57 protein-coding genes, 1 tRNA gene and 1 pseudogene (1 of these 59 only partly in view) are annotated in these 55,446 nt (G+C 72.0%); 25 read left to right on the top strand and 34 right to left on the bottom strand.

Going from position 1 to position 55,446, the window contains the following annotated elements:
- The 6 genes from EF918_RS02610 to EF918_RS02585 all read left to right on the top strand — a co-directional run.
- Positions 1–666, top strand: partial view of an acyltransferase gene (locus tag EF918_RS02610; protein ID WP_260609720.1) — the 3' portion only. Its footprint begins 609 nt before the window's first position; the window shows 666 of its 1,275 coding nt (coding positions 610–1,275); the start codon falls outside the window, past its left edge; the stop codon is at positions 664–666.
- 10 nt (positions 667–676) lie between these two features.
- Positions 677–1,996 (top strand): sensor histidine kinase, encoded by a 1,320-nt coding sequence (locus EF918_RS02605; RefSeq protein ID WP_260609719.1) that lies wholly within the window; start codon positions 677–679, stop codon positions 1,994–1,996.
- Positions 1,993–2,664: a response regulator transcription factor gene (locus EF918_RS02600; RefSeq protein WP_125639884.1), complete on the top strand. Its 672-nt coding sequence runs from the start codon at positions 1,993–1,995 to the stop codon at positions 2,662–2,664. Before EF918_RS02605 ends, EF918_RS02600 begins: the two co-directional genes overlap by 4 nt.
- Before the next feature lie 88 nt (positions 2,665–2,752).
- Positions 2,753–4,072, top strand: a complete 1,320-nt coding sequence (locus EF918_RS02595; RefSeq protein ID WP_260609718.1) for a histidine kinase — start codon at positions 2,753–2,755, stop codon at positions 4,070–4,072.
- A complete protein-coding gene (locus tag EF918_RS02590) occupies positions 4,069–4,728 on the top strand; it encodes a response regulator transcription factor (RefSeq protein WP_125639877.1) in 660 nt (219 codons plus the stop codon). The genes EF918_RS02595 and EF918_RS02590 overlap by 4 nt, the downstream gene beginning before the upstream one ends.
- Before the next feature lie 65 nt (positions 4,729–4,793).
- Complete coding sequence (locus EF918_RS02585; RefSeq protein ID WP_125639874.1) at positions 4,794–6,002, top strand: cytochrome P450; 1,209 nt, start codon at positions 4,794–4,796, stop codon at positions 6,000–6,002.
- Between the two features lie 74 nt (positions 6,003–6,076).
- On the opposite strand, the gene EF918_RS37635 is transcribed toward EF918_RS02585, so the two are convergent.
- Both EF918_RS37635 and EF918_RS02575 read right to left on the bottom strand, forming a co-directional pair.
- On the bottom strand, positions 6,077–7,660 hold the full coding sequence (locus EF918_RS37635) for an ABC transporter permease (protein WP_221889682.1): 1,584 nt from the start codon (positions 7,658–7,660) through the stop codon (positions 6,077–6,079).
- Positions 7,657–8,568 (bottom strand): ABC transporter ATP-binding protein, encoded by a 912-nt coding sequence (locus EF918_RS02575; protein WP_125639870.1) that lies wholly within the window; start codon positions 8,566–8,568, stop codon positions 7,657–7,659. Before EF918_RS02575 ends, EF918_RS37635 begins: the two co-directional genes overlap by 4 nt.
- Before the next feature lie 84 nt (positions 8,569–8,652).
- Between EF918_RS02575 and EF918_RS02570 the strand changes: the two genes are divergently transcribed.
- The gene (locus EF918_RS02570) at positions 8,653–9,132 is read left to right on the top strand and encodes a GbsR/MarR family transcriptional regulator (protein WP_125639866.1); all 480 of its coding nucleotides are present in this window, start codon (positions 8,653–8,655) and stop codon (positions 9,130–9,132) included.
- A 135-nt stretch (positions 9,133–9,267) separates the two neighbouring features.
- Here EF918_RS02570 and EF918_RS02565 read toward each other — a convergent pair whose 3' ends face one another.
- On the bottom strand, positions 9,268–10,095 hold the full coding sequence (locus EF918_RS02565; RefSeq protein ID WP_125639899.1) for a diacylglycerol kinase: 828 nt from the start codon (positions 10,093–10,095) through the stop codon (positions 9,268–9,270).
- A gap of 184 nt (positions 10,096–10,279) precedes the next feature.
- Here EF918_RS02565 and EF918_RS02560 point away from each other — a divergent pair, with 184 nt between their 5' ends.
- From EF918_RS02560 to EF918_RS02545, 4 genes are all read left to right on the top strand, one after another.
- Positions 10,280–11,563, top strand: a complete 1,284-nt coding sequence (locus EF918_RS02560) for an adenylosuccinate synthase (RefSeq protein WP_125639862.1) — start codon at positions 10,280–10,282, stop codon at positions 11,561–11,563.
- A gap of 171 nt (positions 11,564–11,734) precedes the next feature.
- The gene (locus tag EF918_RS02555) at positions 11,735–12,637 is read left to right on the top strand and encodes a hypothetical protein (protein WP_125639859.1); all 903 of its coding nucleotides are present in this window, start codon (positions 11,735–11,737) and stop codon (positions 12,635–12,637) included.
- A 26-nt stretch (positions 12,638–12,663) separates the two neighbouring features.
- A complete protein-coding gene (locus EF918_RS02550) occupies positions 12,664–13,542 on the top strand; it encodes a hypothetical protein (RefSeq protein ID WP_125639856.1) in 879 nt (292 codons plus the stop codon).
- 99 nt (positions 13,543–13,641) lie between these two features.
- Positions 13,642–14,559: a hypothetical protein gene (locus EF918_RS02545; RefSeq protein ID WP_125639853.1), complete on the top strand. Its 918-nt coding sequence runs from the start codon at positions 13,642–13,644 to the stop codon at positions 14,557–14,559.
- A gap of 34 nt (positions 14,560–14,593) precedes the next feature.
- Here EF918_RS02545 and EF918_RS02540 read toward each other — a convergent pair whose 3' ends face one another.
- The 8 genes from EF918_RS02540 to EF918_RS02505 form a co-directional block, all read right to left on the bottom strand.
- Complete coding sequence (locus tag EF918_RS02540; RefSeq protein ID WP_125639850.1) at positions 14,594–15,478, bottom strand: S9 family peptidase; 885 nt, start codon at positions 15,476–15,478, stop codon at positions 14,594–14,596.
- 276 nt (positions 15,479–15,754) lie between these two features.
- Positions 15,755–17,023, bottom strand: coding sequence for a kynureninase (gene kynU / locus EF918_RS02535; RefSeq protein WP_125639847.1), 1,269 nt, complete (start codon positions 17,021–17,023; stop codon positions 15,755–15,757).
- Positions 17,016–17,867, bottom strand: coding sequence for a tryptophan 2,3-dioxygenase (locus EF918_RS02530; RefSeq protein ID WP_125639844.1), 852 nt, complete (start codon positions 17,865–17,867; stop codon positions 17,016–17,018). Before EF918_RS02530 ends, kynU begins: the two co-directional genes overlap by 8 nt.
- Before the next feature lie 163 nt (positions 17,868–18,030).
- Positions 18,031–18,444, bottom strand: a complete 414-nt coding sequence (locus EF918_RS02525) for a DUF3151 domain-containing protein (protein WP_125639840.1) — start codon at positions 18,442–18,444, stop codon at positions 18,031–18,033.
- 40 nt (positions 18,445–18,484) lie between these two features.
- Entirely contained in the window at positions 18,485–19,039 is a 555-nt protein-coding gene (locus EF918_RS36695; RefSeq protein ID WP_185921560.1) for a hypothetical protein, read from the bottom strand.
- Positions 19,040–19,475: 436 nt separating this feature from the next.
- Complete coding sequence (locus EF918_RS02515; RefSeq protein WP_260609717.1) at positions 19,476–20,183, bottom strand: ScbR family autoregulator-binding transcription factor; 708 nt, start codon at positions 20,181–20,183, stop codon at positions 19,476–19,478.
- A gap of 77 nt (positions 20,184–20,260) precedes the next feature.
- Positions 20,261–21,028 carry an SDR family NAD(P)-dependent oxidoreductase gene (locus EF918_RS02510; RefSeq protein ID WP_125639837.1) on the bottom strand — a complete coding sequence of 256 codons (768 nt, stop codon included), beginning with the start codon at positions 21,026–21,028 and terminating at the stop codon, positions 20,261–20,263.
- Positions 21,029–21,075: 47 nt separating this feature from the next.
- Positions 21,076–21,789: an HAD family hydrolase gene (locus tag EF918_RS02505; protein ID WP_185921559.1), complete on the bottom strand. Its 714-nt coding sequence runs from the start codon at positions 21,787–21,789 to the stop codon at positions 21,076–21,078.
- 369 nt (positions 21,790–22,158) lie between these two features.
- On the opposite strand from EF918_RS02505, the gene EF918_RS02500 reads away from it, so the two are divergent.
- Complete coding sequence (locus EF918_RS02500; protein ID WP_125639834.1) at positions 22,159–23,154, top strand: ScbA/BarX family gamma-butyrolactone biosynthesis protein; 996 nt, start codon at positions 22,159–22,161, stop codon at positions 23,152–23,154.
- Between the two features lie 189 nt (positions 23,155–23,343).
- Here EF918_RS02500 and fbaA read toward each other — a convergent pair whose 3' ends face one another.
- The 7 genes from fbaA to EF918_RS02465 all read right to left on the bottom strand — a co-directional run bounded on the left by fbaA (position 23,344) and on the right by EF918_RS02465 (position 29,754).
- Complete coding sequence (gene fbaA, locus EF918_RS02495; protein ID WP_125639831.1) at positions 23,344–24,366, bottom strand: class II fructose-bisphosphate aldolase; 1,023 nt, start codon at positions 24,364–24,366, stop codon at positions 23,344–23,346.
- 224 nt (positions 24,367–24,590) lie between these two features.
- Entirely contained in the window at positions 24,591–25,130 is a 540-nt protein-coding gene (gene pyrE, locus EF918_RS02490) for an orotate phosphoribosyltransferase (protein ID WP_125639828.1), read from the bottom strand.
- Positions 25,131–25,150: 20 nt separating this feature from the next.
- A complete protein-coding gene (locus tag EF918_RS02485) occupies positions 25,151–25,942 on the bottom strand; it encodes an aldose 1-epimerase (protein ID WP_125639825.1) in 792 nt (263 codons plus the stop codon).
- Between the two features lie 75 nt (positions 25,943–26,017).
- On the bottom strand, positions 26,018–26,962 hold the full coding sequence (locus EF918_RS02480) for an SRPBCC family protein (protein ID WP_125639823.1): 945 nt from the start codon (positions 26,960–26,962) through the stop codon (positions 26,018–26,020).
- A 128-nt stretch (positions 26,963–27,090) separates the two neighbouring features.
- Positions 27,091–28,680, bottom strand: a complete 1,590-nt coding sequence (locus EF918_RS02475; protein WP_260609721.1) for a polyamine aminopropyltransferase — start codon at positions 28,678–28,680, stop codon at positions 27,091–27,093.
- Positions 28,681–28,878: 198 nt separating this feature from the next.
- A complete protein-coding gene (locus tag EF918_RS02470) occupies positions 28,879–29,397 on the bottom strand; it encodes a DUF2617 family protein (protein WP_125639817.1) in 519 nt (172 codons plus the stop codon).
- Between the two features lie 117 nt (positions 29,398–29,514).
- Positions 29,515–29,754 carry a hypothetical protein gene (locus EF918_RS02465; RefSeq protein ID WP_185921558.1) on the bottom strand — a complete coding sequence of 80 codons (240 nt, stop codon included), beginning with the start codon at positions 29,752–29,754 and terminating at the stop codon, positions 29,515–29,517.
- Positions 29,755–29,891: 137 nt separating this feature from the next.
- Between EF918_RS02465 and EF918_RS02460 the strand changes: the two genes are divergently transcribed.
- Positions 29,892–31,079, top strand: a complete 1,188-nt coding sequence (locus tag EF918_RS02460) for a pyridoxal phosphate-dependent aminotransferase (RefSeq protein ID WP_125639815.1) — start codon at positions 29,892–29,894, stop codon at positions 31,077–31,079.
- A gap of 73 nt (positions 31,080–31,152) precedes the next feature.
- On the opposite strand, the gene EF918_RS02455 is transcribed toward EF918_RS02460, so the two are convergent.
- The 4 genes from EF918_RS02455 to clpB form a co-directional block, all read right to left on the bottom strand.
- A complete protein-coding gene (locus EF918_RS02455) occupies positions 31,153–31,503 on the bottom strand; it encodes a hypothetical protein (protein WP_125639812.1) in 351 nt (116 codons plus the stop codon).
- Positions 31,500–31,985 carry a prevent-host-death family protein gene (locus EF918_RS02450; RefSeq protein WP_125639810.1) on the bottom strand — a complete coding sequence of 162 codons (486 nt, stop codon included), beginning with the start codon at positions 31,983–31,985 and terminating at the stop codon, positions 31,500–31,502. Before EF918_RS02450 ends, EF918_RS02455 begins: the two co-directional genes overlap by 4 nt.
- A gap of 211 nt (positions 31,986–32,196) precedes the next feature.
- On the bottom strand, positions 32,197–32,730 hold the full coding sequence (locus EF918_RS02445; protein WP_125639809.1) for a YbjN domain-containing protein: 534 nt from the start codon (positions 32,728–32,730) through the stop codon (positions 32,197–32,199).
- A 99-nt stretch (positions 32,731–32,829) separates the two neighbouring features.
- Positions 32,830–35,418 (bottom strand): ATP-dependent chaperone ClpB, encoded by a 2,589-nt coding sequence (gene clpB / locus EF918_RS02440; protein ID WP_125639808.1) that lies wholly within the window; start codon positions 35,416–35,418, stop codon positions 32,830–32,832.
- A 101-nt stretch (positions 35,419–35,519) separates the two neighbouring features.
- Between clpB and EF918_RS02435 the strand changes: the two genes are divergently transcribed.
- Positions 35,520–35,924, top strand: coding sequence for a pyridoxamine 5'-phosphate oxidase family protein (locus EF918_RS02435; protein ID WP_125639805.1), 405 nt, complete (start codon positions 35,520–35,522; stop codon positions 35,922–35,924).
- Between the two features lie 196 nt (positions 35,925–36,120).
- Here EF918_RS02435 and EF918_RS02430 read toward each other — a convergent pair whose 3' ends face one another.
- Entirely contained in the window at positions 36,121–36,435 is a 315-nt protein-coding gene (locus tag EF918_RS02430) for a (2Fe-2S)-binding protein (RefSeq protein WP_125639802.1), read from the bottom strand.
- A complete protein-coding gene (locus EF918_RS02425; RefSeq protein WP_125639799.1) occupies positions 36,435–36,638 on the bottom strand; it encodes a hypothetical protein in 204 nt (67 codons plus the stop codon). The genes EF918_RS02430 and EF918_RS02425 overlap by 1 nt, the downstream gene beginning before the upstream one ends.
- Before the next feature lie 84 nt (positions 36,639–36,722).
- Between EF918_RS02425 and EF918_RS02420 the strand changes: the two genes are divergently transcribed.
- Positions 36,723–37,736 (top strand): helix-turn-helix transcriptional regulator, encoded by a 1,014-nt coding sequence (locus EF918_RS02420; protein WP_125639796.1) that lies wholly within the window; start codon positions 36,723–36,725, stop codon positions 37,734–37,736.
- A 116-nt stretch (positions 37,737–37,852) separates the two neighbouring features.
- Here the strand turns inward: EF918_RS02420 and EF918_RS02415 are convergent, their stop codons facing one another.
- Genes EF918_RS02415 through dnaK form a run of 4 tightly spaced genes read right to left on the bottom strand, consistent with a single transcriptional unit; the run spans position 37,853 to position 42,034 of the window.
- Positions 37,853–38,296, bottom strand: coding sequence for a heat shock protein transcriptional repressor HspR (locus tag EF918_RS02415; protein ID WP_125639792.1), 444 nt, complete (start codon positions 38,294–38,296; stop codon positions 37,853–37,855).
- 1 nt (position 38,297) lies between these two features.
- Positions 38,298–39,482, bottom strand: coding sequence for a molecular chaperone DnaJ (dnaJ, locus tag EF918_RS02410; RefSeq protein WP_125639789.1), 1,185 nt, complete (start codon positions 39,480–39,482; stop codon positions 38,298–38,300).
- A 45-nt stretch (positions 39,483–39,527) separates the two neighbouring features.
- Positions 39,528–40,178, bottom strand: a complete 651-nt coding sequence (grpE, locus tag EF918_RS02405; RefSeq protein WP_125639786.1) for a nucleotide exchange factor GrpE — start codon at positions 40,176–40,178, stop codon at positions 39,528–39,530.
- Positions 40,178–42,034: a molecular chaperone DnaK gene (gene dnaK, locus EF918_RS02400; protein ID WP_125639783.1), complete on the bottom strand. Its 1,857-nt coding sequence runs from the start codon at positions 42,032–42,034 to the stop codon at positions 40,178–40,180. The genes grpE and dnaK overlap by 1 nt, the downstream gene beginning before the upstream one ends.
- A 275-nt stretch (positions 42,035–42,309) precedes the next feature.
- Here dnaK and EF918_RS02395 point away from each other — a divergent pair.
- Positions 42,310–42,507: pseudogene (locus EF918_RS02395) on the top strand (sugar transferase); the annotation flags it as partial.
- 108 nt (positions 42,508–42,615) lie between these two features.
- Complete coding sequence (locus tag EF918_RS02390; protein WP_125639780.1) at positions 42,616–44,886, top strand: (Fe-S)-binding protein; 2,271 nt, start codon at positions 42,616–42,618, stop codon at positions 44,884–44,886.
- A gap of 107 nt (positions 44,887–44,993) precedes the next feature.
- Here EF918_RS02390 and EF918_RS02385 read toward each other — a convergent pair whose 3' ends face one another.
- Positions 44,994–45,743 (bottom strand): hypothetical protein, encoded by a 750-nt coding sequence (locus tag EF918_RS02385; protein WP_125639777.1) that lies wholly within the window; start codon positions 45,741–45,743, stop codon positions 44,994–44,996.
- A gap of 264 nt (positions 45,744–46,007) precedes the next feature.
- Between EF918_RS02385 and EF918_RS02380 the strand changes: the two genes are divergently transcribed.
- The gene (locus EF918_RS02380) at positions 46,008–46,967 is read left to right on the top strand and encodes a Yip1 family protein (protein ID WP_125639775.1); all 960 of its coding nucleotides are present in this window, start codon (positions 46,008–46,010) and stop codon (positions 46,965–46,967) included.
- 78 nt (positions 46,968–47,045) lie between these two features.
- Here EF918_RS02380 and EF918_RS02375 read toward each other — a convergent pair whose 3' ends face one another.
- The 3 genes from EF918_RS02375 to EF918_RS37925 all read right to left on the bottom strand — a co-directional run bounded on the left by EF918_RS02375 (position 47,046) and on the right by EF918_RS37925 (position 48,441).
- Entirely contained in the window at positions 47,046–47,552 is a 507-nt protein-coding gene (locus tag EF918_RS02375; RefSeq protein WP_125639772.1) for a phosphoribosyltransferase, read from the bottom strand.
- A complete protein-coding gene (gene dcd / locus EF918_RS02370; protein WP_125639769.1) occupies positions 47,549–48,136 on the bottom strand; it encodes a dCTP deaminase in 588 nt (195 codons plus the stop codon). The genes EF918_RS02375 and dcd overlap by 4 nt, the downstream gene beginning before the upstream one ends.
- A gap of 89 nt (positions 48,137–48,225) precedes the next feature.
- The gene (locus tag EF918_RS37925) at positions 48,226–48,441 is read right to left on the bottom strand and encodes a hypothetical protein (protein WP_125639766.1); all 216 of its coding nucleotides are present in this window, start codon (positions 48,439–48,441) and stop codon (positions 48,226–48,228) included.
- 180 nt (positions 48,442–48,621) lie between these two features.
- On the opposite strand from EF918_RS37925, the gene EF918_RS02360 reads away from it, so the two are divergent.
- Positions 48,622–48,692, top strand: a tRNA-Gly gene (locus EF918_RS02360).
- Between the two features lie 181 nt (positions 48,693–48,873).
- Here the strand turns inward: EF918_RS02360 and EF918_RS02355 are convergent.
- Both EF918_RS02355 and EF918_RS02350 read right to left on the bottom strand, forming a co-directional pair.
- On the bottom strand, positions 48,874–49,350 hold the full coding sequence (locus EF918_RS02355; protein ID WP_125639763.1) for a cupin domain-containing protein: 477 nt from the start codon (positions 49,348–49,350) through the stop codon (positions 48,874–48,876).
- 49 nt (positions 49,351–49,399) lie between these two features.
- Positions 49,400–49,927, bottom strand: coding sequence for a DUF5994 family protein (locus EF918_RS02350; RefSeq protein WP_125639760.1), 528 nt, complete (start codon positions 49,925–49,927; stop codon positions 49,400–49,402).
- Positions 49,928–50,154: 227 nt separating this feature from the next.
- Here EF918_RS02350 and EF918_RS02345 point away from each other — a divergent pair, with 227 nt between their 5' ends.
- From EF918_RS02345 to EF918_RS02320, 6 genes are all read left to right on the top strand, one after another.
- Entirely contained in the window at positions 50,155–50,424 is a 270-nt protein-coding gene (locus EF918_RS02345; protein ID WP_260609716.1) for a hypothetical protein, read from the top strand.
- A gap of 426 nt (positions 50,425–50,850) precedes the next feature.
- A complete protein-coding gene (locus tag EF918_RS02340; RefSeq protein ID WP_125639754.1) occupies positions 50,851–50,961 on the top strand; it encodes a keywimysin-related RiPP in 111 nt (36 codons plus the stop codon).
- A 25-nt stretch (positions 50,962–50,986) separates the two neighbouring features.
- A complete protein-coding gene (locus EF918_RS02335) occupies positions 50,987–52,879 on the top strand; it encodes a lasso peptide isopeptide bond-forming cyclase (protein WP_125639751.1) in 1,893 nt (630 codons plus the stop codon).
- Between the two features lie 41 nt (positions 52,880–52,920).
- On the top strand, positions 52,921–53,175 hold the full coding sequence (locus EF918_RS02330) for a lasso peptide biosynthesis PqqD family chaperone (protein WP_125639748.1): 255 nt from the start codon (positions 52,921–52,923) through the stop codon (positions 53,173–53,175).
- The gene (locus EF918_RS02325) at positions 53,172–53,606 is read left to right on the top strand and encodes a lasso peptide biosynthesis B2 protein (protein WP_125639745.1); all 435 of its coding nucleotides are present in this window, start codon (positions 53,172–53,174) and stop codon (positions 53,604–53,606) included. Before EF918_RS02330 ends, EF918_RS02325 begins: the two co-directional genes overlap by 4 nt.
- Positions 53,603–55,446, top strand: a 1,844-nt coding sequence (locus EF918_RS02320) for an ABC transporter ATP-binding protein (RefSeq protein WP_148141213.1), incomplete at its 3' end; no start/stop codon positions are given. The genes EF918_RS02325 and EF918_RS02320, both read left to right, overlap by 4 nt.

Here is a 55,446-nt window from a genome sequence, read left to right as displayed (position 1 = left end):
GGCTGGCTGGTGCCGTACACGCTGGGCGCCGCATGGTCCCGCCGGGTGCTGCCCCGCCGCGCGCCGGTGGTCCTGCTGGCCGGCGGCTCCGCCGCCGCGGCGGCGCTGATCCTGTGGGGCGGCTATCCGGCGTCGATGGTCGGGGTGCCGGGTGCGTCGATATCGAACCTCAACCCGCCCACGCTCGCCGCCGTCACGTTCGGCCTGGCCCAGTGCGGGCTGGCGCTGCTGGTGCGCGAGCCGCTCGCCCGCCGGATGCGCCGGCCACGGGCCTGGGCGAAGGTCGCACTGGTGAACGGGTCGGCGATGACCGTCTTCCTGTGGCACCAGACCGCGATGATGGCCGTCACCGCGTGCGGCCTGCTGGCCGGCACCGCCCTGCCCAGCCTGCACACCGTCCCGGACTCCTGGACCTGGATACCGGCCCGCCTGCTGTGGCTACCGGTGTTCGCCGCAGCGCTGCTGATCTGCTGGACCGCCTTCCGCACCTACGAACACCCCCGCCGCACCCCCGCGAAACAGGCAGCACCCGTGCCCGGCAAGGCAGCGGCGCCCGAACCCCGCGAGACGGCAGTCGGCAAACCCGGCAAGCCGGCCGCGGCGACGGAGCACCCAGCACAGCACCCGTCGCACCGCCCCCCAGTCACGGAGATCACCCGTGCCTAGGCTGGACGGCGTGAGCACCCAGAGCGAAGCCCCGGTCCGACGGCCGTCCCGACTGCGCCGGGTCGTGCGGACGGTGGCGCACGACCTGCTCATCGTGGAGCCCGACCCGCTCCCCCGCATGCGCAGGCCCCGCTGGCTGGCGTACCTGCCGCACTGCCTCGTCGGCTACGGCGCGATCTTCTTCACGTTCCTCGTCACCCAGCAGCTGAGCGAACACTACGACCTGCGCGGCGGGGTCCCGCTGGCGCTGGGGCTGCTCACCGGGCTGTCCGTCGTGGTCACGATGTTCCGCCCGATGGGCGGCTTCTGGCTGGCGACGGGCACCACCGTCTGGATCGCCGTGGTGACCCGCCCCCACGTCACGGGCGGTCAGACCTGGCCGTGGCTGCCCGGCGGGCTCCCGGCGTTCGCGCTGGTCGTGCTGCTGGTGTCGCTGCGCGTGCCGCCCCGCGTGACGGTGGAAGTGGTCGCCGTCGTGGTGGCGCTCACCGGGATCGCCTCCACCGTCTTCCGGCCGCCGGCGGGCACCGCCGCCACCTTCACCGAGGTGCTGCTCCTCTTCGGCGTCGCCGGCCTCCTCGGCTACGCGCTGCGCGCGGTCCGGCTGGCCCGCGGCCAGTTGCAGGAGCAGGAGACGCTGACGGAGGCCGAGCGGGCGCGGCGCACGCTGCTGGAGGAACGCAGCCGGATCGCCCGCGAGCTCCACGACGTGGTCGCGCACCACATGTCGGTGATCTCCATCCAGGCGCAGGTCGCCCCCCACCTGGTGGAGAACCCGTCCGAGGAGCTCAAGGAGAACCTGGCGGGCATCCGGCAGAACGCCCTGGAGGCGCTGACGGAGCTGCGCCGGGTGCTGGGCGTGCTGCGTTCCGAGCAGGCCGACGACCCGGCGAACCCGCACCACCCCCAGCCCACCCTCGCCGACCTCGACGCCCTCGTGGACAACGTGCGCGGCGCCGGCCTGGAGGTCACCACCGAGCGGGCCGGGACCAGCCGGCCCCTGACCCCCGGGGTCGAGCTCACCGCCTACCGCATCGTCCAGGAGGCGCTGAGCAACTGCCTGCGCCACGCACCCGGTTCCCGGGTGGAGGTCGGCGTGGTCTACGGGCCGCGCGACCTGCACCTGTGCATCGCCAACAGCCGGCCGACCCGGCCCGTGCAGGCTTCTGCGGGCGCCGGGCACGGGCTGCTCGGGATGCGCGAGCGGGCGGGCATGCTGGGGGGCGAGCTGGTCGCCGGCCCCCGCCCCGGCGGCGGGTACGAGGTGACCGCGGTCCTCCCGATGGACCCTGCCGACCGCCCCGCCGACACGACCGGAGGAACCGCATGACCACGCCGATCAGGGTGATGATCGCCGACGACCAGATGATGGTCCGGCAGGGGTTCACCGTGCTGCTCAACGCCCAGCCCGACATCGAGGTGGTGGGCCAGGCCGTGGACGGCGCCGACGCCGTCGCCAAGGTCGCCGCGCTCTCCCCGGACGTCGTCCTGATGGACATCCGGATGCCCGGCATGGGCGGGATCGAGGCCACCGCCCGGATCACGGGCGCGCCGGAGGCGACCGTCAAGGTGCTGGTGCTGACCACCTTCGACCTCGACGAGTACGTGTACGAGGCGCTGCGCGCGGGGGCTTCCGGCTTCCTGCTCAAGGACGCCTCCGCCGACCAGCTCGCCGAGGCGGTACGGGTGATCGCGGCCGGCGAGGCGCTCCTCGCACCGAACATCACCAAGCGGCTGATCACCGAGTTCTCCCGGCTGGGCGCTCCCCGCGGGCCGTCGAAGGAGCGCCTCGGCGAGCTGACCGAGCGGGAGACGGAGGTGCTGGCGCTGATCGCCCAGGGGCTGTCCAACGCGGAGATCGCCCGGCACCTGCTGGTCGCCGAGCAGACGGTGAAGACGCACGTGAGCCGGATCCTGGTGAAGCTGAAGCTGCGCGACCGCACCCAGGCCGCGGTGTTCGCGTACGAGACGGGTCTGGTCCGCCCGACGGGCTACTGAGCAGGCCTTGTAGTACCTGAGAGGGAGGCGGGGAAATCCGTATCAGTGGCGACGCGGACCACGGGGGCGGCGGCCTACGGTTCTGGATGTGAACGAGACGACGACCGGGGCGGGCTCCCGGACACCTGAAATCCAGCTGGCGTCAGGGCTGTTCGCGTCCCTGCGCCGGGACCTCCTCACCGATGCGTTCGCCTACCGCCCGCTGCCCCCGGCGGGCACGGACGGCCGGTTCGTCCGGCGCCTGCCGGGCCGGCTGCGGCAGGAGGCGGCGCGGCTCCCGCACGCGGTGGTCGGCCTGATGGCGATCGTCGTGGTGCTCCTCGCGCTGGCGCCGGAGGACCGGTTCCTGCCGCCCGCGGGAAACCTGGTCGTCGGCCTGATGGCGGCGGCTCCGGTGCTGATGACCCTGGTGCGGCCGGTCGGGGCGTTCTGGGCGGCGATGGCCATGACGGGCGCGCTGGCCGTGATCCAGCCCAGCGGCGAGATGGGGCTGTGGTCGGCGAGTTCCTTCGTCGCGACGCTGACCGTGCTCGTGGCCGTAGCGATGCGGCAGGGGCCCCGGGTGGCGGGGTGGATGTGGCTGGTCACCTGCGCCACCGGGATCGTCCTGACCGTGTTCCTCGGGCGGGGCGAGCTGGCCGACGTGTTTCCGATGGCCATGACCTCGGCCCTCGCCCTGCTGGTGGTCAGCGTGCGGTACGTCCGGGCGTCCGCCGCGCAGGAGGTGACGGCCCAGCAGGTGGTCACGGCCGTGGAGCGGGACCGGCGGACGCTGCTGGAGGAGCGCACGACCATCGCCCGGGAGCTGCACGACGTGGTGGCGCACCACATGTCGGTCGTGGCGATCCAGGCGGAGGCCGCGCCCTACCGGGTGGAGAATCCGCCGCCCGAGCTGGTCACGGCGTTCGCGACCATCCGGGAGAACGCGGTCTCGGCGCTGACCGAGCTGCGCCGGGTGCTGGGGGTCGTACGGTCCGCGGACTACGAGGCGCCGGACGCCCCGCAGCCGACCCTGGCCGAGCTGGACGGGCTGCTGGCCAATGTGCGGGAGGCGGGGCTGAGCGTGGAGAAGACGGTGACGGGGACGGTGCGGGAGCTGCCGCAGGGGGTGGAGCTGTCGGCGTACCGGATCGTGCAGGAGGCCCTCAGCAACACATTGCGGCACGCGCCGGGGGCCAGGGCCGTGGTGGAGGTGTCGTACGTGCTGAGCGGGCTGGGGGTGCGGGTGGTCAATGACGCCCCGACCGGGGACGTCCGTCCGGTGCCGGGCGCGGGGCACGGGATCACGGGCATACGGGAGCGGGTGGCGATGCTGGAGGGGGAGATGACGGTCGGGAAGACGGCGGCAGGGGGGTACGAGGTGGCGGTGTTCATACCCGTGCGGCGGGCCACGGAGGACGCCGCATGACGATCAAGGTCCTGATCGTGGACGACCAGATGATGGTGAGGGAGGGCTTCTCGGTCCTGCTGAACGCGCAGTCCGACATCGAGGTGGTGGGCGAAGCGGTCGACGGGCGCGAGGCAGTCGACCAGGTGGCGGCGCTGCGGCCGGACGTGGTGCTGATGGACATCCGGATGCCGGTCCTCAACGGCCTGGAGGCCACGCGGGAGATCGTGGCGGCGGACGCGGACGCGAAGGTGCTGGTCCTGACGACCTTCGACCTCGACGAGTACGTGTACCAGGCGCTGCGGGCGGGAGCTTCCGGGTTCCTCCTCAAGGACGCCTCCGCCCGGCAGCTCGCGGACGGGGTGCGGGTGGTGGCGTCCGGGGAGGCGCTGCTGGCGCCGTCGGTGACCAAGCGGCTGATCGTGGAGTTCTCCCGGCTGTCGGAGCCGCCGCGGGTGGGCGATCCGGCGTCCGCGGGCGAACTCACGGAGCGGGAGACGGAGGTGCTGGTGCTGATCGCTCAGGGTCTGTCCAATGCGGAGATGGCCGACCGGCTCGTCGTCGCGGAGTCCACGGTCAAGACGCACGTCAGCAGGATCCTGGTGAAGCTGGGCCTGCGCGACCGCACTCAGGCCGCGGTCTACGCGTACGAGACCCGGCTGGTCGTCCCCTCGTAGGGCGCGGCCGGCCGGCACGGCGCAGGCCCGGGCCGTCGGGGCCGTACCGGGGCTAAGGTCCGGGGATGGACATGGACTTCGACCCGTGGAACCCCTCGTTCGTCGCCGATCCGTACCCCGCCTACGCCGCCCTGCGGGACCGGGGCCGGGCCCTGCGCTACGAGCCGACCGGGCAGTGGCTGATCCCGCACCACGCCGATGTGAGCGCCCTGCTGCGGGACCGGCGGCTGGGGCGGACGTATCTGCACCGGTTCAGCCACGAGGAGTTCGGGCGGACCGCTCCGCCGCCCGAGCACGAGCCGTTCCACACCCTCAACGACCAGGGCATGCTCGACCTGGAGGATCCCGCGCACGCCCGGGTGCGGCGGCTGGTGTCCAAGGCCTTCACCCCGCGCACGGTGGAGCAGCTGGCGCCGACCGTGGTGCGGATGGCCGAGGAGCTGGTGGCCGCGTTCGTGGCCGAGGGGGGCGGTGACCTGCTCACCGCGGTCGCCGAGCCGCTGCCCGTCGCCGTGATCGCCGAGCTGCTGGGCATCCCGGAGGCGGACCGGGGGCTGCTGCGGCCCTGGTCGGCGGACATCTGCGGGATGTACGAGCTCCATCCGTCCGAGGAGACCGCGCAGCGGGCGGTGCGGGCCTCGCTGGAGTTCAGCGCGTACCTGCGGGAGCTGATCGCCGAGCGGCGGGGGAAGCCGGGTGAGGATTTGGTCTCGGCGTTGATCGCCGCGCACGACGAGGACGGCAGGCTGAGCGAGCAGGAGATGATCTCCACCTGTGTGCTGCTGCTCAACGCCGGTCACGAGGCCACGGTGAACACCACGGCCAACGGGTGGTGGACGCTGTTCCGGCATCCGGCGGAGCTGGCCGCCCTGCGCGCCGACCGCGGACTGTTGTCCACAGCTGTGGACGAACTTCTGCGCTACGACACTCCGCTGCAGATGTTCGAACGCTGGGTGCTCGACGAGATCGAGGTCGGCGGGACGGTGATCCCGCGCGGGGCCGAGGTGGCGCTGCTGTTCGGCTCGGCGAACCGGGACCCCGCCCGGTTCGCCCGGCCCGACACCCTCGACCTGGCGCGGGCGGACAATCCGCACCTGGCCTTCGGCGCGGGCATCCACTACTGCCTGGGCGCGCCGCTGGCCAAGGTGGAGCTGACCGCCTCGTTCGGGGCGCTGCTGGCGGACACGGTGCCGCCACTGCGGCTCGTGCGCGAGCCGCAGTGGCGGGAGGGCTATGTGATCCGGGGCCTGCGGGAGCTGCTGGTCGAGTTCTGAGGCCAGGTCGTCAGGCGTCGTCAGGTCGTCAGGCGTCGTCAGGTCGTCAGGTGTCGTCAGGTCGTCAGGTGTCGTCAGGTCGTCAGGTCGCGGCGGCGGAGGGCGGTCAGGCCGGTCGTGGCGAGGGCGGCGGCCAGGGCCGTCAGCAGGACCAGCGGGGTCCAGGCCGGGTCCGCCGCGCCCGGCAGCTTGGGCAGGTGGGCGAAGGGGGAGAGGTCCAGGGCGGCCTGGGGCAGGTTCAGGGCGGGGCCGACCCAGCCCAGGGCCAGGGCGGTCCCCGCCACCGCCCACGCGGCCGGGGCCAGCCGGGGCACGGCGCCGTACAGCAGGACCGCGACGGCGCCGATCGTCCACACGGCGGGCAGCTGCGCCAGGCACGCGCCGAGCACGCCCGCCGTGTCGGCGGCGCCCCCGGCGTGGCCGAGGCCCAGGCCGAGCCCGCCGAGGGCCAGGATCAGCGCGGAGCCGCCGAAGGCGATGGCCAGGTGCCCGCCGGCCCAGCGCAGTCGGCCGACGGGGTGCGCCAGGAGCGGTTCGGCGCGCCGGCCGTTCTCCTCGGCGGACAGTCGCAGCACCGAGGAGACGATGAACAGGGCCGCGACCAGCCCCAGCATCCCGGCCATGGCCGCGAGGAAGGCGTCGGTGAGGGCGCCCTGGCCCCCCATCCGCTGGATGATCTCGCGGGTCCGGGCGTTGTCGCCGACGAGGTCGGCGGCGCCCTCGGCCATCCCGCCGAAGACCACCCCGGCCACCAGGAAGCCGGCGCTCCAGCCGAGCAGGCCGCCCCGCTGGAGCCGCCAGGCCAGCGCCGCGGTGCCCCCGAGCCGCCCCTCGGCAGGCCCCGGCCGGGTGGCCAGGAAGCTCATGCCGACGTCGCGCCGCCCGGCCAGCGCGTAGCCGAGGCCGGCCTGCGCGGCCACGGAGGCGGCGAACAGGCCGAGCACCCACCAGCGTTCGCCGGCGAAGGCCCGTACGTGTTCCACCCAGCCCAGCGGCGAGACCCACACCAGCGGCGAGTCCCCCCGCGCGGCGGCGGAGTCACCGGCCGACCTGAGGACGAAGGCGGCCCCCAGGACGGCCGCGGCGAGGCCCTTGGCGGCCCGGGCGCTCTCGGTGAGCTGGGCGGCGACGGCCGCCGCGGCGGCGAAGACCATGCCCGCCCCGGCCACGGCGAGCCCGAGGGCGAGGGCGCCCGACGCGCCCTGCCCGGCCAGCCCGGCGGTGATCAGCAGACCGATCGAGGCATTGGCGACGAGGGCGGCCAGCAGGGCCGCGGTCAGCGGGGCCCGGCGCCCGACCACGGCGGCGGACAGCAGTTCCTGACGGCCGCTCTCCTCCTCCTCGCGGGTGTGCCGGACGACCACGGTCACGCTCATGATCGCGGCCAGGACCGCGGCGAAGACGCCCGCGCGCCAGGCGGTCAGGCCGCCGAGGGAGTCGTCGAGGACGGGCCCGTACAGGGAGCGCATCGAGCTGTTGGCGTTCATCGAGGCGGCGGTCGCGGCCCGCTCGGCGGCGGTCGCGTACACGCTGCCCAGGGAGCGGGGCATGCTCACCACGAGCGCCGTGGTCGCCAGGACCCAGACCGGCATCATCACCCGGTCGCGGCGCAGGGCCAGCCGGAGCAGGGTGGCGGTGCCTGCGAGGTGCCGCGTCATCGTGCGTCCACCCCGCCCGTGGTGGTGAGGGTGTAGTGGCGCAGGAACAGCTCTTCGAGGGTGGGCGGGGTCGAGGTGAGCGACCGTACGCCCGAGCTGGTCAGGGAGCGCAGGACGGCGTCCAGCTTGTCGGTGTCGGCCTGGAGGCGGATCGTGGCGCCGTGGACCCGGACGTCGTGGACCCCGGGCAGCTCGGCCAGGCCGTTCGGCGGGCCGGCCAGCTCGGCGCTGATCGAGGTGCGGGTGAGGTGGCGCAGCTCGGCGAGGGTGCCGCTCTCCACGGTCCGGCCCGCGCGGACGATGCTGACCCGGTCGCACAGGGCCTCGACCTCGCTGAGGATGTGCGAGCTGAGCAGGACCGTGCGGCCGGCGTCGCGCGCCTCGGTCACGCAGCCACGGAAGACCTCCTCCATCAGCGGGTCGAGGCCGGACGTCGGCTCGTCGAGGACCAGCAGTTCGGCGTCGGAGGCGAAGGCGGCGACCAGGGCGACCTTCTGCCGGTTGCCCTTGGAGTAGGTGCGGCCCTTCTTGGTGGGGTCGAGCTCGAAGCGTTCGACCAGCGCGGCGCGCCGGTTCCGGTCGAGGGAGCCGCCGCGGAGCCGACCGTAGAGGTCGATGACCTCACCGCCGGAGAGGTTCGGCCAGAGGGTGACGTCACCGGGGACGTAGGCGACGCGGCGGTGCAGGTCGACGGCCTCGGCCCAGGGGTCGCCGCCGAGGAGCCGGGCGGTGCCGGAGTCGGCGCGCAGCAGGCCCAGCAGGACCCGGATGGTGGTGGACTTGCCGGCCCCGTTGGGGCCGAGGAAGCCGTGGACCTCGCCGGTGGTGACCGAGAGGTCGAGGCCGTCCAGGGCGCGGGTGCGGCCGAACGCCTTGTGGAGTCCGGCGACGCTGATTGCCTTCGTCATGATTCTGAACGTACGCTACTTTCACAAATTTGTGAAGCTAGGAAATCACGTAAAGTTCGGGTGGTGGATCAGGAGGAGCCGGACATGACCAGGGACGAGGAAGCCGTCGGCCGCTTCGTGGAGCGGTTCGCGGCGCAGCTCACGGATGCGGGCATGCAGCGGATGGCCGCGCGGGTGTTCGCGGCGCTGCTGGCCAGCGACGGCGCGGCCATGACCTCGGCGGAGCTCGGCGAGACGCTGCAGATCAGCCCGGCCGCGGTGTCGGGCGCGGTCAGCTACCTGACCCAGGTCAGCATGGTCAGCCGGGAGCGGGAGCCCGGCTCGCGCCGGGACCGGTACGTGCTGCACAACGAGCTCTGGTACGAGACGTTCACCCGCCGCGACCAGGCCCTGTCCCTGTTCGAGAAGACCCTCCGCGAGGGCGCGGCGAGTCTCGGCCCCGACACCCCGGCCGGCGCCCGGGTGGCGGAGACGGCCGCCTTCTTCGCGTTCCTCCAGCAGGAGGTGCTGGGCATGATGGACCGCTGGCGCGCCCACCGCGCCCAGCTCGACCTGCCGACGTAGCCCGGCCCCGCGCAGCGGCCCGGCCCGACCCGGCACCGCGCCCCGGCCCCGGCCCCGCGCAGCGGCCCGGCCCGACACGGCACCGCGCTCCCCGGCCCCGCGCAGCGGCCCGGCCCGACACGGCACCGCGCGCCCTCAGCGCGGCACCGTCAGACCCCACGCCCCCGCCCGCAGGGTCCACGTGCGCCGCCGGACCGGGCCGGAGATGGTGTGGTCGGCCCGGTAGCGGAAGTCCGGGCCGGTCACGGTCACCGACCGCACCCGGGCCAGCCGCGGCGGCCCGCTGAAGCCCCCGCGGACGACCACCTCCACCAGCCCGTCCCGCGCCGCGACCGACACGTCGTGCACCGGCTGGTCGACGTCGGCCAGCAGCACCCCGTCCGCCTCCACCCGCAGCCGGTACGCCGTCGCGGCGCCGTGCCCCGCGACCGGCGGCCGGACCAGGGTCCGGGCCAGCGACCGGCACGCGCTCCACACCGTCGGCGTGCCGACGGCCTTCGGCGTCGCCGGCGGCGACCCCAGCGGCGGGATCCGCAGACCCCCGAGCACCACCCCGTCGCTGTCGTCCACCAGCAGGTCGTGCCGCTGCGCCACCCCGCCCAGCACGGCCCGCGCCGCCGCCACCGCCCCGGTCGGCACCCCGAGCGAACGCGCCACGACCAGCGCACCGGCCGGCCCCACCGGGATCAGCGAGACCACCGACGCGGCCAGCTCCCGCGAGCGGTGCAGCAGCGACACGGCCCGGACCAGCGCCCGGTCGTCCCCCACCACCACGGGCCGGCGATGACCCCGGCGGGCGAGTGCCCGCTCGAACTCCTCGGGGCTCTCGGGGAGGCAGACCTTGGCCGCCGCCCCCGCGCACAGCACGTCCTTCGCGATCCGCACGGACTCGCCGTCGAGCCGGCGGGCCACCGGGTCTACGAGCACCAGCAGGGCACCTGCCGGCGCGCCCGCCTCGCTCATGGTGGGCTCCGGAGCCGACACCTCGGTCCTTCCTCGGGTAGCATCTTTGTGCAAGAGCCCCTTGCGCTATTGCGCCAGGGGCTTCGTCTATTCCGGGGTACCGGTCCGACGGCTCAGCCTGCGGTGTACATCGTCGTACGCCCCCTGACCTTGGACATGCCCCATCCGGAAGAGGTGTACGCCTGTGCCCGCTCTTGTGCTGCTCGGAGCCCAGTGGGGAGACGAGGGCAAGGGGAAGGCCACCGACCTCCTCGGTGGCTCCGTCGACTACGTGGTCCGCTACCAGGGCGGCAACAACGCCGGCCACACGGTCGTCGTAGGCGACCAGAAGTACGCCCTCCACCTCCTCCCGTCCGGCATCCTGTCCCCCGGCTGCACCCCGGTGATCGGCAACGGCGTCGTCGTCGACCCGGCCGTGCTGCTGTCCGAGCTGCAGGGCCTGAACGACCGCGGCATCGACACCTCCAAGCTGCTGATCAGCGGTAACGCCCACCTGATCACGCCGTACAACGTCACCCTCGACAAGGTCGGCGAGCGGTTCCTCGGCAAGCGCAAGATCGGTACCACCGGCCGCGGCATCGGCCCGACCTACGCGGACAAGATCAACCGCGTCGGCATCCGCGTGCAGGACCTGTACGACGAGTCGATCCTCACCCAGAAGGTGGAGGCGGCGCTGGAGAACAAGAACCAGCTGCTCGCCAAGCTCTACAACCGCCGCGCGATCGAGGCTTCCGCGATCGTGGAGGAGATGCTCCAGTACGCGGAGCGGATCAAGCCGTACGTCGCCGACACCACGCTGATCCTGAACAACGCGCTGGACGAGGACAAGGTGGTCCTCTTCGAGGGCGGCCAGGGCACCCTCCTCGACGTCGACCACGGCACGTACCCGTTCGTCACCTCCTCGAACCCGACCGCCGGCGGCGCCTGCACCGGCACCGGCGTGGGCCCGACGAAGATCACCCGGGTCATCGGCATCCTGAAGGCGTACACCACCCGCGTCGGCGCCGGCCCGTTCCCGACCGAGCTGTTCGACCAGGACGGCGAGGACCTGCGCCGCATCGGCGGCGAGCGCGGCGTGACCACCGGCCGCGACCGCCGCTGCGGCTGGTTCGACGCGGTCATCGCCCGCTACGCCACCCGCGTGAACGGTCTGACCGACTTCTTCCTCACCAAGCTGGACGTGCTGACCGGCTGGGAGCAGATCCCGGTCTGCGTCGCGTACGAGATCGACGGCAAGCGCGTCGAGGAGCTGCCGTACTCGCAGACCGACTTCCACCACGCGAAGCCGATCTACGAGTACCTGCCCGGCTGGTCGGAGGACATCACCAAGGCGCAGACCTTCGGCGAGCTCCCGAAGAACGCCCAGGCGTACGTGAAGGCCCTGGAGGAGATGTCGGGCGCCCCGATCTCCGCGATCGGCGTCGGCCCCGGCCGCACCGAGACGATCGAGATCAACTCGTTCCTGTAGGACCGGACCACCGCCCGAGGGGCGCGACCCACCAGGGCCGCGCCCCTCGGCGCTGCTCGGGCACGCAATAGTCGGTTGATCGAATGACAGTGCGGCGGTGTAGAAAGAAACCCGACACGACCGGCCCGCGCCGGCCGACCGGGGCACACATTCCATGGGGGGAATCCGATCATGCGTGCCGGCACGCTCCGCAGAGCACTCGTCACCCTGCTCGCCGCCACCGCCACCGCGGCGGCCCTGATCCCGGCGACGGCCACCCGGGCCGCCGCCGCGCCGACCGACTGCCGCGGCCCGATGAGCGGCGTGACCGCGCAGATCTACCCCGGGCAGCGTCTGGAGGCGAGCAACCGCCTGGTGGACAAGGTGAGCCGGACCGAGCTGGTCATGCAGGCCGACGGCAACCTCGTCCTGTACGCCCTCGGCAACCCCGGTGGCTATAACCTCCCTCTCTGGTACAGCGGCACCTACGGCAACCCGGGTGCGTACGCCACCTTCCAGGAGGACGGCAACTTCGTCGTCTACCGCCAAGGCGGCGGCCCGCAGACCGGCGGCGGCCTCTGGCACACGGCGACCTACGGCACACAGTCCGGCTCCATCAGCGCCACTCTGCTGGGCGGCGAGTTCTCGGTGTTCGGCCGCGCCAGCGGCGTCGCCCAGCGGTGGACCACCGGCAGCGCGGAGCGCCAGCCCTACCTCTGCACCCAGTACGTGGACGCCTCGCAGCCCTGGTGGCGGGGCAACTGGGCCCAGTCCGCCACCGTCTGGCTGGTCCTCCAGAGGGACAACAACCTGGTCATGTACCGCAAGAGCGACGGCAAGGCCATCTGGAACAGCGGCACCTACGGCGGCCCCGCCGTGAGCCTCCAGATGTCCTCCCTCTACCCCGGCGACATGACGATCACCGAGTACACCGGCGACAACAACGGCAAGGTCCGCTGGCGCACGTACACCCACGGCAACGCCGGCGCCTGGGCGCTGCTCCAGGACGACGGCAACTTCGTCGTCTACAAGAAGGACGGCGGCCCCGGCAAGGGCGGAGCCCTCTGGAACACCGCCACCTACGACAAGATCTGACCGCACCACCACGGGGGATTCCCACCATGCGTCACCACCTGCTCCGCAGAGCACTCGTGTCCCTGCTCGCCGCCACCGCCGTGACCGCCGTGGTCCCGGCGGCGACGGCCGCGGCCGCCGACCCCACCACGTGCCGGCCGACCGGCGAGAACGGCTACAGCTCGGACCTGCGGCCCGGCCGGGCCCTGGAGTCCGGCGCGAGCCTGGTGCCCACGCCCGGCAAGGTCGAGCTGGTCATGCAGGCCGACGGCAACCTCGTCGTCTACGCACTCGGCAACCCGGGCGGTCCCAAGCTCCCGCTGTGGCACAGCGGCACCTACGGCAACCCGGGTGCGTACGCCCTCATGCAGGAGGACGGCAACTTCGTCATCTACCAGCAGGGCGGCGGCCCCCAGACCGGCGGCGGCATCTGGCACACCGCCACCTACGGCAACCGCGACAACGCGTACGTCCACGCCTCGATCCGGGACAACGGCGAGTTCAGCGTGAGCGGCCGCAGCGAGGACTGGTACTGGTCCACCGACACCAGCGAGTACCGCTACCGGCTGTGCTCGACCGACGGCTCCTGGACCCGCGGAACGTGGGCCCAGTCCGCCACCGTCTGGCTGCAGCTCCAGAAGGACAACAACCTGGTCATGTACCGCAAGAGCGACGGCAAGGCCATCTGGAACAGCGGCACCTACGGCAACCGCAACGGCCTGGTGCTGGAGATGCTCGCCGGCGGCGACCTGACCCTGCACGAGAGCGGCCCGAACCAGACGGTCCGCTGGCACACCGGCACCGCTGGCAACACCGGCGCCTTCGCCATCCTCCAGGACGACGGCAACTTCGTCGTCTACAAGAAGGACGGCGGCCCCGGCAAGGGCGGCGCCCTCTGGAACACCGCCACCTACAACAAGCTCTGACCGGGAACGGCCGTACGACCGCGGCCGGCACCGATCGACATCGGCGTCGACACCGACACCGACACCGACACGCACACCACCACCACGGGGGACACACCCATGCCCGCACGCCTGCTCCGCAGCGCGTTCATATCCCTGCTCGCCGCCTCGGCCCTGACCGGCCTGGTGCCCGCCGCGGCGAGCGCCGCGCCGGCCGCGCCTTCCGGGGCGCCCGAGTGCGACGAGCCGTACGACACCCGTGAGACGGTCCTGAAGGTGGGACAGCGGCTCGCTCCCGGGGAGAAGTTGACCAACCCGACCGGGCACACCGAGCTGGTCATGCAGGGGGACGGCAACCTCGTCCTGTACGCCCTCGGCTACCCGGGCGGTCCCAAGCTGCCGCTGTGGAACACCGGCACCTACGGCAACCCCGGTGCGTACGCCACCATGCAGGAGGACGGCAACTTCGTCGTCTACAAGCAGGGCGGCAGCGCCCAGACCGGCGGCGGCATCTGGCACACCGCCAGCTACGGCGACCGGACCGACACCAACCCCCGGGCGTACCTGGAGGCGGACGGCGACTTCCGGGTGATCGGCCGCAAGGACGAGGCGTTCATGGGCCTGCACTGGCGGGCGCTGCGGAGCGAGAAGACCACCAAGCTGTGCGCGGAGGACGCCACGCACCAGTACCGCTACCAGTACAGCGGTGACTGGTCGCAGTCCGCGACCGTGTGGATGGTCGTCCAGAACGACAACAACCTCGTCATCTACCGCAAGCGCGACGGACAGGCGATCTGGAACAGCGGCACGTACGGGTCCGGCTTCTACTCGATCGAGCTGCGCATGGAGCCCGACGGCGAGATGCTGCTGCGCGACTGGTTCAGCCCGTACAAGGTCGTCTGGCGCTCGGGCACCGCCGGCAACCCCGGCGCCTACGCCCTGCTCCAGGACGACGGCAACTTCGTCGTCTACAAGGCGGACGGCGGCCCCGGCAAGGGCGGCGCCCTGTGGCAGTCCGGGACCTACGACAAGGTCTGAGTCCCGGGGCCCGTCCTCGGTCCCGGTCCCGTGGTCACCACGCCAGTTGGCTGATCTCCTCGATCACCACGGCGCACGCGTCCGCCGCGGGGTCGATCAGCGGGAAGTGGCCGATGTCGTCGAGGAGGGTCAGGCCGACGGTTTCGCCGGCCTTGGCCGCTGCTTCCACGTAGGACTCGGCGACCCGTGGCGGGACGACGATGTCCTCGCGGCCCTGGACCACGGTGGTGGCGATGCCGGTCGGCAGCAGGGCCGCGGGGTCGGCGTACGGGCGGCGGGTCGCGAACGGCTCCGGGCCGCCGCCCAGGAGCTGGGCGCTCGCGCCGCCGCACACGCCCAGGTCCTCGGCCACCGTGAAGTCGGCGATCGGGGCCAGGGCCACCACCCCGCGCAGCGCGGGCGGCTCCGGCAGCCGCCAGGCGGCGTCGGCGGGCAGGACGTGCCGGGCGGCGGCCCACAGGGCGAGCTGGCCGCCGGCCGAGTGGCCGGTGATCACCGTGCGGCGCAGGTCGGCCGTCGGCAGGGCGGCCGCTGCCAGGGCGGGCAGCGCGTCGAGGGCCGCGGCCACGTCGTCGAAGGTCTCCGGCCAGCGGCCGGCGACCGGGCCCTCGGCGTTCTGGTGCGGCAGCGAACGGCCGCGGCGGTACTCCACGTTGGCCACCGCGAAACCCCGCCGGGCCAGCAGGTCCGCGAACGGCGTCACGTGCTGCCGGTCGTACGGCGCCCGCCAGGCCCCGCCGTGCAGGACCACGACCAGCGGGGCCGGAGTGCCCGGACCGGACGCGTCGCGTGGCGCGTAGAAGTCGACGACCTGGTCGGGGTGGGCGCCGTACGCCGCGGTGGCGTCGGGCGCGACGGGCGGGTGGGAGAACGCCGAGGCGGCCTCGGCGGCGTCCCGTTCGACTGCGGGGTCCGGCATGCGGCTCACCTCTCGGTACGTCGGCTCCGGGGCCAGGTCCGGCTCGTGGCGGGCCCGGGCAGTGCGCCGGGCAGGCCGGGAAACTATCAGGCGGTACCTGGCCGGACCGCGCCGCCCCCGCCGTCCGGCGCCGCCGGTGCGGGCCGTCCCGGGCCGGGGCGGGTCGCCCCGGCCGCCGGCGGGCCCGCCACGGGCGGGCCGCCGTGACGTTCCTGCACCGCGGTGCCCCACGGGCGTACCACGGTGCCGCGGTCCCCGCCGGGGACCGCGGCCCGATCACCCGTAAACGTGACCCAGTGTCCGGGCCGCCCGCTCCGCGTCGGCGAACCCGACGTACAGCGGGGTGAACCCGAAGCGCAGCACGTCGGGGTGGCGGAAGTCGCCGACGACGCCCCGCGCGACGAGCTCGCGCATCACCCGGGCCGCGTCGTCCGTGCGCAGCGAGACCTGGCTGCCGCGCTCGGCGTGCTCGCGCGGGGTGACCAGCTCGACCCGCCCGGCCGGCAGGTAGGCCTCGACGCACTCCAGGAAGAAGTCGGTCAGGGCCAGGGACTTGGCCCGGACGTCCTCGATCCGCACCCCGTCCCACGCCTCCAGCGCCGCCTCCAGGGCGAGCATCGAGAGGATGTCCGGGGTGCCGACGCGCCCGCGCACGGCCCCGTCGGCCGGTACGTAGCCGGGGCTCATCGCGAACGGCTCGGCGTGCGAGTTCCAGCCGGGCAGCGGCGAGTCGAAGTCCGCCTGGTGGCGGGCGGCGATGTATAGGTACGCGGGCGAACCCGGGCCTCCGTTGAGGTACTTGTACGTGCACCCGACCGCGAGGTCGACCCCGTGCGCGTCCAGGCCCACGGGCAGGGCCCCCGCACTGTGGCACAGGTCCCACACCGTGACCGCGCCCGCCGCCCGCGCGGCGGCGGTGATCCCGGGCAGGTCGTGCAGCCGCCCGGTGCGGTAGTCGACGTGGTTGAGCAGCACCGCGGCGGTGTCCGGGCCGAGCGCGGCCGGGACGGCGGCGGGCTCGACGGGGACCACCCGCAGCCCGGTCATCCGGGCCGCGGACTGGGCGATGTAGCCGTCGGTGGGGAAGGTGCCGGCGTCGACCAGCAGCTCGCCGCGCCCCGGAGCGGCCAGCCGGGCCGCGCCGACCACCGCCTTGAAGAGGTTCACGCTGGTGGAGTCGCCGACCACGACCTGGCCGGGCGCGGCGCCCAGCAGCGGGGCGATCCGCTCGCCGATCCGCTCGGGTGCGGTCCACCAGCCGCTCTCGTCCCAGGAACGGATCAGCAGCTCGCCCCACTCCCGGCCGACCACGTCGGCGACCCGGCCGGGCACGCCCGCCGGGAGCGCGCCCAGCGAGTTGCCGTCCAGGTAGACCACGCCGTCGGGGAGGGCGAAGCGCTCGCGGAGCTTGCCCAGCTCGTCGGCCGCGTCCAGGTCCGAGGCGCGGGCGGCCAGGTCCGCGGTCGGGGCGTCCAGCTCCGCGGCCCGCGCGTCCAGGCCCGCGTGCGCGGCCCCCACGGTCTCGTGCTCAGACTGCTCAGACATGGCTGCGCGCCGTCCACAGCTCGGGGAAGACGTTCTTCTGGGCCCGCTTCTCCAGCCAGGACACCCCGGCGGAGCCGCCGGTGCCGGTCTTCGCGCCCATCGCCCGCCGGGTGGCGACCAGGTGGTCGTTGCGCCAGCGCCAGACCAGCTCGGCTACGTCGGTCAGCGCCTCGCCCAGGCGGACGAGTTCCTCGTGCGCGCCCGGCTCGGTGTACAGGGCGGTCCACACCGCCTCGACCTCGGGCGAGGGCTCGTAGCGCTGCGACAGGTCGCGCTCCAGCACCGCCTCGGGGACGGCGAGGCCGCGGCGCGCCAGCAGGCGCAGCACCTCGTCGTAGAGGCTGGGCTCGTGCAGGGCCTTCTCCAGCTCGGCATACACGCGCGGGGCGCCGCGGTGCGGGACGAGCATGGAGGCGGACTTCTCTCCGAGCAGGAACTCCATCCGGCGGTACATCGCGGACTGGAAGCCGGAGCCCTCGCCGAGGGCGGCCCGGTAGGAGTTGAACTGGCCGGGGGTGAGTTGGGCGAGCGGACGCCAGGAGGCGTTGAGGGCGTCGAGCTCGCGGACGGAGCGCTTCAGCGCGTCCATCGCCACGTCGATGCGGTCCTCGCGCAGGGCGCCGGCCGCGGTCTCCCACTCGTGGACGATGACGGTGAACCACAGCTCCATGACCTGGGTGGTGACCAGGAAGACCATCTCGCCCGGGTCGTCCGAGCGGGGGTGCTGGAGGTGGGTGAGGACGTCCGCCTGGACGTAGTCCTCGTAAGGGGTGGTGCCGTCGAAGTCGAGGTTCGGGGTATCCGAACCGCCGGCTCCGGAGGCATCAAGGGAATGCGTCGACATCGCTGTCTCCTCGACACGAACTTCCGGGTAGCGGTCCGCTCCTTCCCTGGGAGGCAAGTGGAGCCCCGGTCCCCTGGTCGCATCATATGCGCGGGGTCCGGAGGAGGGTCAGTGTGAGCAGTGCCACCTTTTCGCCCCTCCGGACACCTACGGCACGGGCGCCTCAGCCGAGGGTGTCGGCCGCCGTCGGCGAGGAGTCGCGCAGGAAGGTCGAGCAGCGCTCGTACTCCTCCTGCTCACCGATCGCCTGGGCGGCGCGGGCCAGCGCGTGCAGGGCGCGCAGGAAGCCGCGGTTCGGCTCGTGCTCCCACGGCACGGGGCCGTGGCCCTTCCAGCCGGCCCGGCGCAGGGCGTCCAGGCCGCGGTGGTAGCCCGTCCGGGCGTACGCGTAGGACTCGACGCTGCGGCCGGCCTCGAAGGCGTCGTCCGCCAGGCGGGCCCAGGCGAGCGAGGAGGCGGGGTACTTGGCGGCGACCTCCGCCGGGTCGGTGCCGGCGGCGAGGGCCGTGCGCGGCTCCGGGTCGTCGGGCAGGTGGGTCGGGGCGGGTCCCCCGAGCAGGTTCTCGTGAATGGCCATGGTCACCAGTCTGCTGCACGAGCGGCCCTGGCGGCCCGGCTCAGCCGCGGCGCCAGGCGGACGCGACCGCGTGGGCGGTGAGGGTGGCCGCGCCGAGGTGGGCGGGGCCCAGGGCCTCGTCGGCGGCGCGGGCGTCGGCCGCCGACCCGCCCGCGGCCTCGATCAGCCGGGCGCGGGCGCAGCGGGCCACGCGGGCGCCGAGGAAGCGTACGGAGTCCAGCGAGGCCTCGGTGGCGCAGTCGGCGTGCCACCAGGGCGGGACGTCCATGCCGATCCAGTGCATGCCCAACCGGTCGGCGAACGCGTACAGTTCCCGCAGCCGCTCGTACGGGTCCACGTGCGGGTCGGTGAATCCGGCGGCCGGCCGGCCGAGCCAGGCGCCGCACTCGGCCGTGTGCGGCGGACGGGCGCCGAACAGGATGCCGTCGGCCTCCCTCAGCAGCCCCCGCTGCCGCTCGCCGATGCCTTCCACCCCGATGAGGACGCTCCGCGCGCCCGTCTCGGCGGCGCCGTCGCGCGCCGCGAAGGCCTGCGGCGAGGCCCATCCCTGCCGCCCGTCGTGGACGACCGCGACCAGCGGTGTCTTGGCTGCCATCCGATCAGGTCCACCCCGTGTCGCTCGCTGCCGATGAGGCGTGGATGGCCGCGCCGCTGCTCATGTCGGGTACCTCTCGGGGATCAAGACGAAAAGTACCCGCCGGAATGTTGCTCGCTCCGGCGGGCCACGTCAATACGTCACGTCGACCGGACCGGGGCCGCGGCTCGGACCCCCCGTGACGGCTCCTCCCCGGGCCATGCCTGGCGAGGAGCACTTTCGAGCCGCGCCCCGCCGAAAATAATACCTGGAAGTTTTTTCGTGTGCCCATACCGCTACGCATTCGCAACGTGACCCCGCGCACACAGCCCTGCCCCGGTGCGGCGCCGGCAGGCGCGCCGCACCGGGGCAGGGCGGGCAGGACGGGCAGGGACGGTCGGGACCCTCGTCGGGGCCCGAAGGTCCGGCCCGGTCGGGGCCGGGGAGCCGGCCGGCGTCAGGCGACCTCGGCCGCCACCGCCAGCCGCGACCGCTCGGAGCAGCGGCACAGGTGCGCGCCCTGCACGCCGTGCAGGGCGCGGGCGCCACGGCCTGGCGCGGTGTCGAGCCGGATGGCGACGGCCGAGACGACCAGGCTCGGCATCACGCTGGTGTAGAGCGCCGAGACCTCCTCGTCCAGGGTGAGGCCGAGCGTCTGCGACATCACGTTCAGACCGGCGAAGGAGCCCACGATGAGCCGGGACGGCTGGACCGGGTCCACGTGCGAGAGCAGCTCACCGCGCGCCTTGGCCTCCGTCATCAGCTGGGTGTGCAGCTCGATCCAGCCCTGGTAGGGCGCGGCCCGGTCCAGTCCGCGCCCGTTCTGCTCCAGGGTGAGCCGCGCGCTGCCGCGCATCAGCACGTCGTGCTGGAGCCGGTGGGAGAAGATCATGCCGACGTCGACGAACTCCTGCGCCTTGAACTCCTGCGGCATGAAGACCGGCTCGATGTTCACCTGCGCCTCGATCACCGCCTGCGCCAGGTCTTCCTTGGAGTCGAAGTGGAAGTAGAGCGCTCCCTTGGTGACATTGGCGATCTTGACGATGTCCGTCAGTTTCGCCGCGTCGTAACCCCGCTCCTCGAAGACCACGGCGGCGGCCTCCAGGATCGCCTGCCGCGTCCGCAGGGCGCGGTCCTGCTTGACCGGGGGTCGTTCAGTCCTCACGAGTCTTGTGTCCCTCTCCATGCCCCCCAACCGATCGGCAAATACATGCCCCCGGGTATGTACCTTTCCGTCAAGCTTCACACCATCGTGAAGCCCCCGTCCACCGGCATCGTCACGCCTGTGACGAATGACGCCCGCGAGCTGCACAGCCAGGCGGCCGCCTCGGCGACCTCCTCGGGGGCGGCGGTACGGGGCTGCGGGGTGGCCGCGTGCAACTGCTCCTCCATGCCCGGCACGGCGGCGAACCACTCCTCGACCACCTCCGTCCGCGTGGTCCCCGGGGCCAGCGCGTTGACCCGGATGCCCTGGGCGGCGTACTCGGCCGCGGCGGCCTTGGTGAGGCCGATCACCGCGTGCTTGGCGGCCACGTAGGGAGAGGCCACGGGCGTGGCGAGCAGGCCGCCGACGCTGGAGGTGTTGACGATGCTGCCGCCGCCGGTCTCCAGCATGGCGCCGATCTCGTCGCGCAGGCAGTTCCACACCCCGCGCAGGTTGACGTCCATGATGCGGTCGTACAGGTCGTCGCCCATCTCGTGCAGCGGGGTACGGCCGGTGCCCCAGCCCGCGTTGTTGAAGGCGCAGTCGAGCCGGCCGAACCGCTCGACGGCCAGGGCGACGGCGGCGGCGGTGTCCTCGGGCCGGGTCACGTCGGTGACCGCGTAGGCGACCTCCGCGCCGGTGGCCGTCAGTTCCGCGGCCAGCTCCTCCAGCCGTTCCTTGCGGCGCGCGGCCAGGACCACCTTGGCGCCTTCCCGGGCGAACACCCGCCCCGCAGCGGCGCCGATGCCGCTGCTCGCGCCGGTGATCAGTGCGACTTTGCCGTCGAGCAGCCGGTGGCCTGACATGACTCTCCTCATGAAGGTGGGTGGTGCGGATGGTCCCTGGAGGTGTATCAAGCGGCCCAGGCCAGCCCCTCGGCGGCCTCCCCGTCGAGGGTGCGCAGCAGAACCTCGTCGATCGCGTCGAGGGAGCCGACCAGGTGGCGCACGCCCGCCTCGCGCATCAGGCGGCCCTGGAAGCCGTACGGGAAGGGGCTGGGGTGGCCGATGAAGGGGACGCCCAGGGCGCGCGCCGCCTCACCGACCCGGGCCACGTCGTCGACGAAGAGCGCCCGGTCGTAGGGGAGCCCGAAGAGCTCGGCGGTGATCTCGTGGACGCCCGGGCGGAAGTCGTTGGTGCAGACGTAGCCGGGGCCGTCGAACAGGTGGGCCCAGTGGCCGAGGTGGGTGTCGAAGTGGGTCTTGTCCAGGCCGCCGTAGCAGACGGTGCGCAGGCCCAGGGCGCGCAGCCGGTGCAGCAGTTCCTCGGCGCCGGGCAGGACGTGGAGCGGATGGCGCGCGAGGTGGGCGGCGCGCTCCTCGAAGTAGACCTCCAGCACCCGCTCGGGGCTCCAGTCCACCCCGGCCGCGGCGCCCAGCGCGCGGGCGGCGACGCTGCGGGGCTGGGAGAAGACGGCGCGCTCCACGTCCGCGTCGTAGGTGCCGCCGCGGCTGGTGACGAAGTGGTGGATCACCGGGCTGAAGGTGTCGTTCAGCAGGACGCCGTCGATGTTCAGGGCGACGAGGCGCAGGTGTTCCAGCGGGCGGGCGTGCCGGAGGGCTGGCATCGGTCTCCAATCGGCGGGGTCCCGGGGGCCGACCGCACACTTACAGCCATATGGACGGGAGAGGAGCCCCGAAACGTACTTCCGGGTACGGGCCTCCACCGGGGAAAAGATACCGGACGTCCTGAAGCCGACCCGGACCGGGCAGGAAACCGACGCCGCGTACAGGAACACCCTCCTCAACCCGCGCGACCTGGTCTTTCATGCTTGGAATGTTGAATTCCGCAAGAGGTGAACGTGTGGAATCGGTCACTTCGCATCGCCAGGAACCAGATCTTCAGGTAATTCTCTGGGTGCCCTTCACACCCGAAAGTACGTACTCGGTGATGGGTAACTACATCTATTTTCGGTCATGCTCACGACGGGGACCTCATGCTCACGACCCTGGAACCGACCGACGGACTCGCCTTCCTCAGCGCGGGCCGGGTCCCTTGTGTGTGCCCCGAGGTGACCGGGGAGCGCCGGACCAGCACGGTGCCGCGAGAGCTGGTCCACCGGGCCGCCGTGGCCGAGGTCTTCCTGACGGGGATGTGCCGCCCCGCCGAGGACCGGTTCCACGTGACCGCGCAACTGCCGCGCGCCCACAGCTTCTTCGCCCCGATCGCCGGCACCCACTACGACCCGATGCTGCTGTGCGAGACCATCCGCCAGGTCGGCTCGTACATAGCCCACGAGGCCTTCGACGTCCCACTGGGTCACCAGTTCCTGCTCTGGCGCCTGGACTACACGACGTACCCGGAGGCGCTCGTCATCGGCGACCTCCCGGCCGACGTCGACCTCGACGTCGCGTGCAGCGACATCCGCCGCCGCGGCACCCAGCTCCAGTCCCTCCAGTACACCGTGGTCATGCGGCAGCACGAGACCGTGCTCGCCACCGCCAAGGTCGGCTACACCGTCGCCTCCCAGGCCGTCTACCGCCGGCTGCGCGCCGAACAGCTCGGCCGCAGCCCGATGCCCTCGCTCCCGCCGGCCCCGCTCAAGCCGGCCCAGGTGGGTCGCTGGTCACCCTTCGACGTGGTGCTGGCCGCCGCCCCGCAGCGCGGGACCGGGGTCACCTGGCAGCTGCGCTACGACACCCGGCACCCGGTCCTGTTCGACCACCCGGGAGACCACCTGCCCGGCATGGTCCTGATGGAGGCCGCCCGCCAGGCCGCGGTGGCCCTGACCCCGGTACCGGCCGTCCTGCCGGCCGCGGTCTCCAGCAGGTACCAGCGCTACGCCGAATTCGGGGCCCCGATCTGGATCCGCGCCCGGCGCACGGACGAGTGCGGGATCGAGGTCACCGGGACCCAGGACGGCCAGGAGGTGTTCGCCGCGACCGTGAGCACCGCGACGGTGTCGGCGATGCCCTTCGGGATGACCGCCTGACGGCCACCACGACGGGGCCGGCGATGACCACCGCCGGCCTCCGCAGGGCCTCCGCGTCCCCGGGGACCGTCCAGGGCGTCGGGGGGGGTCCTGGACGGGGGACACGGAGGAAACGGGGGAACGGGGAACGGGGAAGGCCCTGCCCACGGTCGTCGGGGGACGGACCGGGGCAGGGCCTTCGCCTGGGTGTTACTTCAGCTTGGTGCCGGTGGAGCGCAGGTTGGCGCAGGCCTCGGCGACGCGCTGGGCCATGCCGGCCTCGGCCAGCTTGCCCCAGGTGCGCGGGTCGTAGGTGGACTTCTTGCCGACCTCTCCGTCGACCTTCAGCACACCGTCGTAGTTGCGGAACATGTGGTCCGCGACCGGGCGGGTGAAGGCGTACTGGGTGTCGGTGTCGAGGTTCATCTTCACGACGCCGTTCTCCAGAGCGGTGGCGATCTCCTCCTCGGTGGAGCCGGAGCCGCCGTGGAAGACGAAGTCGAACGGGCTGGTCCTGCCGTACTTCTCGCCGACGCCCTGCTGCAGGTCCTTCAGCAGCTCGGGACGCAGGACGACGTTGCCCGGCTTGTAGACGCCGTGGACGTTGCCGAAGGAGGCGGCCAGCAGGTAGCGGCCCTTCTCGCCCAGGCCCAGGGCCTCGGCGGTGCGGATCGCGTCCTCGACCGTGGTGTACAGCTCGTCGTTGATCTCGTGGCTGACGCCGTCCTCCTCGCCACCGGTCGGGGTGATCTCGACCTCAAGGATGATCTTGGCGGCGGCGGCGCGGGGCAGCAGCTCCTGCGCGATGGCCAGGTTGTCGGCCAGGGTCTCGGCGGAGCCGTCCCACATGTGCGACTGGAACAGCGGGTTCTTGCCGGCCTTGACGCGCTCCTCGGAGAGGGCGATCAGCGGGCGGACGTACCCGTCCAGCTTGTCCTTCGGGCAGTGGTCGGTGTGCAGCGCGATGTTGACGTCGTACTTGGCGGCGACGATGTGCGCGAACTCGGCCAGGGCGACCGCACCGGTGACCATGTCCTTGTTGTGCTGGCCACCCAGGAACTCCGCACCACCGGTGGAGATCTGGATGATGCCGTCGCTCTCGGCCTCCGCGAAGCCGCGCAGCGCAGCGTGCAGGGTCTGGGACGAGGTGACGTTGATGGCCGGGTAGGCGAACTTGCCTGCCTTCGCCCGGTCGAGCATCTCGTTGTAGACCTCGGGGGTTGCGATGGGCATCTGTCCGCTCCTTGTATGTGCGGGAGGTGTGCTTATTGCTGGCCCTGACCTGGGGGCGACGTCATCGTCGCCCCCATCTTTCCAGACTCGGCCGGGCGCTCCACCCCGCCCGTCACGGGCAGACGCGAAACCGGTCCGGGCGTTTCACGTGAAACACCCGGACCGGTCATGAATCCGCAGGTCAGAGCCCTGACGGTAAGCCCACCAGGACCTAGGTCACCGGTTCAGGCGAGGCCGAGGTCCGACAGCTGGTAGCCGGTGAGGTAGGGCAGGCCGGCCTCGGCGATCGCACCGGAAGCACCGCGGTCCACGATCGTGGCGACGGCCACGACCTCGCCGCCGGCCTCGCGGACCGCCTCGACGGCGGTCAGCGGGGAGCCACCGGTGGTCGAGGTGTCCTCGACCACCAGGCAGCGGCGGCCCTTGACGTCGGTGCCCTCGATCCGGCGCTGCATGCCGTGGGCCTTCTGCGCCTTGCGCACCACGAAGGCGTCCAGACGCGCACCGCGCGCCGCCGAGGCGTGCAGCATCGCGGTCGCCACCGGGTCGGCGCCCAGGGTCAGGCCACCCACGCAGTCGAAGTCGAGGTCGGCGGTGAGGTCGAGCATGACCTGGCCGACCATCGGAGCCGCCTCCCCGTCGAGGGTGACCCGGCGGAGGTCGATGTAGTAGTCGGCCTCCCGGCCCGAGGAGAGAATCACCTTGCCGTGGACCACGGCCTTGTCCTTGATCTGCTGGAGCAGCTCACCACGCACGTCACTCATGCCCATGAGCTTAGGGCCTGTCATCCGGCCGGGAGCCGCCGCCAGGTCCAGGTGGCGGTGACCTCCAGCGGGTCGACGGGGGTGACGAGCCGGGGGGTGGTGTTGAGCCCGTTGGGCGGGCCGGTCTGCGGCTCGACGCACACGGCCTCGGGCTGCTCGTCGTAGACCACCACCCACTCGGCCCGGCTGGTGACCTTCAGCTCCAGCGCCCCGGGCCAGGTCAGGGTGACGTCCACCCCGTACGGCATGCCGAAGCAGTCGTCCCAGGGGCCCGGCAGCGGCTCGATCCGGCGGCCGGTGGGGAGGTAGTCCGCGCCGCGCTCCTCCTGCCACGCGGGCTCGAAGCCGAGCACCACGTCCTCGCCGTGCCCGAGGTTGCGCAGGAACCACGGGTGCCAGCCGGCCTGCGCCGGGAAGCTGTCCCCATAGGTCTCGATGCCGAGGCCCAGGGTGAGCGAGTCCTCGGTGAGCTCGAACGTCTGGGTGACCCGGCCCGGGTAGGGCCAGGGCTCGGTGAGGTCGTAGCAGAAGGAGGCCTCCGTGCTCCCCGTACGGGCCGGGCGCCAGGCGGAGTCGCGGGCGAAGCCGTGCAGGGCGTGCGGCGGGTGGTTGAGCGGCATCTGGTGCACGGCGGCGCCGTTGCGGAAACGGCCCTCGCCCAGCCGTCCGCACCAGGGGACCATCGGGAACGAACCGAAGTGCGCGCCCTGGCGCAACACCTCGGTCCCGTCGATGCGCAGGCTGCTGATCCGGCAGCCGTTGTCCTGGTCGACGGTCAGTTCGGCGCCCCCGGCGCTCAGTTGCGTACTCATGCCCCCGACCCTACGGCCCACCACCCGCCACCGGCGTCAGCGGCGGCCGACGGTGGCGGCGGTCGGTGGCGGCGGTCAGCGGCGGCGGCGCAGCACCCGGCCGACGACCACCGCGGAGGCCACGGCGAGGGCCGCGGCGGGCGCGAGCCAGCGCAGGTTCCCGCCCGCCGGGCCCAGGTCGGGGGCGGGCACGGGCGCGTAGCGGCCGCGCGGCGGCGCGTGGTCGACCTCCTCGGCGCTGCGCCCGATCATGGTGCGGCGGGCATGGGCGGCCTCGGCCGGCGGCCGGACCCCGGGCGCCCCGCCGAGGTCGGAGAGCTCCTCCTCCAGGAACGGGTCCAGGGAGGACGGCGGCACCTCGGTGCCGAACACCGAGGCGGCCTCGGCCTCCAGGTCGGTGTCGAGGTCGGCGTCGTCGCCGAGGACGACATCGTCGTCGAGCCCGGCCCCGCCCTCGCCCGGCTCCCCGGCGCCGGCCCCGGCCGTGTCCTGGACCTCAGCCGTGCCCCCGGCCCCGGCTTCGGCCCCGGCTCCGGCCCCGGCTCCGGCTCCCGCTTCGGCCCCGGCCTCGGCCTCGGCCCCGGCCCCGGCCCCGGCCAGCGAGGCCAGGTGGCCGGCGGCGCGGTCCAGCAGGCGGTGCAGGGCGGCCGCGGTGGCCTCCGGCTCGAACGCGGCGGCCCGGCCGTCGGCGCTGCCCGTACCGGAGAGCTCCAGCCGGGTGCCGCCGTCCGCCTCGGCCGGCCGGACCCGCAGCGCCACCTTCACGGTGCCGCTCCCGCGGGCCTCGGTCCCCTCCCCGGTGATCTCGAAGCTCCCCGGGTCCTGCTCGGTGACGGTCAGGGCCCCGCGGTAGGTGACGGTGCTCCCGCCGACCCGCAGTCTCAGCCGGCCGGACAGCGGACCGGCCGCCGCGTCGGCGTCCCGCTGCAGCCCCGGCACGCACCGGGCGAGCCGCGCGGCATCCCGCAGCACGGCGCGGACGTTCTCGACGGGGGCCGCGACGAACACCTGATGCTCCATGCAGCCGAGCCTACCGACGACCGGCCCCTTCGCACCCGGTCCCGCACCCGAGGAAAGGTGTCGCTCCAGCCCGCCACGAGCACCCCGCACGCCCCCGCCTGCCCCGGGCCGCACCCGCCCCCGGCAGGTCAGGACGCCGAATACCGCGGATGCGGCAGCGTCGAGGGCGGCAGCCCCTCGACCCGCAGGTGCTCCGCCTCGCGGGCGGCGTCCCGCAGGGCCGCCGTGGACAGCGAGCGCAGCGTCGGGGTGTCCCGGTCGACCCGCAGCTCCGGCCGGTGCCCGGCGGCGGCGAGGACGAAGCCCCAGTCCTGCGGCGACGCGCCGGACACGCCCAGGGTGCGGTCGGGCCCGGCCGCGAATCCGCTGAGCCGGCCGCCCGCGCTGTACGGGACGGTCGCCAGGCCCGCCGCGCGCAGCGTGGCCTCCACCGTCCAGAAGGTGTGCGGCCGGCTGGCCAGCGGCCCGGCGTGCACCGCGAGCCGCCCGCCCGGGCGCAGGGCCCGCGCGGCCAGCCCGTAGAACTCCTGCGAGTACAGCTTCGTGCTGGGGGTGATCCCGGGGTCGGGCAGGTCCGAGACGATCACGTCGAACTGCCGGGCCGGCCGGGAGCGCAGCCAGCGGAAGGCGTCCGTGGTGACCACCTCGACCCGCGGGTCGCCGTACACGCCCGCGTTGAGCGCCGACAGCATCGGGTCGGTCCGGGCGAGGCGCACCACGCCGGGGTCGAGCTCGACGACGGTCACCCGGGTGACGTCCGGGTAGCGCAGCACCTCCCGCGCGGCCAGGCCGTCCCCACCGCCGAGCACCAGCACCCGCCCGTGCGGCCCGGACATCGCCGGGTGCACCAGGGCCTCGTGGTAGCGGTACTCGTCGTAGCCGCTGACCCGCAGGCGCCCGTCCAGGTACAGGTCGAGGGAGCGCGGGGAGCCGGTGGACGGGCCGGTGACCACCAGTTCCTGCACCCCGGTCTGGACGGCGACCCGGACCTCGCCGCCGTAGACCGCGCGCCGGGCCACCCGTTCGAAGTCGTCGGCCAGCAGGGTCGCCGAGGCGAGCACCGCCAGCACCCCGAGGGTGGCGGCGAGCAGCAGCCAGCGCGTCCGCCGGCTCAGGTCGTGCCGGAACAGCCACAGCACCAGCGCCCCGCCGACGGCCGCGTTGACCGTGCCGGTCAGCATCGCGCCGGTGAGCTGGCCGAGCAGCGGCAGCAGCAGGAACGGGAAGGCCAGCCCGCCGACCAGCGCCCCGACGTAGTCCGCGGCGAACAGGTCGGCGACCGCGCCTCCCGCGTCCTGCCGGCGGACCCGCTGGATCAGCGTCATCAGCAGCGGGATCTCGGCGCCGATCAGCACCCCGATGGCCAGCGAGAACGCCACCAAGGCCGGACGGGACTCCCCCAGCCAGGCGAAGCTGGCGTACAGGGCGGTCGCCGACAGCCCGCCGAGCAGCGCGAGCGCGGCCTCCACGGCGGCGAAGCCGACCGCGGGCCGGGCCCGCAGCCGCTTGGCCAGCAGCGAGCCCACCCCCATGGCGAAGACCATCACGGACAGCACGACCGAGGCCTGGGTGACGGAGTCCCCGATCAGGTACGAGGCGAGGGCGAGCAGTTCGAGCTCGTACACGAGCCCGCAGGCGGCGCAGACGAACACCGTGGCCAGCACCAGAAGTCGGCCGGTCCGGGGCCGTACGGGCAGGGCGGCCTCGACGGTCGCCATGCCCCGCGGCTGCGGAGCCGGGAGCACCCCGCGGGGGGCGGAACGGTCGATCATGCAGCGAACCGTACGTCAGGTCCCGCTCCCATCAGGTCACCCACATGGGTGCAACTGAGGTGAGGCTAAGCCCGGTTGGCGTAACCGGAAGGAGGCCGCAGAAACGATCGCGCGCCTGCGCGCCCCGCGCTCCGCCGGGCCCGGCTACAGGGCCGCCGTCATCCGTACCCCGACCCGGGTACGCGTCGCCACGAGTTGACCCTCCTGGGGGTACGCGTGCCAGGTGCGCCAGCGCACCTGGCCCTCGTGGCGCTGCACCAGCATCGCCGTGAACGCGTGCGGACTGCCCGGAAAGGTGCCGGCCAGCCCGTTGGGATGGTCGGCGACCAGCGCCAGCAGCTCCTGCGCCCGGCCTGCGAACGACCCCTGCGAGAGGGTCTCCACGCGCGCGGCGAACTCGTACTCCCAGTCACCCACCCGCTTGGCCACCCCCAGCGGCAGCGGCGTACAGCTGCCGGGCATGCAGGCGACCGTCTCGGAGCACAGGACCTCGCCCTCCTCCAGCAGCACCTGGTGGGAGGCCCCGAGCAGGCGCAGCTCCACCTTCGCGCTGGCGAGTTCGAGATTCAGTACGGCCAGGGCGGGCAGCCGGTCACGGCCCAGGGCCCAGGCGAGGTCGGCGGCACGCGTGTCGGTGTAGGTGGTCTGGAGGGTCGTGAGCATGAGTCGGCTCCGCAAACGCGCGAGGGAAACTCAACCGAGGGAATCATGAAAGGCACGGCACTCACAGCGTTTTTACCCAACTTGACGGGGTTTACATCCCCCCGGGGGCTACACAGTTCACGTGTTCAACAGCGCGCCGCCACCCCCGCCGCAGGACGACGAGGACGAGCCGCACGAGGACGAGGAGGAGCACGACGAGGACGAGGAGCCGCCGTCGGACGCCCACCAGCTGTGGCTGGAGCTGCCACCCGAGCGGTGCGCCTTCCCCGACCCGCCGCCGCTGCCGGACCGTGCGACGAGCACGACACAGCCGACGACGAGCACCATGAATGCAGCGAAGACAAAGGCCAGGAACATCGCCCTCGCCCCCTTCCGAATGGCCCCGGTCCCCCGGGGTACGGGATCCCCCGTCCCGTGTGCAGGGGGGATGCCCCCGCCGCGCGCGGCCCAAAGCACACTTGAGCCAATCCAGAGGTTCCGCCCAGGATGGCGCCATGAGCGCACCCGTGGGCGGCAGCCGCCCCCTCCTGAACCGCCGACTCGCCTCCTTCGGCACCACGATCTTCGCCGAGATGTCGGCGCTGGCCACCCGCACCGGTTCGATCAACCTCGGCCAGGGCTTCCCCGACACCGACGGCCCCACCGAGATCGCCGAGGCGGCCGTCCGGGCGATCCGCGACGGCCGCGGCAACCAGTACCCGCCGGGCCCGGGCGTCCCCGAGCTGCGCCTTGCCGTCGCTGCGCACCAGGAGCGCTTCTACGGTCTGCGGTACGACCCCGACACCGAGGTCCTGGTCACCGCCGGCGCGACCGAGGCCATCGCCGCCGCCCTGCTCGCGCTGCTGGAGCCCGGCGACGAGGTCATCGCGCTCGAACCCTTCTACGACTCGTACGCGGCCTGCATCGCCATGGCCGGTGCCACCCGGGTCCCGGTCACCCTGCGCCCCCGCGACGGGAGCTTCGGCCTCGACCTGGACGAGCTGCGCGCCGCCGTCACCGGCCGCACCCGGCTGCTGCTGCTGAACACCCCGCACAACCCCACGGGCACCGTCCTCGGACCGGCGGAACTGGCGGCCGTCGCGGAGCTCGCGGTGGAACGGGATCTGCTGGTGGTCACGGACGAGGTCTACGAGCACCTGGTCTTCGAGGGCTCCCACGTCCCGCTGGCCTCGCTGCCGGGCATGCGCGAGCGCACGGTGACCATCTCCTCGGCCGGCAAGACCTTCTCGTTCACCGGCTGGAAGGTCGGGTGGATCACCGCCACCCCGGCCCTGGTCGCGGCGGTCCGCTCGGCCAAGCAGTTCCTGACGTACGTCTCCTCCGGGCCGTTCCAGTACGCCGTCGCCGAGGCGCTCGCCCTGCCCGACACGTACTACGAGCAGTTCCGCGCGGACCTGCGGGCCCGGCGGGACCTGCTCGCGGACGGCCTGGAACGGGCCGGCCTCACGGTCCACCGGCCGCAGGGCACGTACTTCATCACCACCGACATCGCCCCGCTCGGCGAGCGCGACGGCCTGGCCTTCTGCCGGGCCCTGCCGGAACGCTGCGGGGTGGTGGCCATCCCGAACGCCGTCTTCTACGACGACAAGGAGGCCGGCCGCACCCAGGTCCGCTGGGCCTTCTGCAAGCGGACGGTTGTATTGCAGGAGGCGGTTGAGCGCCTCGGTCGGCTGGCCCGCTGAGAGCGAGCCAGGTGGACGTGCGGGCATGGGGCCCGGCCTTCCGGCCGGAGCCCGTGCCGCACGGGAGGACGAGCTACTCGGTGTCCTTGGGATGCCGAGTGGACGCGTAGACCAGAATGACGGTCGCCGTTTCCGGGCTGACCAAATAGCGCACGCGGCCGCCACTCGTGACTTCGAACTCCCACTGCTCCAGGGCGGATCCCTTCCACTCCTTGGTGGAGAGCCTCCCGCGCAGCTGGTGCTGACGGTTCCAGTTGTCACGCGACAACGGGTCGGTGCGCAGTGCCTCAAGGCAGCGGTGGGCACTGGGCAGCGCCGCGCGGCACAGTTCCTCCCACCCCGTCACCGCCTCCGTGGTCCCGAAGACCACGTTCCACCCGCTCAGGGGTGGGACGCTGACACGATCGCCCTTCTTCGGGCTCACCCGCCCACCTCGACCGGCCCCAGGTCATCCCCGTCGAGCGGACGCAGAGCCTCCTTGAGCTGCTCCGGATCCGCGTTGATACGAGCCGTCGCCCTCCAGGAGACGAGCACGCGGTGCACGGCCTCCCGCGCACCCAGCTCCGCCGCATCGGAAAGCGCTTCCAGGAGTTCCACCGTGAACGCACGCATCTCTGCGTCGTCCAGGTGCCGCACCCAAGGGAAGACTTCGGGCAGCGCCAGCAGGAGCGACCGGGCTCCGTCATCGTGCTTCATGAGCGCGAGGAAGAGCCGTGACGCCGTCGTGAGGTTCTCCTCGGTGCGCTCCGCATGCACGGCCGTCGTCAGCACCATGTCGGGCGCGTCCCGATGCGTGACACGCAGAGCACCGAGAGCGGCAGCCCGGGCGGCTACGGCCTTCGGGTTTCTCGACAGATCCGTGAACGAAACCGATTCGGGCTCGGCTCCCAGGTAAGCAAGGCTCATACTCAGACTGTACTCAGATCGTGTTCTGATCGCCAGAGCGCCCTTGGTGCTCCGTGCTCACGCCTTGCCCTTCTGCAAGCGCGTCGAGGTCCTGGAGGAAGCCGTCTCCCGGCTGGCCCGCCTGCACGGCTGACCTGCGAAGACGCAGACGGGCCGGGTCGGCGTGCGGGTGCACGCCGACCCGGCCCGTACGGACCGCGAGGGGGGACGGCTACTCGGCGTCGCCCTCGTCGTCGCCCTGCTCGCCCTCGAGCTCCTGCTCCAGGCCGAGCTGCTCCAGCAGCCACTTGTCGAACTCGATGGAGGCGCGGACCCAGCTCACCGTGGAGGACACGAAGTGCTCCAGGGCCACGCCGGTGCCGATCAGCATCTGCGCCTCACCGATCAGACGGACGGAGCCGTCGTCGTGGGTGTGGGTGTAGACCTTCGGCCACAGGGTGCGACGGTTCCAGTCGTCGATGGTCTCCAGGAGCTGCGGCTTCTCCTCGAGCTTGTGCGGCCGGTCGTAGAACGTCCGGACCGAGAAGACCTGCTGCTCCGCCTCGCCGCGGAACATGAAGTAGGTGCGGAACTCCTCCCACGGCGCCGCGAGGTCACCCTCTTCGTCGACGACGTACTTGAGCTCCATCTGCTCCAGCAGCTGCTTGACCAGGTCCTGGTCAGGGACGACGGGGCCCGCCGGTCCTGAGGCCTGCGGCTCGGGCTGGCCCCCGAAGTTAGGAATCGAGGCCGGGTCGATGCTCACCGTGTACTTCCCTTCGTGCGGATGCTTTCATCCTCCCCCATCGCGCCCGCGGGGTGGTAGCCCCACGGGCGCGATCCGCTCCGGGCGTAGCAAACGGTCTCAGAGGGCCTTGCCGACCAGCAGGTCCTCGCCCGCGACGTCGACCCGGACGGTGTCGCCGTCCTTGATCTCGCCGGCCAGGATCTCCTTGGCCAGCCGGTCGCCGACCGCGGTCTGGATCAGCCGGCGCAGCGGCCGGGCACCGTACGCGGGGTCGTTGCCCTTGTCCGCCAGCCAGGCCAGGGCCTCGGGCGTGACGTCCAGGGTGAGCCGGCGCTGGGCGAGCCGCTCGGCCAGCTTGCCGATCTGGAGGGCGGCGATCCGGCCGAGCTCCTGCTCGCTCAGCGCGGAGAAGACCACCAGGTCGTCGAGGCGGTTGAGGAACTCCGGCTTGAAGGAGGCCCGGACCACGTCCATGACCTGCTCCTTCTTGCGCTCCGCCGGGGTGGCGGGGTCCATCAGGAACTGGCTCCCCAGGTTCGAGGTCAGGATCAGGATGGTGTTGCGGAAATCCACCGTCCGGCCCTGTCCGTCGGTGAGCCGGCCGTCGTCGAGGACCTGGAGCAGGATGTCGAAGACCTCGGGGTGGGCCTTCTCCACCTCGTCCAGCAGCACCACCGTGTACGGGCGCCGGCGGACGGCCTCGGTGAGCTGGCCGCCCTCCTCGTAGCCGACGTAGCCGGGCGGGGCACCGACCAGCCGGGCCACCGCGTGCTTCTCGGAGTACTCGGACATGTCGATGCGGACCATCGCCCGCTCGTCGTCGAAGAGGAAGTCCGCCAGGGCCTTGGCCAGCTCGGTCTTGCCGACACCGGTGGGGCCGAGGAACAGGAACGAGCCCGTCGGCCGGTCGGGGTCGGCGATACCGGCCCGGGTGCGGCGCACGGCGTCGGAGACGGCGCGCACGGCCTCGCTCTGGCCGATCAGGCGCCGGCCCAGCTCCTCCTCCATGCGCAGCAGCTTCTGGGTCTCGCCCTCCAGCAGCCGGCCGGCCGGGATACCGGTCCAGGCGGCGACCACGTCGGCGATGTCGTCCGGGCCGACCTCCTCCTTGACCATGGTGTCCCGGGCCGCGGCCTGGACCTCCGCCTCGGTGGCCTCGGCCAGCTCCCGCTCCAGGGCCGGGATCTCCCCGTAGAGCAGCTTGGAGGCGGCGTCGAAGTCGCCGTCGCGCTGGGCGCGGTCCGCCTGGCCGCGCAGGTCGTCCAGGCGCTCCTTGAGCTCACCCACCCGGTTGAGGGACTGCTTCTCCTTCTCCCAGCGGGCCGTGAGCCCGCGCAGCTCCTCCTCCTTGTCGGCGAGGTCCTTGCGCAGCTTCTCCAGGCGCTCCTTGGAGGCGGGGTCCGACTCGTTCTTCAGGGCCAGCTCCTCCATCCGGAGCCGGTCGACCGCGCGCTGGAGCTCGTCGATCTCCACGGGCGAGGAGTCGATCTCCATGCGCAGCCGGGACGCGGACTCGTCGACGAGGTCGATGGCCTTGTCGGGCAGGAAGCGGGAGGTGATGTACCGGTCGGAGAGGGTGGCGGCGGCGACCAGGGCGCTGTCGTTGATCTGGACCTTGTGGTGGGCCTCGTAGCGGCCCTTGAGCCCGCGCAGGATGGCGATGGTGTCCTCGACGGTCGGCTCGGCGACCAGCACCTGCTGGAAGCGCCGCTCCAGCGCGGGGTCCTTCTCGATCCGCTCGCGGTACTCGTCCAGGGTGGTCGCGCCGACCATGCGCAGCTCGCCGCGGGCGAGCATGGGCTTGAGCATGTTGCCCGCGTCCATCGAGGAGTCCCCGCCGGCGCCCGCGCCGACGACCGTGTGCAGCTCGTCGATGAAGGTGATGATCTGGCCTTCGCTGTCCTTGATCTCGGCCAGCACCGTCTTCAGGCGCTCCTCGAACTCGCCGCGGTACTTGGCGCCCGCGACCATCGCCCCGAGGTCGAGGGAGACCAGGCGCTTGTTCTTCAGCGACTCGGGGACGTCGCCCTTGACGATCCGCTGGGCCAGGCCCTCGACCACGGCCGTCTTGCCGACGCCGGGCTCTCCGATGAGGACCGGATTGTTCTTCGTACGGCGGGACAGCACCTGCACCACGCGGCGGATCTCCTGGTCCCGGCCGATGACCGGGTCCAGCTTGCCCTCACGGGCCGCCGCGGTGAAGTCGGTGCCGAACTTCTCGAGGGCCTTGTACTGGCCCTCCGGGTCGGGGGTGGTCACCCGCCGTCCTCCTCGTGCGTTCTCGAAGGCGGTCTGCAGCTTCTCGGCGGTCGCGCCCTGCCGCGCGAGGACCTCACCGGCGGCGCCGCCCTTGGCGGCGATCGCGATGAGCAGGTGCTCGGTGGAGAGGTACTCGTCGCCGAGCCGCTCGGCGCGCTCGGCGGCCTCGGCGATCACGGCCAGCAGCTCACGGTTGGGCTGCGGGGGCGCGACCGTGGCGCCGGTGACGCTGGGCAGGCCGGCGAGCAGGCGCTCGGCGCCGGTGCGTACGGCGGCCTGGTCGGCGTCGGTCGCGACCAGCAGGTCGACGATGTTCTCGTTGTCCTCGCCGGCGAGCAGGGCGAGCAGCAGGTGCGCGGGGGTCAGGTCCGCGTGGCCGTCCTTCACGGCCCGGCTGCTCGCGGCGTTCAGTGCGTCCCTGCTCCTGTTGGTCAGCTCGGCGTCCACGTCCGGCTACTCCTCTCCACCACGGCACAGATACTGACATGCTCAACGTGCACAAAGTTGAGTCTATTCCACTCAAGGCGGTGCCCGCGTACGCTTCGGCCATGTCCCAGGACCCATTCGACCCGACGCCCGCCTACCTCGCCTTCTGGCGGGAGCGACACGTGTGCACCCTGACGACCCCGCGCCCCGACGGCACGCCGCACGTGGTGCCGGTGGGCGTGACGTACGACCCGGAGGCCGGGGTGGCCCGGGTGATCAGCAACAAGCACAGCAAGAAGGTCCGCAACGTGATCGCGGCGCAGCCGGCGGGCGCGCGGGTCGCGGTGTGCCAGATGGAAGGGCGCCGCTGGGCGACGCTGGAGGGGCGCGCGGTCGTCCTGACGGACGAGGCCTCGGTGGCCGAGGCGGTACGGCGCTACGCGGAGCGCTACGGGCGCACGCCCTCGCCGAACCCGGACCGGGTGGTCATCGAGATCGCGCTGGACCGCGCGATGGGCCGCGCCTGAGCCGCGGCGGGGCCGGCCGCCGAGGGCCCGGCCGTAGGGGTGCCGGCCGCAGAAGTGCCGGCCGCAGAGGGGCTCTCACCTGTCCGATTCACGTACTGGACGGGGCAAGCACAACGGCGCCATCGTGTTCAGGTCCACGATGGCGCCGTTGTGTGGGGGAAGCACCTGCGCGATCTGCGACGACGGGGGAATCGCGTCAGGCACTGCGGGGGGTGGCGGTGGTGATGTCGGGCTCGAAGAGCTGGTGGTCGCGCTGATCCAGGTTGACGAAGACCATGCCGTACCTGACCTCGCAGCGGACGGGCTGCGGCGCGCCCCGGGGGCGGCGCAGGCAACGGTAGGCACGAACGTCCTCGTCCTCCTCCCGCACCACGATGATCGGCTGCCCGAACAGGGTGACCATCAACGAATCGCCAGGGTGGGGGATGGCCGTGACGAGATCGATGAACTGCCACCCGGAGCGGTAGGCGGAGGCCATTTCGCGCCGGAAATCGCGGTCGTCGGGGGTCATCACGCCTCCGTCGCAGGGATCGAGGTCCACCCGGTGTCCGCCTTACCCGTCGGAGCACTGGTCCAGCCGGTGTCGACCTCTGCCTGCACGTTGCCGGCGTCCGCGCCGAGCGCGCCCACTGCCCCGAATACCGCAACGGCGGAGAAAACAACGGCAAGCGCCGAGCGAAGCATTCTCTTGTACATGGTCGGCTTCGTCCTCACTTGATGGAATCCTCTCCCCCGCGTGTCAGACGATGGCTCATTCGGGCACGTCAATGCCACAGGGACGATGCATCATGTTCTTGCATGTTCAGGACCCTGGGGGGTGGAGATTTGCCCAGAAGCAACACAAACCCGACACATCCCCACCCCGTGACGTCGCTGTGCGACGAGGGGACGCGGCTCTACGCGGCGGCGCTCAGTACCGGACGAATCGCCCGTACCGAGGTCCAGAACGCTCCCTGCCTGCTCGAATTCGCTCTTCTGCAGCCCGACCCTGACGACGCGAACCAGCTCCGTCCGGTTCCCCCGTCCGTCGCACTGGCTCAACGACTGCACCCGATTGAACGGGAGATCCAGGAGCGACGGCGCACCGCTGTAGATCTGACCGACGCTTTCGAGCCGTTCCTCGCCATCAGCGCACAGAGCCCGTCGAACACCCACGCCATCACCGTGCTGGAAGGATTCGACCGGATCAATGCGGCGCTGAACCTGGCCACGGCCGAATGTCACACCGAGGTCCTGACGGTACAGCCCGGCGGCCCCCGGCCCTCGCTCGCCCTCACCCAGGCCCTGGAGCGCGACGCCCCGCTCATCGACCGCGGGGTCAGCATCCGCACGCTCTACCAGCACACGGTACGGCACAGCCAGGGCACGCTCGCCTACGTGGACCGCATCTCCACGGGCAAGGTGGAGATCCGCACGCTGGAGGAACTCATCGAGCGGCTCATCATCTTCGACCGCACGGTGGCCTTCATCCCCGCGAGCGACGACCGCAGGGTGGCCCTGGAGCTGCGCCACCCGGGGCTGGTGGACTACCTCATCAAGGTCTTCGAGCAACTGTGGCGGCGCGCCGTGCCGTTGCGCGACGAGGTCACCTACACCCCCACCCCCGACGGCATCTCGGGCGTCCAGCGCTCCATCGCCCAACTCCTCGTGGAGGGCCACGTGGACGAGGCCATCGCACGCCGGCTGGGCATGAACGTACGCACCTGCCGGGCCCACATCGCCAAGCTCGCCCACACCCTCGGCAGCGGCAGCCGCGCCCAACTCGGCTTCCTCATCGCCCAGTCGGGCATCCTGGGCGCCCCGGAGCACTGACCCCCTAGGCACAGGACCCCGCCCTGGGATCCAGGGCGGGGTCCTGTGCCTACGAAGCGCTCGGTCGCTCAGTCCTGCGCGTGCTCAGTCCTGCGCGTGCTCAGTCCTGCGCGTGCTCAGTCCTGCGGGCGCTTGGGCCGCCAGACCACCAACGCGCTCTGCTGCGGCGGCTGGTACGGCACCAGGTCCCGCCGGTACGAGGCGTGCACCTGGGCCTCGCGCTGCTGCATGGCCGCGGCGGCGCCGTCGACGGCCGCGGCGAGCTCGGCCACCCGCTGCTGGAGCGCGGCGACCTGGTTCTCCAGTTCGATGATGCGCTTGATGCCCGCCAGGTTGATGCCCTCGTCCTGGGACAGCTGCTGCACCGTACGCAGCAGCTCGATGTCCCGGGCCGAATAGCGCCGGCCGCGCCCGGCCGTGCGGTCCGGGGAGACCAGGCCGAGGCGGTCGTACTGGCGGAGGGTCTGCGGGTGCAGACCCGAGAGCTGGGCGGCCACCGAGATCACGTACACCGGCGAATCGTCGGTGAGTTCAAAAGGATTCCTGCGGCGGCCGTCCATCTCATGCTCCCTTCGCGGACTCGAACAGGGTGGCGCGCGGGTCCTCCGAGGAGGTCGCGTCGCGGTAGGTCTCCAGTGCTTCCTTGGCCTTGTCCGACAGCTCCGTCGGCACGGCCACCTCGATCGTCACCAGCAGGTCGCCCCGCGTACCGTCCTTGCGGACGGCACCCTTGCCCCGGGCGCGCATCGTGCGCCCGTTGGGGGTGCCCGGCGGCAGCTTCAGGGTGACGGCCGGCCCGCCCAGGGTCGGCACCCGGATGTCGGCGCCGAGCGCCGCCTCCGGGTACGTCACGGGGACGGTCACCGTCAGGTTGTCCCCGCGGCGGCCGAACACCGGGTGGCTGTCCACGTGGACGACGACGTACAGGTCACCGGCCGGGCCGCCCCGCTCGCCGGGGGCGCCCTTGCCGCGCAGCCGGATCCGCTGGCCGTCGGAGACGCCCGCCGGGATCCGGACCTGCATGGTCTTCGAGGAACGGGCGCGCCCGCTGCCCTTGCAGACCTCGCAGGGGTGCTCCGCGATCAGGCCGCGGCCCTTGCAGTCCGTGCACGGGTCGGTCAGCGAGAAGCCGCCGCCGCTGCCGCGCGAGACCTGCCCGGTGCCGACACAGGTCGGGCACACCCGGGGGGTGCCGTTCTTGTCGCCGGTGCCCGAACAGGCCTTGCAGGGCGCCTGGGAGGACATCCGCAGCGGCACGGTCGCGCCGTCCACCGCCTCCGTGAAGGAGAGGGTGACCTCGGACTCGATGTCCTGGCCGCGACGCGGCTGGACGCGGCTGCCCGCGCCCGCCCCGGCCCGGTTGAACAGGCCGCCGAAGACGTCCCCGAGGCCGCCGCCGAAGCCGCCGGCCCCGCCCGCACCGCCGCCCTGGGCGCCCCCGAAGAGGTCGCCCAGGTCGAAGTTGAACGAGCCGCCGCCCGCGCCGGGCCCGGGGCGGAAGCCCCCGTTGCCGAACAGGGCGCGGGCCTCGTCGTACTCCTTGCGCTTCTTGGGGTCGCCGAGGACGTCGTTCGCCTCGGAGATCTCCTTGAAGCGCTCCTCGGCGGAGGCGTCGCCCTTGTTGGCGTCCGGGTGGAACTCGCGGGCGAGCTTGCGGTACGCCTTCTTGATCTCGGCATCGGTGGCGTCCTTGGGGACACCGAGCGCCTTGTAGTAGTCCTTCTCCAGGTAGTCCTTCGTACTCACCGCCGGTGTCCCTCCTCCCGCGCCTTCTTCCCTACGTGTCCTGCATCAGCCCTTGTCGGGGGCATCCGTGTCCGCATCGCCGGCGTCCTCGGCCTTGGGCGCCGCGCCCGGCTGGGGCTCGGCCACCGCGACCCGCGCGGGACGGATCGTACGCTCGCCGATCCGGTACCCCGGCTGAAGGATCGCCACGCACGTCGTCTCGGTGACGTCGGGCGCGTACGAGTGCATCAGGGCCTCGTGCACGGTCGGGTCGAAGGGCTCGCCCTCCTTGCCGAACTGCTGCAGGCCCATCTTCGCGGCGACCGTCTCCAGCGATTCGGCCACCGACTTGAAGCCGCCGACCAGCTCGCCGTGCTCACGGGCGCGGCCGATGTCGTCGAGGGTCGGGAGCAGCTCGGTCAGGAGGCTCGCCACGGCGATCTCCTTGACCGTGACCCGGTCCCGCTCCACCCGGCGGCGGTAGTTCTGGTACTCCGCCTGGAGCCGCTGGAGGTCCGCGGTGCGCTCGGTGAGCGCCGTACGGGCCTGGTCCAGCTGCGCCAGCAGAGCGACGTCCGGTCCCGCGGACGGGCTTGCGTCGCCGGCCGGAGCCGCCTCCCCCGCCCGGTCGGCGGAGTCGGCGGTCTTCGGCTCGTCGGTCGTGCCGTCGGCGGGGACGTCAGGCTTCTCCTCGAAGCCCGGGGTCTCCTCCGACATCAGGCAGCGCCACCCTTCGCGTGACCCGGCTTCTCGTCGTCCACGATCTCGGCGTCGACGACGTCGTCGTCGGCCTTGGCCTGGCCCGCGTCACCGGCGGCGGCACCGGCCGCACCGGCGGCCTGGGCGTCGGCGTAGATGGCCTGGCCCAGCTTCTGGCTGACCGCGGCGACCTTCTCCGTGGCGGTGCGGATCTCGGCCGTGTCCTCGCCCTTGAGCTTCTCCTTCAGCTCGGCGACGGCGGTCTCGACCTCGGTCTTGACCTCGGCCGGGACCTTCTCCTCGTTGTCCTTGACGAACTTCTCCGTCTGGTACACGAGCTGCTCGGCCTGGTTGCGGGTCTCGGCGGCCTCGCGGCGGCGCTGGTCCTCCTCCGCGTACTGCTCGGCCTCCTGGCGCATCCGGTCGACCTCGTCCTTGGCGAGCGAAGAGCCGCCGGTGACGGTCATCTTCTGCTCCTTGCCCGTGCCGAGGTCCTTCGCCGTCACGTGCATGATGCCGTTGGCGTCGATGTCGAAGGACACCTCGATCTGCGGGACGCCGCGCGGCGCCGGCGGCAGACCGGTCAGCTCGAACATGCCGAGCTTCTTGTTGTACGCCGCGATCTCGCGCTCGCCCTGGTAGACCTGGATCTGCACGGACGGCTGGTTGTCCTCGGCCGTGGTGAAGATCTCGGAGCGCTTGGTCGGGATCGTGGTGTTGCGCTCGATCAGCTTGGTCATGATGCCGCCCTTGGTCTCGATGCCGAGGGACAGCGGGGTCACGTCGAGGAGCAGGACGTCCTTGACCTCACCCTTGAGGACACCGGCCTGGAGGGTGGCGCCGATGGCGACGACCTCGTCCGGGTTCACACCCTTGTTGGCCTCCTTGCCGCCGGTCAGCTCCTTGACGAGCTCGGCGACGGCGGGCATACGGGTGGAGCCGCCGACCAGGACGACGTGGTCGATCTCGCTCAGGGAGATGCCGGCGTCCTTGATGACGTTGTGGAACGGGGTCTTGCAGCGCTCCAGGAGGTCCGCGGTCAGCTGCTGGAACTGGGCGCGGGTGAGCTTCTCGTCCAGGTGCAGGGGGCCCTCGGCGGACGCCGTGATGTAGGGCAGGTTGATCGTGGTCTCCGTGGAGGAGGACAGCTCGATCTTCGCCTTCTCGGCGGCCTCGCGCAGACGCTGCAGGGCCATCTTGTCCTTGGACAGGTCGACGCCGTGGCCGTTCTGGAACTGCTTGACCAGGTAGTCGACGACGCGCTGGTCCCAGTCGTCACCACCGAGGTGGTTGTCACCGTTGGTGGCCTTCACCTCGACGACGCCGTCGCCGATCTCCAGCAGCGACACGTCGAAGGTGCCGCCACCGAGGTCGAAGACGAGAATGGTCTGGTCGTCCTTGTCCAGGCCGTAGGCCAGGGCGGCGGCGGTGGGCTCGTTGACGATGCGCAGGACGTTCAGACCCGCGATCTCGCCGGCCTCCTTGGTGGCCTGGCGCTCGGAGTCGTTGAAGTACGCCGGCACGGTGATGACCGCGTCGGTGACCTTCTCGCCCAGGTAGGCCTCGGCGTCGCGCTTGAGCTTCTGCAGGATGAAGGCGCTCATCTGCTGCGGGTTGAAGCTCTTGCCGTCGAGCTCGATCTTCCAGTCGGTGCCCATGTGGCGCTTGACCGACCGGATGGTGCGGTCCACGTTCGTGACCGCCTGACGCTTGGCGACCTCGCCGACGAGGACCTCGCCGTTCTTGGCGAAGGCGACGACGGACGGCGTGGTCCTGGCGCCCTCGGCGTTGGTGATGACGGTGGGCTCGCCGCCTTCGAGAACGCTGACGACGGAGTTGGTGGTGCCCAGGTCGATGCCGACCGCACGAGCCATTTTGATTCCTCCAGCTGACTTGAGTGGAACAGACTCAAGAGTGCCCTACCCCTCGCGGTACGTCAACAGAGCTGAGTCGAGTCGACTCAACCTTTAGGTGTCCCTTACGCGCAAGGAGGGTCGGGCGGGGCCGAGCGGGGGACGCGCCGGGGCCGTGCCGCGCGGCGCCCCGGCGGCGCCGCGCCCGTGCGGCACGGTGCCTTGCATGCACGCCGCCCCGACGCTGCCCCCACCGCCCCGGCCGGCCCGAGCAGCCCTGGGCGACGTACCCGGACCGGCTGCTCGTGCGGCCGGGGATGACCGGACTGTGGCAGGTCAGCGCCCGTTCCGACCTACCCTGGGAGGAAATGGCGCTCCTGGACCGGCACTACGTGGAGACCCACTGGCTGGGAATGGACCTGGCGATCCTGGCGCAGACCCCGCGTGCCGCACTCGCGCTGCGCCGGGAGCGGCGCCGGGCAAGGCGGCCCTGAGCGACACAGATCACCGCCTGCACAGCTACAGTGCGGCCGTATAAGTCGGTAACCTCGGCTTAACTGGATAAGTTACCGCTTAGTAATGGCCCGCCCGAGGAGCCCGTCATGCAACTCGCCGCGATCATTGTGTCGCTGACCCTGACCGTGGTCGGCGTGGCACTCTTCGCCCGAGCCATCGCCCAGATCTACCGGTTCGTGAAGATCGGCCAGCCCGTGCCCGCGGGCAGCCGCACCGACAACTGGAAGGCCCGTACGGTCACCCTGACCCGGGAATTCCTCGGCCACAGCCGGATGAACCGGTGGGGCATCGTCGGCTTCGCCCACTGGTTCGTGGCCATCGGCTTCCTGACCCTGCCGCCGACCCTGGCCCAGGCCTACGGCCAGCTCTTCGAGGCCGACTGGACCCTGCCGGTCCTCGGCGGGTTCCTGCCGTTCGAGCTCTACATCGAGTTCATCGGCGTCATGACGATCCTGGGCATCGCCGCCCTGATCGTGATCCGCCTGCTCAGCCTGCCCTCGCGGGCCGGCCGCAAGTCGCGCTTCGCGGGCTCGAAGGCCTGGCAGGCGTACTTCGTCGAGTACGTCATCCTCACCATCGGCCTGGCGATCTACGTGCTGCGCGGCCTGGAGGGCGCCATCCACCACGTGGAGTCGTACGAGGCCGCGTACTTCGCCTCGTACCCGCTGGTGCTGGCGTTCAAGGGCCTGTCGCTGGGCACCCTGCAGAACCTCATGTACTTCACCGCCATGGTGAAGATCAGCGTCTCGCTGATCTGGATGATCACCGTCTCGCTGAACACCAACATGGGTGTCGCCTGGCACCGCTTCCTGGGCTTCCCGAACATCTGGTTCAAGCGGAACGCCACCGGGGGGACCGCGCTCGGCGCGCTCCAGCCGATGACCAGCGGCGGCAAGGAGATCGACTTCGAGGACCCGGGCGAGGACGACGTCTTCGGCGTCTCCCAGGTCGAGCAGTTCTCCTGGAAGGGCATCCTCGACTTCTCCACCTGCACCGAGTGCGGCCGCTGCCAGTCGCAGTGCCCCGCCTGGAACACCGGCAAGCCGCTGTCCCCCAAGCTCCTGATCATGTCGCTGCGCGATCACGCGCACGCCAAGGCCCCGTACCTGCTGGCCGGCGGCGGCAAGACCATGGAGGGCGAGGAGAAGGCCTCCGCGGAGCAGCTCAAGGACGTCCCGGCGGCGGCCCTGGCCGAGGCCGAGCGCCCGCTGATCGGCACCGTCGAGGAGAACGGCGTCATCGACCCGGACGTGCTGTGGTCCTGCACCACCTGCGGTGCGTGCGTGGAGCAGTGCCCGGTCGACATCGAGCACATCGACCACATCGTCGACATGCGCCGCTACCAGGTGATGATCGAGAGCTCCTTCCCGTCCGAGGCGGGCACGATGCTCAAGAACCTGGAGAAGAAGGGCAACCCCTGGGGCCTGGCCAAGAAGCAGCGCGTGGAGTGGACCAAGGAGGTCGACTTCGAGGTCCCGATCGTCGGCAAGGACGTCGAGGACCTCTCCGAGGTGGACTACCTCTACTGGGTCGGCTGCGCCGGCGCCCTGGAGGACCGCGCCAAGAAGACCACCAAGGCCTTCGCGGAGCTGCTGCACATGGCGGGCGTCAAGTTCGCGATCATGGGCGGCGAGGAGAAGTGCACCGGTGACTCGCCGCGCCGCCTGGGCAACGAGCCGCTGTTCCAGCAGCTCGGCCAGGAGAACGTCGCGATGCTGAACATGGCGTTCGGCGAGGACGACGAGGACCCGGAGACGAAGAAGCCGAAGTCGGCGAAGAAGATCGTCTCCACCTGCCCGCACTGCTTCAACACCATCGCCAACGAGTACCCGCAGCTCGGCGGCGACTACGAGGTCATCCACCACACCCAGCTGCTCCAGCACCTCATCGACGAGGGCAAGCTGGTCCCGGTGACCCCGGTCGACGGTCTGATCACCTACCACGACCCGTGCTACCTGGGCCGGCACAACAAGGTCTACACGCCGCCGCGCGAGATCATGTCCGCCGTCCCGGGCCTGCGCCAGCAGGAGATGCACCGCCACAAGGAGCGCGGCTTCTGCTGCGGCGCCGGTGGCGCGCGGATGTGGATGGAGGAGCGGATCGGCAAGCGCATCAACAACGAGCGCGTCGACGAGGCCCTCTCCCTCAACCCGGACATCGTGTCGACGGCGTGCCCGTTCTGCCTGGTCATGCTGACCGACTCGGTCAACGGCAAGAAGAACGACGGCCAGGCCAAGGAGTCCGTCCAGGTCGTGGACGTGGCCCAGCTCCTGCTGGAGTCCGTCAAGACCCAGCCGCCGGCGGAGCCGGCCGCGGAGGCGGAGCCGAGCGAGCCGGAGCCCGAGCCGGCGAAGTAGCACCGCCGCCGCCGGAGCTCGGCGGAGCTGAGCAGAGCGAACGGCCGGTCCTGCCCCCCGTGGCAAGGACCGGCCGTTCGCCGTTCCACGGGCCCCCGGCGGGCGGGTCAGGTCCTCTCGGCCGTGTACTGCTCGATCAGCCGGCCGCCGAAGTCGTAGCCCCAGCTGTCGCCGCCGCCCCGGCCGTCGATCACGACGAACTTCACGCGCTTGCCGTCCTGGACCAGCTTGTACGTCCAGCCGTCGTCGAAGACGGAGGGGTTCTTCAGGTCGACGGTGGCCACGCGCTCGCCCTTGTAGGTGGCGATCTCCACCCGCTTGCCCTGCGGCCCGTCGACCAGCTTCCCGATCCGCCCGCCGGGCAGGTTGACCCGTACCGAGCTCTCGGCCACCGGCTTGCCCTTCCGCTCCGGGGCGGGCTTCGGCTCGGGCTTCGGAGCGGGCTTCGTGCCCTCGACCCACGAGGTCACCGTGCCGTTGGGCTGGAGCACGACGTGCAGCCCGTTGTGCCGGCCGTGGGCGGCCCTGCCGTTCTTGCTGACCAAGGTGTCGAGCTTGGTGGACCCGGCGTACACGTCCGCCTCGAAGTGGCCGGGGCCGACCCTGTGGACCTTGGCGACGGAGCCGTCCGCCAGCCGCACGGTGGTGACGAACCGGCGCTGCTCCTTCGGCCCCGCCGACGGCGTGGTGGGCTCGGCCGGCTGCTCGGGCCCGGCCTGCTGCTCGGGCCTGGCCGGCGGAGCGGTGGGCGGCGCGTCGTCGGCGAATGCGGCACCGGTCGGGAGGGCCAGGGCGACCGCGGCCGCACCGGAGACGGCGGCGGCACGCAGGAGGGTGGTACGGCGGGTGGCACGCATATCGGCGACTCTTCCTCGTGATCTCGTCGGGTGGGGCAGGACGGATACGAAGCTACGTGTCCGATATGTGGGTAATCCGTCGGGAACGTAACAGCAGGCCGCAGAATGCCGCACAGCGGAGTAAACCGGTCGGAACGTCGGCGGCAAGGCCCCTCGGGGCAGACCTCCGGACATCCCCTAGGGGATGTCACAGGTCAGCCGCAAAGGGCTGCTGTTCCGGCCGCCCGTTCACGACCGCGCGCAGGACCAGGTACGTTCGATCACGTGGCTGGATTCAGGATGGGACGCGGACGGGACGACAACCGCGGTCCTCAACACCCCCCGCGGCAGCAGCCGTACGGTCAGCAGCAACCGCCGCAGGCGCCGTACGGCCAGCAGCCCTACCCCCCGGCAGGCCCGCCGCCGCAGCAGCAGTGGCCGCAGCAGACCGGGGGTCACGGCGAGCCGGAGTACTTCGACCCGCACGACGGCGGCCCGGCGTACGGCTACGAGCAGCAGCCGCCGTACCCGCAGCAGCACCCGCAGCACGGGAACGGCTACCCCGGCGGCCCCGGCGCCGGCCCCGGCTCCGGAGCGACGTACGCGAACAACCCCGGCCACACCCAGGCCTTCGCCTTCGGCGAGGACCCTTACGGCCAGGGCGCGACGTACCAGGCGGGCGCGGCCCCGGCGGCTCCGGCCGGTCCGCGGCTGCCCTGGAAGGAACTGCTCAAGGGCATCGTGCTGCGCCCCGGCCCGACCTTCCTGCAGATGCGCGACTACCCCGTGTGGGGCCCGGCGCTGATCGTCACGTTCCTGTACGGGCTGCTGGCCGTCTTCGGCCTCGACGACGCCCGCAAGGACGTGATCAACGCGACGCTGAACAAGGCCGTCCCGATCGTCCTGAGCGCCGGTGTGGCCTTCGTCGTGTGCGGTCTGCTGCTGGGCGGCGTCACGCACACCCTGGCCCGTCAGCTGGGCGGTGACGGCTCCTGGCAGCCCACCGTGGGCCTGTCCATGCTGGTCATGTCGCTGACGGACGCGCCGCGCCTGGTCTTCGCCATGTTCCTGGGCGGCGACAACATGCTGGTCCAGGCCCTCGGCTGGGCCACCTGGGTGGCCGCCGGCGCCCTGTTCACCTCGCTGATCAGCAAGTCCCACGACCTGCCGTGGCCGAAGGCCCTGGGCGCGTCGGCGATCCAGCTGGTCGCCCTGCTGTCGATCATCAAGCTGGGCACGCTGTAGCCCCGGCACCGCACCGCACACACCAAGGGCCCGACGCGCACGAGCACGTCGGGCCCTGTCAGTGACGGGGGAGGTCCGTCAGGCGTCGAGCACCTGCCCGGCCCGCTGGACGACGGGCCGCTCGACGGACCACGGGAACTCGATCCAGTCGTCGGTCTTCTTCCACACGTACTCGCACTTCACCAGGGAGTGCGACTTCTCGTAGATCACGGCGGAGCGCACCTCGGCGACGGTGCCCAGGCAGAAGTCGTGGACCAGCTTGAGGGTCTTGCCGGTGTCGGCGACGTCGTCGGCGATCAGGACCTTCTTGTCGGAGAAGTCGATCGCGTCCGGCACGGGAGCCAGCATGACCGGCATCTCCAAGGTGGTCCCCACGCCGGTGTAGAACTCCACGTTCACCAGGTGGATGTTCTTGCAGTCGAGCGCATAGGCCAGTCCACCGGCGACGAAGACCCCGCCCCGGGCGATGCTGAGGATGATGTCGGGCTCGTAGCCGTCGTCGGCGATGGTCTGCGCGAGCTCCCGTACGGCACGGCCGAAGCTCTCGTACGTCAACGTCTCTCGCACTACATCACTGCTGGTCATTCGGGTCGCCTCACCTGGGTGCGGTGGAAGTTCTGGAAGGACCGCGAGGCGGTCGGCCCGCGCTGGCCCTGGTAGCGGGACCCGTAGCGCTCGCTGCCGTACGGGAACTCCGCGGGCGAGCTGAGCCGGAACATGCACAACTGCCCGATCTTCATCCCGGGCCAGAGCTTGATCGGCAGGGTCGCCAGGTTCGACAGCTCCAGGGTCACGTGCCCGGAGAACCCGGGGTCGATGAACCCTGCCGTCGAGTGCGTCACCAGACCGAGCCGCCCGAGAGAGGACTTCCCCTCCAGTCTGGAGGCGATGTCGTCCGGCAGCGAGATGACCTCGTAGGTCGAGGCGAGCACGAATTCACCGGGGTGGAGGATGAAGGCCTCGTCACCCTCCGGCTCGACCATCCTGGTCAGGTCGGGCTGCTCGATCGCCGGGTCGATGTGGGCGTAGCGGTGATTCTCGAACACCCGGAAATACCGGTCGAGCCGCACGTCGATGCTGGAGGGCTGCACCATCGACTCGTCGAACGGGTCGATGCGCACCCGCCCGCTGTCGATCTCGGCCCGGATGTCCTTGTCTGAGAGAAGCACGTCCCGAGGATACGCAGAGCGCGCCGGGCTCCCCCAATCGAGACCCCGACGCGCACGACGGACCGAGCCCGAGGACTACCGCCGGGCGACTACCGCCGGGCGGCGGTCACCGGCACGGCGTGCCGGAGCCGCGCGCACCGCGGACACCGGAGAAGCCGCCCGGGGCCGATCCGCCGGGCACCGAGCTGCTGCATCGGGAACGTAGCGGTGCTGAAAACATGCCCTTCGGCACAACGGACGACGGTGAGCTCCATCGAGTCCCTTTCCCCACGAGCGGTACTGCGTACGGCGACGAATCGCCACATTAGGGGATGATCGGGACCCACCCAAGCCACCACTCCGCACCCCCACGCTACGCCCCAACTCCCGCCCGCACAGCCCCTGGTACCCCCCGAACAACACGACGGCCCCACGGCGGATACACCGGGGGCCAGGGATGGGGTACAGTGTGCAACGATGCGGAAGCCAGGCATCTGGCCCGCAATGCGGATGTAGTTTAATGGTAGAACATGAGCTTCCCAAGCTTATAGCGCGGGTTCGATTCCCGTCATCCGCTCTTCTACGAAGCCCCAGGTCAGCGACCTGGGGCTCGTTTGTTGTCCGGGCCACCGGGGGCCGCGCGCCGTTCGTGCCATGAGGGCCGTAACGGCACGTCGAAGGGGGCACCGACATCCTGGGGACGGTGGCGGTCGCGCCGCGCCGGTGCGCGGCCCGCGCCGGCGCGATGAGTCCGCCGGTCAGGCGTGCTCGTCCGACGGCTGCCGGGCAGGCTGGACCGACCAGCTCGGCGGCTCGTCGCCGTCTGAGTCCTCGTCGCGCTCCGCGTCGGCGGCTGTCGCATGGATCTTGCCCGACGCGTGGTGGACCGGCGCGTACACGGCGTAGAGGTGCAGGGTCTCGTCACCGATGTTGGTGACGTTGTGCCAAGTGCCGGCGGGTACGAAGATGGCCCAACCGTCCTCGACCTCCCGGTCGAAATCGAGTCGATCCTTCGCGCGGCCCATCTGGACGCGGCCCCGGCCTGCGTCGAGTCGTAGGAATTGGTCAGTCTCCGGGTGCGCCTCCAAGCCGATGTCCTCACCCACCGGGATCGACATGAGCGTCAACTGAAGGTACTTCCCGGACCAGGCGACCGCGCGGTAGTCCGTGTTCTCGAGCGTCGCCTTCTCGAGGTCGAAGCTCTGGGGGTCCGGCCCGATGTCCTTGATGGTCATGCTTCTCTCCCGCTCAACGGAGGCGGTACGCGGTACGCGGTCAACGACCTCAGGCGTTTTCGTCGTCCTGGGCGGTGCCGACCGACGGGGCTGCGGGGTGGGGGAGTTCGGCGAGGAGGATCTCGGCGGCTCGGGTGACGTTGTCGGCGTGGACGGCGCGGGCCATGGCCGTGCGGGCGGCCTCGGGGGTAGCGGCGGGCGGGACGACCATGAGGGAGAAGTGGTCGTTGTCGCCGCGGGTCACCAGGACGGTGTCGTCGCCGACGGGGAAGGAGTCGAGGTGCACGACCCGGTCGTCGACGACCAGGCGGACCGGGATGCCGTTCCAGGCGGAGGCGTCCAGGCCGACCCGGGTGATGGGTCCGAGGTGTTCGGTCAGGGCGGTGATCAGTGGCGGGAGCTCCCGCTCCACGTCACGCGAGCGCGGCCACCAGGCGCCGTCGAGCAGGTTCTGCCGGGATCCCGTCGTCTCCAGCCGGAGCAGCGCGGTGCCCGGTCCGACGGCCCGGTGGACCTCGTCCGGCAGGAGCCGTGACGGCGTGGGGACGCGGTGGGGGGAGGTGCCTGCGTCGGTCATGGTCGGTCCGCCCGTCCACGGGTGGTGCCGCGCCGCCCGAACCGGTGCCACGGCGGACGCCGGGCCGGTGAGCGGAGCGTCGGCCCCGCTCTTTCACCGTACTCCGGGGGGACCCGCGGACGCGCCGCTCCCGGCCGGGGAACCGGTCGGTGCCGGACCTTCGGACGTACCGTGGTCGTACGGAGACCTGACCGACCCGGCCTTCGATGGGAAAGGACGGTGCCGCCTTGGACCGCAACGAGCCGGAGGAAGCCCTGCCGCCGCCGGGGTACGCCGAAGTCCGCATCGTCGCCGCCACCCCGGACGCCGCCCGGATGGTGGCGGACGTCCTCCGTCGCTGCTTCGCCGGTGGCGAGCAGCGCAGCTACCCCGCCCCCGGCGGAGGCACCCGCCTCCACCTCACCGTCGACACCGCCCATCCCGCCGAACCGGCCCGGTCCTGGCTGGCCACCAGCAGGCCCCCGAGCGGCACCGGGCCCCACCCCGAGGAACCCTGACCTGGGGCTTCGTCGTTGTCCGGACGCCGCCGCGCGGAGGGATGGGACGCGCGCAGTCAGCGACGGTATTCGGCCATTCAGGCAGGGGGGCCGGAGGTGCGGAAGCGAAGCAGGGTGACCGGAGTGGGGCACGGTGGCTTCGTCGCCCTACCATCGGGGGCTCCGCCTGCCAACACCGCCCGGACATTCTTGTTGGACGGCTTCAAAACGATTTTTCGTTCGTGTGCGCCATAAAGCCTGCCGAATTTTTCTCCTTCCCTCACCCGCGCGCCCCACGGTGAAATCAGGCCGCATACGCGCGCTGCATATAGTCCTATTTTCCTTGGCTCCCTTGTCTGGGCATACCCCTCCACGCATAGCTATGGGGGTACACCGCTTCCTCGTTCCGGGGAGGCGATCGTGACACCTGCCACGTGAGGAGACGTCATGAAGAAGGCTTACGAAGCGCCGACGCTCGCCAAGCTCGGGGCGTTCCGCAAGAAGACCGGGCTGCTGCAGAGTTCCGGCAACGACCGGCTGATCCTGAGCAAGAACTGACGACCGACGGTCCTGACCCGACGTCATGACTGAACTGCACGAGAGTGCGGGGACGGGCCCCGGCGACGCGCACTTCGCGGTCTTCACCGACCGTGCGGACGCGGCCGCCGTGGCCCGCTCCTTCTCCCGTCCCGGAACGCGCACCCTGCCGCACCCCTCGGGCCGGCCCTGGCTGGTGGGAGAGTGGCACGACCGCGACGTCGTCGCCGCGCGCGCCGGCCACGCGGCCCTTGCCGTCATCGGTTGCTGCCCCGTCGACGCCGTGGAGCTCCAGCGCCGTGCCGGGCGGCTGCGCGATCTCGCCGACGTGGACGCCCTGGCCCGCTCGCTTCCCGGCAGCTTCCACCTGATCGCCGCGCTCGACGGGCGGCTCAGGGTGCAGGGCACCGCGTCCGGGCTCCGACTGGTCTTCCACGCGCCCGTCGACGGGGTGCAGGTGGCCGCCAGCCGCGCCGACCTGCTCGCCGGCGCGATCGGCGCCGAACCCGACCGGGAGCAGCTGGCCGTCCGCCTGTTGTGGCCCGTCCCCCATCCGCTCGCCGAGACACCCCTGTGGCGCGGCGTCACCGCCGTGTCCCCCCAGGACGCGCTGATCATCGCCGCCGACGGCCGGACGGTGCACCGCTCGCGCTGGTGGACGCCGCCCGAGCCGGTACGGCCTCTGGCCGACGGCGCCCCCGTCGTCCGTGAAGCCCTGGCCGCGGCGGTCGACGCCCGTACGCGGCAGGGTGGCGTGGTCAGCTGCGACCTGTCCGGCGGACTGGACTCCACGTCCGTCTGTTTCCTGGCCGCGCGGTCCCCGGCCCGGGTGGTCGCCAGCACGTGGCCGGGCCGCGACCCCGCCGACACCGACCTCCACTGGGCCCGGCAGGCCGTCCGGTCGCTGCCGCAGGTCGAGCACGTCGTCTGGGACGCCGACGCCTCTCCGCTGGTCTACGAGGACCTGCTCGGCATCGACGACCTGCTCGACGAGCCGACCATCGGCGTCATGGACCGCTCGCGTGTCCTGCACCACCTGCCCGCCATGGCCGAGCGCGGCAGCAGGCTGCACCTGACCGGCATCGGCGGCGACCACGTGGCCTGGTGCTCCGAGGCGTACTACCACCGCCTGCTGCGCACCCGCCCGCTGTTCGCCCTCCGCACGCTGCGTGGCTTCCGTGCCCTGTGGCAGTGGCCCTTGGGCACGACGGCACGCGCGCTGGCCGACTCACGTCCGTACGGGAGGTGGCTGGCCGACGCCGGCCACCGGCTCCGGGACCCGCTGCCCGCGACCGTCCGCACGAGCCTCGGCTGGGGCATGCCCCCTCGCCTGTTCGACTGGGTCACCCCGGACGCCGAGCGCATGGCCGGACGGGCGCTGCGCGAGGCCGCCGAGCACGCCGTCCCGCTCCACCCGGACCGTGGCCTGCACGCCGACCTGGACCAGATCCGCTCCTGCACGCGCATCATCCGCCAGTGGGACCGGATGGCCGCCCGCGCCGGCGTGCCGATGGCGTCGCCGTTCCTCGACGACCGCGTCATCGAGGCATGCCTCGCCGTCCGCCCGAGCGAGCGCGTCACGCCCTGGCAGTACAAACCCCTCCTGACCGCCGCCATGCAAGGGATCGTCCCCGACGCGTGCCTGCGGCGCACCAACAAGGCCGCCGCCTCCATGGACGCCTTCAACGGGCTGCGCGAACACCGCGCCGACCTGCTGACGCTGTGGGAGGACTCGCGGCTGGAACAGCTCGGTCTGGTCGACGGGAAGGCCCTGCGCCGGCTCGCCCGGCGGCCGGCCACGCCCGAGCTGCGCGAGGCGATCCTCTACTCGACCATCGCCGCCGAAGTATGGCTGCGCGGCCTCGGCCGAGCCCCGCAGGCCACGGAGGCCACGCAGGCCGGAGAGAACACGCAGGCCACGGCCCGCACCGGTCCCTAGGACCGGCCCCTGCACTCCACCACGGGAAAGGTACGCACACCATGGCATTGCGGTTCGGCGCCGACGTCTCCACGGCGGAGACCGACTACGGCACTGTCCTCCTGGACGAACGCGCCGGGGAGTACTGGGAGTTGAACCCCAGCGCCACCCTGGTGATCAAAGCGCTGATGGCGGGCGGTGACGAGGCGGACGCGATTGCCGCACTCACCGCGGAGTTCGACATCGACCAGGGCCGGGCAGGCCGGGACGTCAAGGCCCTCGTACAGCAGCTGCGGGCTGCGGGGCTGGCCGAATGACGACCCCCAGTGCCCTGGAGCGGCCCGTCGGAGTCCCCTTCGCGTGGCGCATGGGCGCCCGACTGGTCCTGCTCCCCGCCGTCGTCCTCTCGCTCCTGCCGCCCCGTCGGATCCGCGCCGTGCTCGACCTCGCCCGCCGCGGCGCCACCCCGGCCACCGCCGCGCAGGCGGAGAACGCCCGGGGTGCCATGTGCGCGGTCAGCCTGCGCTGCGCCGGCCCCAAGGGCTGCCTGCCCCGTTCCCTGGGGGCCGCGCTGCTGTGCCGGCTGTCGGGGACGTGGCCGACCTGGTGCACGGGCGTCCGCGTGGTGCCGCCGTTCACCGCGCACGCCTGGATCGAGGTGGAGGGCCGGCCCGTCGCCGAGGGCGTCCCCGACGACTACTTCACCCGGCTCGTCACGGTCGCCCCCAGGAGCCGACCGGGCCGATGACCGACAGCGCCGTGGATCAGACGCAGGCGACGGCAGGAAGCGACCGCTCCACCCGGGCCGCGATCGCCACCATGTACCGGCTGACCGCCGGACACCGGGCTTCCCTCGGCGCGGCCACCGTGCTCACCCTGGTGGGCTCCGCCCTGGGTCTGGCCCAGCCGCTCGTCGCCAAGCAGGCTGTCGACGCGAGTGGCCGCGGACAGGTGCTGTGGCCCCTCCTGCTGGCCCTCGCCGTGCTGTTCGTCGTCGAAGCGGCGACGGGCGCGGTGGGGCGTTTCGTTCTGGAGCGCATGGGCGAGGGCGTCGTACGCCGGCTGCGCCACGGCCTGGTCGCGCGACTGCTCCGGCTGGAGATGAGGGAGTACGAGCGGCACCGCAGCGGCGACCTGATCTCCCGGGTCACCGCCGACACCACCCTGCTGAGGGAAGTGGTCTCGCAGGCACTGGTCGACCTCGTGACGGGAGCCGTCGTCGCGGCGGGGGCGATCGCGCTGATGGTGTGGATCGACCCGCTGCTGCTCCTGCTCGTGGCCCTGACCGTGGCCCTCGCCGCACTGATCGTCGCCTCCCTGCTCAACGGCATCCGGACCGCCTCCACGCGCATGCAGGACTCGGTCGGTGCGATCGCCGCCGACCTGGAACGTGCGCTCGGCGCCCTGCCGATGGTCCGCGTCCACCGCGCCGAGGACCGCGAAGCGGCCCGCATCGGAGAACGGGTCGAAGCGGCGTACAGCGCCGGCGTACGGACCGCGAAACTCGCCTCCGTCATGAGTCCGGCCGTCGAACTCGCCGTCCAGGGCTCCTTCCTCGTCGTCCTCGTCATCGGCGGCCTGCGGGTGAGCGGACACGCCAACTCGCTCGGCGACCTGGTCGCGTTCCTGCTCTACGCCTCGTACCTGGTCCTGCCGCTCTCCTCGGTCTTCCGCGCGGTCGGCCTGATCCAGCGCGGCATGGGCGCCTACCAGCGCATCGAACAAGCCCTCCTGCTGCCGGTGGAGCCCGCGGAGCCGGACCGCGCACCCGCCACCCGAACCCGCCCACGCCCGCCGATCGCCGCCGTGAGGGAGCCCGGCCGCACGAACGGGGCGGAGGGGCGAGCGCCGGCGCTCGCCCTGCGGGACGTCTGCTTCGGCTACGAACCGGACCGGCCGGTGCTGCGCGGCATCTCCTTCGCCGTCCCCCACCGCAGCCAGACGGCCCTGGTCGGTCGGTCGGGTGCCGGCAAGAGCACGATCTTCGCCCTGGTCGCCCGGTTCTACGAGCCCGATTCCGGAAGCCTGCTCTTCGACGACCTGCCCGCCACCGAACTGGGCCGCTCCGCCTGCCGCGAACGCATCGCCGTCGTCGACCAGGACACCCACGTCCTCCACGGCTCCTTGCGGGACAACATCACCTATGCCGCGCCCCACGCCACCGACGCCGACGTACGGCGCGTCGTCGAGCTCGCCCGACTGGAGGGAGTCGCCCGGCGACTGCCCGGCGGCCTGACGGGCATGCTCGGCCCACGCGGCGGCACCCTCTCGGCCGGCGAACGCCAAAGGGTCGCCCTGGCCCGCGCCCTGCTCGCCCGACCGGCGCTCCTGCTGCTCGACGAACCCACCTCCCACCTCGACAGCATCAACGAAACCGCCCTCACCACCGTCATGAAGGACGTGGCGCAGGAATGCGCCCTCCTGGTGATCGCGCACCGCCTCTCCACGGTCCAGCACGCCGACCAGATCATCGTCCTGGACAACGGCCGCACCACCGCCCGCGGACGTCACGAGGAACTGCTCACCAGCAGCCCCACCTACCGAAAGCTCGCCGCCGGCCAGATGCTCCACCCGGCCCCCACCACCCC

Origin of the sequence: Streptomyces sp. WAC06614 (assembly GCF_003949795.1) — a bacterium.
Classification (GTDB): Bacteria; Actinomycetota; Actinomycetes; order Streptomycetales; family Streptomycetaceae; genus Streptomyces.
Note: the sequence above shows the minus strand (reverse complement) of the source record. Positions and strands in the feature narration are given on the sequence as shown.

Coding starts and splice junctions, on each gene's coding strand:
- EF918_RS02600 (WP_125639884.1), top strand. CDS start 1,993: ATGACCACGCCGATCAGGGTGATGATCGCCGACGACCAGATGATGGTC.
- EF918_RS02590 (WP_125639877.1), top strand. CDS start 4,069: ATGACGATCAAGGTCCTGATCGTGGACGACCAGATGATGGTGAGGGAG.
- EF918_RS02585 (WP_125639874.1), top strand. CDS start 4,794: ATGGACATGGACTTCGACCCGTGGAACCCCTCGTTCGTCGCCGATCCG.
- EF918_RS37635 (WP_221889682.1), bottom strand. CDS start 7,660: ATGACGCGGCACCTCGCAGGCACCGCCACCCTGCTCCGGCTGGCCCTG.
- EF918_RS02575 (WP_125639870.1), bottom strand. CDS start 8,568: ATGACGAAGGCAATCAGCGTCGCCGGACTCCACAAGGCGTTCGGCCGC.
- EF918_RS02570 (WP_125639866.1), top strand. CDS start 8,653: ATGACCAGGGACGAGGAAGCCGTCGGCCGCTTCGTGGAGCGGTTCGCG.
- EF918_RS02565 (WP_125639899.1), bottom strand. CDS start 10,095: ATGAGCGAGGCGGGCGCGCCGGCAGGTGCCCTGCTGGTGCTCGTAGAC.
- EF918_RS02555 (WP_125639859.1), top strand. CDS start 11,735: ATGCGTGCCGGCACGCTCCGCAGAGCACTCGTCACCCTGCTCGCCGCC.
- EF918_RS02550 (WP_125639856.1), top strand. CDS start 12,664: ATGCGTCACCACCTGCTCCGCAGAGCACTCGTGTCCCTGCTCGCCGCC.
- EF918_RS02545 (WP_125639853.1), top strand. CDS start 13,642: ATGCCCGCACGCCTGCTCCGCAGCGCGTTCATATCCCTGCTCGCCGCC.
- EF918_RS02540 (WP_125639850.1), bottom strand. CDS start 15,478: ATGCCGGACCCCGCAGTCGAACGGGACGCCGCCGAGGCCGCCTCGGCG.
- kynU (WP_125639847.1), bottom strand. CDS start 17,023: ATGTCTGAGCAGTCTGAGCACGAGACCGTGGGGGCCGCGCACGCGGGC.
- EF918_RS02530 (WP_125639844.1), bottom strand. CDS start 17,867: ATGTCGACGCATTCCCTTGATGCCTCCGGAGCCGGCGGTTCGGATACC.
- EF918_RS02525 (WP_125639840.1), bottom strand. CDS start 18,444: ATGGCCATTCACGAGAACCTGCTCGGGGGACCCGCCCCGACCCACCTG.
- EF918_RS36695 (WP_185921560.1), bottom strand. CDS start 19,039: ATGGCAGCCAAGACACCGCTGGTCGCGGTCGTCCACGACGGGCGGCAG.
- EF918_RS02510 (WP_125639837.1), bottom strand. CDS start 21,028: ATGTCAGGCCACCGGCTGCTCGACGGCAAAGTCGCACTGATCACCGGC.
- EF918_RS02505 (WP_185921559.1), bottom strand. CDS start 21,789: ATGCCAGCCCTCCGGCACGCCCGCCCGCTGGAACACCTGCGCCTCGTC.
- EF918_RS02500 (WP_125639834.1), top strand. CDS start 22,159: ATGCTCACGACCCTGGAACCGACCGACGGACTCGCCTTCCTCAGCGCG.
- fbaA (WP_125639831.1), bottom strand. CDS start 24,366: ATGCCCATCGCAACCCCCGAGGTCTACAACGAGATGCTCGACCGGGCG.
- pyrE (WP_125639828.1), bottom strand. CDS start 25,130: ATGAGTGACGTGCGTGGTGAGCTGCTCCAGCAGATCAAGGACAAGGCC.
- EF918_RS02485 (WP_125639825.1), bottom strand. CDS start 25,942: ATGAGTACGCAACTGAGCGCCGGGGGCGCCGAACTGACCGTCGACCAG.
- EF918_RS02480 (WP_125639823.1), bottom strand. CDS start 26,962: ATGGAGCATCAGGTGTTCGTCGCGGCCCCCGTCGAGAACGTCCGCGCC.
- EF918_RS02475 (WP_260609721.1), bottom strand. CDS start 28,680: ATGGCGACCGTCGAGGCCGCCCTGCCCGTACGGCCCCGGACCGGCCGA.
- EF918_RS02470 (WP_125639817.1), bottom strand. CDS start 29,397: ATGCTCACGACCCTCCAGACCACCTACACCGACACGCGTGCCGCCGAC.
- EF918_RS02465 (WP_185921558.1), bottom strand. CDS start 29,754: ATGTTCCTGGCCTTTGTCTTCGCTGCATTCATGGTGCTCGTCGTCGGC.
- EF918_RS02460 (WP_125639815.1), top strand. CDS start 29,892: ATGAGCGCACCCGTGGGCGGCAGCCGCCCCCTCCTGAACCGCCGACTC.
- EF918_RS02450 (WP_125639810.1), bottom strand. CDS start 31,985: ATGAGCCTTGCTTACCTGGGAGCCGAGCCCGAATCGGTTTCGTTCACG.
- EF918_RS02435 (WP_125639805.1), top strand. CDS start 35,520: ATGTCCCAGGACCCATTCGACCCGACGCCCGCCTACCTCGCCTTCTGG.
- EF918_RS02430 (WP_125639802.1), bottom strand. CDS start 36,435: ATGACCCCCGACGACCGCGATTTCCGGCGCGAAATGGCCTCCGCCTAC.
- EF918_RS02420 (WP_125639796.1), top strand. CDS start 36,723: ATGTTCAGGACCCTGGGGGGTGGAGATTTGCCCAGAAGCAACACAAAC.
- EF918_RS02415 (WP_125639792.1), bottom strand. CDS start 38,296: ATGGACGGCCGCCGCAGGAATCCTTTTGAACTCACCGACGATTCGCCG.
- grpE (WP_125639786.1), bottom strand. CDS start 40,178: ATGTCGGAGGAGACCCCGGGCTTCGAGGAGAAGCCTGACGTCCCCGCC.
- dnaK (WP_125639783.1), bottom strand. CDS start 42,034: ATGGCTCGTGCGGTCGGCATCGACCTGGGCACCACCAACTCCGTCGTC.
- EF918_RS02390 (WP_125639780.1), top strand. CDS start 42,616: ATGCAACTCGCCGCGATCATTGTGTCGCTGACCCTGACCGTGGTCGGC.
- EF918_RS02385 (WP_125639777.1), bottom strand. CDS start 45,743: ATGCGTGCCACCCGCCGTACCACCCTCCTGCGTGCCGCCGCCGTCTCC.
- EF918_RS02375 (WP_125639772.1), bottom strand. CDS start 47,552: ATGACCAGCAGTGATGTAGTGCGAGAGACGTTGACGTACGAGAGCTTC.
- EF918_RS37925 (WP_125639766.1), bottom strand. CDS start 48,441: ATGTGGCGATTCGTCGCCGTACGCAGTACCGCTCGTGGGGAAAGGGAC.
- EF918_RS02355 (WP_125639763.1), bottom strand. CDS start 49,350: ATGACCATCAAGGACATCGGGCCGGACCCCCAGAGCTTCGACCTCGAG.
- EF918_RS02350 (WP_125639760.1), bottom strand. CDS start 49,927: ATGACCGACGCAGGCACCTCCCCCCACCGCGTCCCCACGCCGTCACGG.
- EF918_RS02340 (WP_125639754.1), top strand. CDS start 50,851: ATGAAGAAGGCTTACGAAGCGCCGACGCTCGCCAAGCTCGGGGCGTTC.
- EF918_RS02335 (WP_125639751.1), top strand. CDS start 50,987: ATGACTGAACTGCACGAGAGTGCGGGGACGGGCCCCGGCGACGCGCAC.
- EF918_RS02330 (WP_125639748.1), top strand. CDS start 52,921: ATGGCATTGCGGTTCGGCGCCGACGTCTCCACGGCGGAGACCGACTAC.
- EF918_RS02325 (WP_125639745.1), top strand. CDS start 53,172: ATGACGACCCCCAGTGCCCTGGAGCGGCCCGTCGGAGTCCCCTTCGCG.